The organism is Streptomyces exfoliatus (assembly GCF_000725545.1).
In the GTDB taxonomy this organism is placed as follows: domain Bacteria; phylum Actinomycetota; class Actinomycetes; order Streptomycetales; family Streptomycetaceae; genus Streptomyces; species Streptomyces exfoliatus.
Window position 1 is genome coordinate 166143 of sequence record NZ_JNZP01000010.1, and the last position, 57671, is coordinate 223813.

At 73.2% G+C, this 57671-nt stretch carries 45 protein-coding genes (1 of these 45 only partly in view); 13 read left to right on the forward strand and 32 right to left on the reverse strand.

What is annotated here, in order from left to right:
* Position 1 precedes the first annotated feature (1 nt).
* Positions 2–919: a TIGR03620 family F420-dependent LLM class oxidoreductase gene (locus tag IO20_RS0112905; protein ID WP_030549080.1), complete on the forward strand. Its 918-nt coding sequence runs from the start codon at positions 2–4 to the stop codon at positions 917–919.
* A gap of 28 nt (positions 920–947) precedes the next feature.
* Here IO20_RS0112905 and pdxR read toward each other — a convergent pair whose 3' ends face one another.
* On the reverse strand, positions 948–2450 hold the full coding sequence (pdxR, locus tag IO20_RS0112910) for a MocR-like pyridoxine biosynthesis transcription factor PdxR (protein WP_030549082.1): 1503 nt from the start codon (positions 2448–2450) through the stop codon (positions 948–950).
* Positions 2451–2497: 47 nt separating this feature from the next.
* On the opposite strand from pdxR, the gene IO20_RS0112915 reads away from it, so the two are divergent.
* Positions 2498–3013 carry a carboxymuconolactone decarboxylase family protein gene (locus tag IO20_RS0112915; RefSeq protein ID WP_030549084.1) on the forward strand — a complete coding sequence of 172 codons (516 nt, stop codon included), beginning with the start codon at positions 2498–2500 and terminating at the stop codon, positions 3011–3013.
* The gene (locus IO20_RS0112920) at positions 3010–3780 is read left to right on the forward strand and encodes an isocitrate lyase/PEP mutase family protein (protein WP_051874386.1); all 771 of its coding nucleotides are present in this window, start codon (positions 3010–3012) and stop codon (positions 3778–3780) included. The genes IO20_RS0112915 and IO20_RS0112920 overlap by 4 nt, the downstream gene beginning before the upstream one ends.
* A 21-nt stretch (positions 3781–3801) precedes the next feature.
* On the opposite strand, the gene IO20_RS0112925 is transcribed toward IO20_RS0112920, so the two are convergent.
* From IO20_RS0112925 to IO20_RS0112955, 7 genes are all read right to left on the reverse strand, one after another.
* On the reverse strand, positions 3802–4809 hold the full coding sequence (locus IO20_RS0112925; protein WP_051874387.1) for a hypothetical protein: 1008 nt from the start codon (positions 4807–4809) through the stop codon (positions 3802–3804).
* 1 nt (position 4810) lies between these two features.
* Positions 4811–5203: a hypothetical protein gene (locus IO20_RS0112930; protein WP_030549090.1), complete on the reverse strand. Its 393-nt coding sequence runs from the start codon at positions 5201–5203 to the stop codon at positions 4811–4813.
* Positions 5196–6941: a hypothetical protein gene (locus IO20_RS0112935; RefSeq protein WP_245684934.1), complete on the reverse strand. Its 1746-nt coding sequence runs from the start codon at positions 6939–6941 to the stop codon at positions 5196–5198. The genes IO20_RS0112930 and IO20_RS0112935 overlap by 8 nt, the downstream gene beginning before the upstream one ends.
* A 219-nt stretch (positions 6942–7160) precedes the next feature.
* Positions 7161–8150, reverse strand: coding sequence for a malate dehydrogenase (locus IO20_RS0112940; RefSeq protein WP_030549093.1), 990 nt, complete (start codon positions 8148–8150; stop codon positions 7161–7163).
* Between the two features lie 213 nt (positions 8151–8363).
* Positions 8364–9422 carry a helix-turn-helix domain-containing protein gene (locus tag IO20_RS0112945; protein WP_030549095.1) on the reverse strand — a complete coding sequence of 353 codons (1059 nt, stop codon included), beginning with the start codon at positions 9420–9422 and terminating at the stop codon, positions 8364–8366.
* Between the two features lie 233 nt (positions 9423–9655).
* On the reverse strand, positions 9656–10240 hold the full coding sequence (locus IO20_RS0112950; protein WP_030549096.1) for a DUF3017 domain-containing protein: 585 nt from the start codon (positions 10238–10240) through the stop codon (positions 9656–9658).
* Between the two features lies 1 nt (position 10241).
* Positions 10242–11102: a bifunctional methylenetetrahydrofolate dehydrogenase/methenyltetrahydrofolate cyclohydrolase gene (locus IO20_RS0112955; protein ID WP_030211332.1), complete on the reverse strand. Its 861-nt coding sequence runs from the start codon at positions 11100–11102 to the stop codon at positions 10242–10244.
* 248 nt (positions 11103–11350) lie between these two features.
* On the opposite strand from IO20_RS0112955, the gene IO20_RS0112960 reads away from it, so the two are divergent.
* Positions 11351–12079: an RDD family protein gene (locus tag IO20_RS0112960; RefSeq protein ID WP_030549097.1), complete on the forward strand. Its 729-nt coding sequence runs from the start codon at positions 11351–11353 to the stop codon at positions 12077–12079.
* Between the two features lie 90 nt (positions 12080–12169).
* Here the strand turns inward: IO20_RS0112960 and IO20_RS0112965 are convergent, their stop codons facing one another.
* From IO20_RS0112965 to purN, 3 genes are all read right to left on the reverse strand, one after another.
* Positions 12170–13624 carry a DUF2079 domain-containing protein gene (locus tag IO20_RS0112965; RefSeq protein ID WP_030549099.1) on the reverse strand — a complete coding sequence of 485 codons (1455 nt, stop codon included), beginning with the start codon at positions 13622–13624 and terminating at the stop codon, positions 12170–12172.
* A gap of 178 nt (positions 13625–13802) precedes the next feature.
* Positions 13803–15368: a bifunctional phosphoribosylaminoimidazolecarboxamide formyltransferase/IMP cyclohydrolase gene (gene purH, locus IO20_RS0112970; protein ID WP_030549102.1), complete on the reverse strand. Its 1566-nt coding sequence runs from the start codon at positions 15366–15368 to the stop codon at positions 13803–13805.
* Entirely contained in the window at positions 15343–15972 is a 630-nt protein-coding gene (gene purN, locus IO20_RS0112975) for a phosphoribosylglycinamide formyltransferase (RefSeq protein ID WP_030211340.1), read from the reverse strand. The genes purH and purN overlap by 26 nt, the downstream gene beginning before the upstream one ends.
* Positions 15973–16336: 364 nt before the next feature.
* Between purN and IO20_RS0112980 the strand changes: the two genes are divergently transcribed.
* Positions 16337–17089: a hypothetical protein gene (locus IO20_RS0112980; protein ID WP_030549105.1), complete on the forward strand. Its 753-nt coding sequence runs from the start codon at positions 16337–16339 to the stop codon at positions 17087–17089.
* 9 nt (positions 17090–17098) lie between these two features.
* On the opposite strand, the gene IO20_RS0112985 is transcribed toward IO20_RS0112980, so the two are convergent.
* The gene (locus IO20_RS0112985; RefSeq protein ID WP_078945939.1) at positions 17099–18640 is read right to left on the reverse strand and encodes a cell division protein PerM; all 1542 of its coding nucleotides are present in this window, start codon (positions 18638–18640) and stop codon (positions 17099–17101) included.
* A 119-nt stretch (positions 18641–18759) separates the two neighbouring features.
* Here IO20_RS0112985 and IO20_RS0112990 point away from each other — a divergent pair, with 119 nt between their 5' ends.
* Positions 18760–20166, forward strand: a complete 1407-nt coding sequence (locus IO20_RS0112990; RefSeq protein ID WP_030549109.1) for a helix-turn-helix domain-containing protein — start codon at positions 18760–18762, stop codon at positions 20164–20166.
* A 90-nt stretch (positions 20167–20256) separates the two neighbouring features.
* On the opposite strand, the gene sucD is transcribed toward IO20_RS0112990, so the two are convergent.
* The 6 genes from sucD to IO20_RS0113020 all read right to left on the reverse strand — a co-directional run bounded on the left by sucD (position 20257) and on the right by IO20_RS0113020 (position 28122).
* Positions 20257–21141, reverse strand: coding sequence for a succinate--CoA ligase subunit alpha (gene sucD / locus IO20_RS0112995; protein ID WP_030549112.1), 885 nt, complete (start codon positions 21139–21141; stop codon positions 20257–20259).
* Between the two features lie 21 nt (positions 21142–21162).
* Entirely contained in the window at positions 21163–22341 is a 1179-nt protein-coding gene (sucC, locus tag IO20_RS0113000) for an ADP-forming succinate--CoA ligase subunit beta (RefSeq protein WP_030211350.1), read from the reverse strand.
* 443 nt (positions 22342–22784) lie between these two features.
* Positions 22785–23978: a VWA domain-containing protein gene (locus tag IO20_RS0113005; protein WP_030549114.1), complete on the reverse strand. Its 1194-nt coding sequence runs from the start codon at positions 23976–23978 to the stop codon at positions 22785–22787.
* Entirely contained in the window at positions 23975–26350 is a 2376-nt protein-coding gene (locus IO20_RS0113010; protein WP_425423717.1) for a DUF5682 family protein, read from the reverse strand. The genes IO20_RS0113005 and IO20_RS0113010 overlap by 4 nt, the downstream gene beginning before the upstream one ends.
* Positions 26351–26372: 22 nt before the next feature.
* Positions 26373–27539 carry an ATP-binding protein gene (locus IO20_RS0113015; protein WP_030549117.1) on the reverse strand — a complete coding sequence of 389 codons (1167 nt, stop codon included), beginning with the start codon at positions 27537–27539 and terminating at the stop codon, positions 26373–26375.
* 160 nt (positions 27540–27699) lie between these two features.
* On the reverse strand, positions 27700–28122 hold the full coding sequence (locus IO20_RS0113020) for a hypothetical protein (RefSeq protein WP_030549119.1): 423 nt from the start codon (positions 28120–28122) through the stop codon (positions 27700–27702).
* A gap of 157 nt (positions 28123–28279) precedes the next feature.
* Between IO20_RS0113020 and IO20_RS0113025 the strand changes: the two genes are divergently transcribed.
* Positions 28280–29629 (forward strand): hypothetical protein, encoded by a 1350-nt coding sequence (locus IO20_RS0113025; protein WP_030549121.1) that lies wholly within the window; start codon positions 28280–28282, stop codon positions 29627–29629.
* 38 nt (positions 29630–29667) lie between these two features.
* Positions 29668–31425: a DUF5691 domain-containing protein gene (locus tag IO20_RS0113030; protein WP_030549123.1), complete on the forward strand. Its 1758-nt coding sequence runs from the start codon at positions 29668–29670 to the stop codon at positions 31423–31425.
* Between the two features lie 135 nt (positions 31426–31560).
* Here IO20_RS0113030 and icmB read toward each other — a convergent pair whose 3' ends face one another.
* Positions 31561–31968: a coenzyme B12-dependent isobutyryl CoA mutase small subunit gene (icmB, locus tag IO20_RS0113035; protein ID WP_030549125.1), complete on the reverse strand. Its 408-nt coding sequence runs from the start codon at positions 31966–31968 to the stop codon at positions 31561–31563.
* A 302-nt stretch (positions 31969–32270) separates the two neighbouring features.
* Between icmB and IO20_RS0113040 the strand changes: the two genes are divergently transcribed.
* A complete protein-coding gene (locus IO20_RS0113040) occupies positions 32271–33062 on the forward strand; it encodes an esterase/lipase family protein (RefSeq protein WP_030549127.1) in 792 nt (263 codons plus the stop codon).
* 222 nt (positions 33063–33284) lie between these two features.
* Complete coding sequence (locus IO20_RS0113045) at positions 33285–34889, forward strand: M23 family metallopeptidase (RefSeq protein ID WP_030549129.1); 1605 nt, start codon at positions 33285–33287, stop codon at positions 34887–34889.
* Positions 34890–34955: 66 nt separating this feature from the next.
* On the opposite strand, the gene pcrA is transcribed toward IO20_RS0113045, so the two are convergent.
* Together pcrA and IO20_RS0113055 are read right to left on the reverse strand one after the other, a co-directional pair.
* Positions 34956–37406 (reverse strand): DNA helicase PcrA, encoded by a 2451-nt coding sequence (gene pcrA / locus IO20_RS0113050; RefSeq protein ID WP_030549131.1) that lies wholly within the window; start codon positions 37404–37406, stop codon positions 34956–34958.
* Between the two features lie 68 nt (positions 37407–37474).
* Positions 37475–37828: a hypothetical protein gene (locus IO20_RS0113055; protein WP_030549133.1), complete on the reverse strand. Its 354-nt coding sequence runs from the start codon at positions 37826–37828 to the stop codon at positions 37475–37477.
* 344 nt (positions 37829–38172) lie between these two features.
* On the opposite strand from IO20_RS0113055, the gene IO20_RS0113060 reads away from it, so the two are divergent.
* A complete protein-coding gene (locus IO20_RS0113060; RefSeq protein ID WP_030549135.1) occupies positions 38173–39285 on the forward strand; it encodes a C40 family peptidase in 1113 nt (370 codons plus the stop codon).
* A 73-nt stretch (positions 39286–39358) separates the two neighbouring features.
* Here IO20_RS0113060 and IO20_RS0113065 read toward each other — a convergent pair whose 3' ends face one another.
* Both IO20_RS0113065 and IO20_RS0113070 read right to left on the reverse strand, forming a co-directional pair.
* Complete coding sequence (locus IO20_RS0113065) at positions 39359–40075, reverse strand: LuxR C-terminal-related transcriptional regulator (protein WP_030549137.1); 717 nt, start codon at positions 40073–40075, stop codon at positions 39359–39361.
* On the reverse strand, positions 40072–41334 hold the full coding sequence (locus IO20_RS0113070; protein WP_030549139.1) for an ATP-binding protein: 1263 nt from the start codon (positions 41332–41334) through the stop codon (positions 40072–40074). Before IO20_RS0113070 ends, IO20_RS0113065 begins: the two co-directional genes overlap by 4 nt.
* A gap of 156 nt (positions 41335–41490) precedes the next feature.
* Here IO20_RS0113070 and IO20_RS0113075 point away from each other — a divergent pair, with 156 nt between their 5' ends.
* Positions 41491–42837: a PspC domain-containing protein gene (locus IO20_RS0113075; RefSeq protein ID WP_078945940.1), complete on the forward strand. Its 1347-nt coding sequence runs from the start codon at positions 41491–41493 to the stop codon at positions 42835–42837.
* A gap of 156 nt (positions 42838–42993) precedes the next feature.
* Here IO20_RS0113075 and IO20_RS0113085 read toward each other — a convergent pair whose 3' ends face one another.
* The 4 genes from IO20_RS0113085 to guaA form a co-directional block, all read right to left on the reverse strand.
* Entirely contained in the window at positions 42994–43605 is a 612-nt protein-coding gene (locus tag IO20_RS0113085; RefSeq protein ID WP_078945942.1) for a DoxX family protein, read from the reverse strand.
* A gap of 90 nt (positions 43606–43695) precedes the next feature.
* Entirely contained in the window at positions 43696–44928 is a 1233-nt protein-coding gene (locus IO20_RS0113090; protein WP_030549146.1) for a hypothetical protein, read from the reverse strand.
* Positions 44929–45104: 176 nt separating this feature from the next.
* Positions 45105–45893 (reverse strand): class II aldolase/adducin family protein, encoded by a 789-nt coding sequence (locus tag IO20_RS0113095; protein ID WP_030549148.1) that lies wholly within the window; start codon positions 45891–45893, stop codon positions 45105–45107.
* Between the two features lie 105 nt (positions 45894–45998).
* Positions 45999–47600 carry a glutamine-hydrolyzing GMP synthase gene (gene guaA / locus IO20_RS0113100; protein WP_030549150.1) on the reverse strand — a complete coding sequence of 534 codons (1602 nt, stop codon included), beginning with the start codon at positions 47598–47600 and terminating at the stop codon, positions 45999–46001.
* A gap of 321 nt (positions 47601–47921) precedes the next feature.
* Here guaA and IO20_RS0113105 point away from each other — a divergent pair, with 321 nt between their 5' ends.
* Positions 47922–48212, forward strand: coding sequence for a chorismate mutase (locus IO20_RS0113105; RefSeq protein WP_030549151.1), 291 nt, complete (start codon positions 47922–47924; stop codon positions 48210–48212).
* Positions 48213–48901: 689 nt separating this feature from the next.
* Here IO20_RS0113105 and IO20_RS0113110 read toward each other — a convergent pair.
* The 5 genes from IO20_RS0113110 to IO20_RS36465 form a co-directional block, all read right to left on the reverse strand.
* The gene (locus IO20_RS0113110; protein WP_030549153.1) at positions 48902–50722 is read right to left on the reverse strand and encodes a GMC family oxidoreductase N-terminal domain-containing protein; all 1821 of its coding nucleotides are present in this window, start codon (positions 50720–50722) and stop codon (positions 48902–48904) included.
* Positions 50723–50761: 39 nt separating this feature from the next.
* The gene (locus IO20_RS0113115) at positions 50762–52426 is read right to left on the reverse strand and encodes a succinic semialdehyde dehydrogenase (protein ID WP_030549154.1); all 1665 of its coding nucleotides are present in this window, start codon (positions 52424–52426) and stop codon (positions 50762–50764) included.
* Between the two features lie 173 nt (positions 52427–52599).
* Positions 52600–54252 (reverse strand): serine/threonine-protein kinase, encoded by a 1653-nt coding sequence (locus tag IO20_RS0113120; RefSeq protein WP_030549156.1) that lies wholly within the window; start codon positions 54250–54252, stop codon positions 52600–52602.
* A gap of 212 nt (positions 54253–54464) precedes the next feature.
* Positions 54465–57392 carry a protein kinase gene (locus tag IO20_RS0113125; RefSeq protein WP_030549158.1) on the reverse strand — a complete coding sequence of 976 codons (2928 nt, stop codon included), beginning with the start codon at positions 57390–57392 and terminating at the stop codon, positions 54465–54467.
* A 158-nt stretch (positions 57393–57550) separates the two neighbouring features.
* Positions 57551–57671: the end of a serine/threonine-protein kinase gene (locus IO20_RS36465; protein ID WP_030549160.1), read on the reverse strand. Its footprint extends 2282 nt past the window's final position; the window shows 121 of its 2403 coding nt (coding positions 2283–2403); its start codon lies beyond the right edge, outside the window; it ends in the stop codon at positions 57551–57553.

Here is a 57671-nt window from a genome sequence, read left to right on the forward strand (position 1 = left end):
CATGACGGACGGCACCCGCACCGCACTCGGCCGGATCGGGATATGGACCTTCGCCTACGACGGCCAGCCCGCCGGACGCGTACGGGAATCCGCCGCGGAACTGGAGGAGTTGGGCTACGGGGCGATCTGGTACGGCGAGGCCTTCGGCCGCGACACCGTGGGCCAGGCCTGGTTACTGCTGTCGGCGACGCGCCGGATCACCGTCGCCTCCGGCATCGCCAACATCGCCTTCCGGGATCCGATCGCCACCGCCACCGCGACCCGCACGCTCGGCGAGGCGTTCCCCGGACGGTACGTGCTCGGCCTGGGCGGCCACCGGGTCGACGACACCGTTCACGAGGTGGACGGCTATCCCGTGCCGGCCCGCGGCAGGGCGCTGCACACCATGGGGGCCTATCTCGCGTCCATGGACGCCGCGCCCTCCCACGGGCCGACCCCGGACCCGGCTCCGCGCCGCGTACTCGCCGCCCTGGGCCCGAAGATGCTGCGCCTGGCCGCCGAACGCACCTGGGGCGCGCACCCCTACCTCGTCCCCGTCGAACACACCGCGCGGGCCCGCGAGATCATGGGCCCTGACGCCTTTCTCGGGGTCGAGCAGGCGGTCGTCCTCGACACCGACCTCTCCCGGGCCCGGCAGCTGGCCACGGCCCACGTGGCCGGATACGTCGCCATGGCACCGCACCAGCAGGCGAACGTACGGAGGCTCGGCTTCGGCGACGAGGACATCGTCGGCGGACCGAGTCGCCGCCTCGTGGACGCGATCGTGGCGTACGGAGACGCGGACGCGATCCGCCGCCGCGTCCGGCAGCACCTCGACGCGGGAGCCGACCACGTCTGCCTCCAGGTGCTGACAGCCGATCCGGCGGCGCTGCCGGCCCGCGAATGGCGCGAACTCGCCTCCGCGCTCCTGCCGACCTGAACCGATCGGCACCCCTGGGAGGGCGCCCTCAGGGCAGCACCTGGCAGAGGGCCCTGAGGGCGCCCTGCCAGGCGCTGTCCGGTGGTGTGGCGTAGCCGACGACGAGGCCGTCCAGGGTCGCGGGGACCGTGGGGCGGCGGAACTGGTTGACGCCCTGGACGGCGAGGCCGTGCCAGGCGGCGGACCGCAGCACGTCCTGCTCGGTACCGGGCGGCAGGGTCAGGACCGCGTGGAGGCCGGCCGCGATCCCGCTGACCCGGGTCCCGGGCGAGTGCGCGGCCACCGCCGCCACCAGCTGGTCGCGGCGGCGCCGGTAGCGCAGCCGCATCGCCCGTACGTGCCGGTCGTACGCCCCCGAGGCGAGGAACTCCGCGAACGCCAGCTGGTCCGGCGCGCTCGACGTCCAGTCCACCGCCCCCTTCACCGCCGCCACCTCGGCGGCGAGGCTCTCCGGCAGCACCATCCAGGCGAGCCGCAGCCCCGGGGCGAGGGACTTGCTCGCGGTGCCGAGGTAGACGACCCGCTCGGGATCGAGGCCCTGGAGCGCGCCCACCGGCTGCCGGTCGTAGCGGAACTCGCCGTCGTAGTCGTCCTCCAGGACGAAACCGCCGGAGGCCCGCGCCCAGTCGACGACCGCCGCCCGCCGGTCCGGCGGCAGGGCGCCGCCCAGCGGGAACTGGTGGGCGGCCGTCATGAGGACGGCCCCCGGGTGGACCCCCGCCAGGCCCGGACCCGCCAGTTCCTCGACGCGGGTGCCGCGTTCGTCGAAGGGCAGGACCGGGGTTCCGAGCCCCGCCCCGGTGAGGAGACCGGCGTGGAGGCCGAGCCCGTACGACTCGACCGCCACGTCGCGTACCCCTCGGTTCAGCAGCACCTGGCCGATCAGCATCAGCCCGTGCATGAAACCGGCGCAGACGACGATCCGCTCGGGCCGGACGTGCACGCCGCGCGCACGGGCGAGGTACTCGGCGAGGACGGTGCGCAGTTCGATCCGGCCGCGCGGGTCGCCGTAGCCGAAGGCCTCGTTCGGGGCGGCGGTGAGCGCCCGCCGGTACGCCTTGAGCCACTCGGCGCGCGGGAAGGACGCGAGGTCGGGGGTGCCGGGCTTCAGGTTGTGCGCGGGCGCGGCGGGCCGGGGCAGGGCGAGCGCGGGGGCGGGAACGGGGGCGGAGGTGCGCGACGGCCGCGCCCCCGCCGGACGCGGCTCGGCGCGGCGGGGCTCGGCACGGCTCGGCGCGGCACGGCGGGGCTCTGCGCGGCGGGGCTCGGCGCGGCGGGCGACGCGGGTGCCGGAGCCCTGCCGGGCCGTCAGCCAGCCCTCGGCGACGAGTTCGGCGTAGGCGTCGGCGACCGTGTTACGGGCCATGCCGAGGTCGGCGGCGAGCGCCCGGGAGGACGGCAGCCGGGTGCCCGCCTCCAGGCGCCCGCTGCGTACCGCCTCCCGCAGGGCGTCCATGAGGCCGGCCCGCAGGCGCGGACCACGGAGTTCCAGATGGAGGTCGCTGCCGAAAGTGGCCCACTCGTTCGCCATGGAAATGGACCATACTCCTGCGCCACCCGGCTCGTACGGTGAGAGGCATGACGACCGACACCGTGCAGCCCACGGCCCCCGCCCCGACCGAGTACGCCCACGAGCACGCCCCCCGACTCCCCCTGGCCGAGCGCGTCCCCGAGTTCTACCGGGCCATGCTCCAGCTGGAGCGGGCGGCGGCGAAGGACGTCGACCCGACCCTCTACCACCTGATCAAGATCCGGGCCTCGCAGGTCAACCACTGCGCGTTCTGCCTCGACATGCACACCAAGGACGCCCTCGCCGAGGGCGAGACCGTCGAACGGGTCGTGCAGCTCTCCGCCTGGCGGGAGTCCCGGCACTTCTACACCGAGCGGGAACTCGCGGCCCTCGCGCTGACCGAGTCCGTCACCCTCCTCACCGACGGCTTCGTCCCCGACGAGGTGTACGCCCAGGCCGCCGCCCACTTCGACGAGACCGAACTCGCCCGCGTCATCGGCGCGATCGTCGTCATCAACTCCTGGAACCGGATCGCCGTCAGCACCCGGATGACGCCCGGCCACTACACCCCCCGCTCCGCATGAGCCCGAACGCACGCGAGGGCGGCGGCTGGACCACGAGGGCCGTCGGCCTGCGCGCCCTGCACCGGGACCGGTCCGCCGGCGATCCGCTGGTCCTGCCCGGCCCGTGGGACGCGGTGAGCGCCCGCGCCTTCGAGGCGGCCGGCTTCCCCGCGCTCGCCACGCCGAGTGCCGGGGTGGCCGCCGCCCTCGGGTACGAGGACGGGGCGACGCCCGCCGCGGAGATGTTCGGCGCCGTGGCCCGGATCGTGCGCGCGGTCTCCGTGCCCGTCACGGCGGACCTGGAGGGCGGCTACGGCCTACCCGCCGCCGAACTGGTCGAACGCGTACGGGAGTCCGGCGCCGTCGGGGTCAACCTGGAGGACACCGGCGAGGACCGCGAGCTGAAGGACGCGCGGGCGCACGCCGAGTGGCTCGCGGAGGTCCGGGCCGCCGCCGGGCCCGAACTCTTCGTCAACGCGCGCGTGGACGTGTACATCCGCCGGGTGCCCGACCCGGTGGAGGCGGCGATCACCCGCTCCCGGCTCTACGCGGAGGCGGGCGCGGACTGCGTCTACCCGATCGCGGCCCCGCCCGCCGACCTCCCGGCCCTGCGGGCCGCCCTCGGCGACCTCCCCCTCAACGTCCTCGCCGGTCCTGGCGGCCCGCCCTTCGCGGAGCTCGGGCGGCTGGGCGCGACCCGGATCACCTTCGGCGAGGGACTGCTCCTGCGGGCGAGGGACGACCTGTCGGCGACGGCGACGAAGCTGCGGGAGGCGGGAGCGCTCTGAACACGGCGCGCCCGCCCCGCCTCAGTGCGCCCCCGGCCGGAAGAAGTCCAGGGCCACGCGGAGGACTTCGCGCTGCTTCGGCCAGGCGCTCTCCGGGCCCGCGGCCAGGATCGCGTAGTGGGTGCCGTCCGCGGCCGTGAAGGCCCGGTCGACGACCTTGCGGCGGCTGCCGTCGGCCCGGTCGTACGCGTAGACCAGTTCGGCGGAGTCGGCCGGGGCTCCGGCTTCGCCGGTGACCCGTTCGAGGCTGATCTCCTGGTATCCGGGCTTGTTGGCCCGGCCGTCCTCCGAGGCCCCGCGCAGGGCCTCGTACGGCGTCAGACCCGCCTCGGTGACCACGAAGACCTGGAGCAGGCTCCGGCCGTCCGGCGCGTTGTAGAAGACGCTCTGGCCGGACTCGGTGCGGTCCCAGCCCTCGGGGACGGCGACCGTGAAGCCCTTGAGGTCCTCGACGGCGCGGTAGCCGGGCGGCGGTACGTCGTCCGTGGGAGGGGTGGTCCCGTCGGACGGCGACGGCGACTCGGAGGTGGGATCGGACCCGGTGGGGTCACCGGATCCGGTCCCGGTGGGGTCGGTGCTCTCCGGCGGGGCCGGTACGGAGGCCGACGAGCCGCCGGCCGCCGGGGGCTTCTCGTCGCCCTCCCCGCGCCAGAGCAGCCAGCCGCCGGCGGAGCCCGCCACGAGGACGGCCGCGGCGACCCCTGCCGCGACGACGGTCCGCGACCGCGTCCGGGCCTCCGGAGCAGGCGCTCCGGGTACGGGAGTCCGCCGGCCACCCGCCTCGGGCACGTACACGGGGACGTGCGCGGGCGGGTGCAGGGGCGGGTGTGCGGGGGCGTCCGTGGAGACGTACTCCGGTATCGCCCGCCCCGGCGCCTCGTCCGGTGCGTACTCCGGCGGGGGCGGTGGCGGGGGTACGACGGGCCCGCCACCGGCTCCCCCCACGGGACCGGACACCGTGCCGCCGCTCTCCCAGCTCTGCGTCTCGTCGTTCCAGCGGGCCCCGCCGCCTCCCCCGTATCCGCTCATCTCACCCTCCGAGCAGGCTGCCGACGGCCTGCCCGACGGCCACCCCGGAGGCGAGGATCCCGGTCACCGCGCCCGCGTCGGTGAGGGCCCTGCGCAGCCGGGCCAGTCGCGTCCCGTCGGCCCGTCCCGTGCCCTCGATCTCGTCCTCGGCGTCGGAGAGTTCGGCGTCCAGGGCGGTCGTCTGCTCGGAGGGGACGACACCGCCGAGGTCGGCGCGGAGCCGGCGGATGGCCTGGAGCAGCTCCTCCTGGCGCGGGTCGCGGGCCGGCTGCGTGCCGTTCACCGTGTGGGTGACGGTGTTGTGGTCGCCGATGGTGACGCTGCCCCCGGTGTTGGTGACGTGGATGCCGCCAGGAGCGCGGTCGTCAGGGGTGCGGTTCCCGGTCTCAGCCACGGATTCCTCCGGTCGTGTCGGTGGTGAAGGTCTTGTTGGTGACGGTGTTGTGGTTGCCGATGGTCACGTTGCCCTTGGTGTTCTCGATGAACGTGGCGCCCTCGGCGACGTGCACGATCCTCTGCTCGAACTCGGCGGTCTCGTAACCGGCTTCGCGCAGCGCGACCGTCACGCCGTTGGCGACCCGGTCCTGCACGCTCTTGAGGTAGCGGCTGGCGTCCATCTCCTGGAAGAGCGAGGCCTCGTCGTCGGAGCCCAGCTCGCGGACGGAGACCGCGGGTCCCTCGGGCAGCGCGTTGGTGTGGCCCCCGGTGAGCAGCCGCCAGCCGTGGCCGATCGAGCGGCCGAGCGTGACCAGGGCCTGGCCCGCGGAGCGCGGGGTCTGGCCCAGCGCCCAGACGGCCTTGCCGAAGTGGTGGTTGTGCCGGTAGCGGTGGGCGTACCGGTCGGCGTACCGGTAGAGCGGCTTCACCGGCCGGAGCACGTGCGGTGCCACTTCCAGCATCAGCATCCCGCCCTGCGTGTGGACGCGGACGAAGACGGTGGTGACGACCTCCTCGCCCCAGCCGCCGACCCTGATGCGCAGGAAGTGCCTGCGGGTCTCGCCGCCCTCCTCGATGGAGCCGGAGCGGTGCGCCTCGAAGCCCTCGGGGCTGTACGGGGCGGCTTCGCGGGCCGGGAGTCCGTCGACCGGAAGGAAGACGACCTCGTCGATCTCCAGCTCGCGCAGCCGGTCCCGTACGGCGGCCCGGGCCTGCGGGGAGCCGTGCGGCGAGGGCACGCGCAGTGCCTCCACGAGCGGGACGACGTGCCGCATGATGGCGCTGTTGTCGAGCGGTTCGGGCGCCTTGCCGTCCAGGTTCTTGCGGGGCCGCAGTTCGACGGAGAGCGACCAGGGCTCGTAGGGCTCGCCGGCGCCGCGGAACGGGTCGTCGGCGCCGTACATGATGAGCCGGGCGTGCTGTTCGACCCGGATCCGGTCGCGCAGTCGCCGGGAGCGGACGCCCTGGGCCTGCTCGGCCGGGTCGGACTGCTGGTCGGGGAAGCGCTCCCGGGACAGCTCCTGCGTGAGCGCGCGGGCGAACTGGCCCTGCTGGGTGGCCACCGCCCAGGCCACGAGCAGCGGCACGGCGATGGTGATCCACACCTCCAGCGGCCCGATGCCCCACATCCCCTGGGAGGCGAGGCCGACCGCGAAGCCGAGGAACTCGCTCGCCTCGAAGAGGTCGCCGAGGAGCCCTCCGGCGGAGTCGTCGTCGCCGACGGCGAGGAAGAAGAGGAGCAGGACGGCCTGGAGGAGCATGATCCGGCCGTACCAGCGCAGGATGAAGGCGGGGACGCGGCGGTAGACGGGGGCGGCAGCGGACCGGCCGCGGACCCAGCGGGCCAGGGCAAGGACCAGGAACGGCGCGATCAGAAGGGCGATCATGCCCTTGGTGAGCGGGAGCGCGACGATCCAGAGGGCCAGGATCCCGAGGGCCCAGCCGAGTTCGACGCGGCGGGCGCGCAGCGCGTGGGCGAGGACGCGGCTCGCGTCGAAGCCGAGCGAGGGGGCGGCGAAACGCTCCTCGTGGACGTACAGCTGGTCGATGACGGCGTCACGGAATCCGTCGTCGAGGTACGTGCCGGCGCAGAGCAGCCGGGTCGCCTCGCTGGAGGCGGGTAACCGGCGCGGGTCGACGGCCGACGGCGCGTGGGGCGGCCGGCCGGGCTGTTGCGGTACGGACGACTGTGTCAAGGCTCCCCCGATGGTGAGTAACCGACCCGGTCCGGGGCTCAGTTGCCGCGAACCGGTGGGCCAGCATAGGGGAGGTCGGGGCCGGGGTGTTCGTTGTCGGCACGTGGAACGGCGCCCCCGGGACGTACGGTCGGTCGTACGTCCCGGGGGCGCCGAGAGTGTGGAGCCGGGCTCGCGTCAGCCTCTGCCGAGGAGACCCGGACTCGCGTCGGTCGTGGCTCAGATGAGGCCGAGCTCGCGGACCGCGTCGCGCTCCTCGGCCAGCTCGGCCACGGAGGCGTCGATGCGGCCGCGCGAGAAGTCGTTGATCTCCAGGCCCTGGACGATCTCGTACGTGCCGTCGGTGCAGGTGACGGGGAAGGAGGAGATGAGGCCCTCCGGGACGCCGTAGGAGCCGTCCGACGGGATGCCCATGGAGGTCCAGTCGCCCGCGGCGGTGCCGTTGACCCACGTGTGGACGTGGTCGATGGCGGCGTTGGCGGCCGAGGCGGCCGAGGACGCGCCACGCGCCTCGATGATCGCGGCGCCGCGCTTGGCGACGGTCGGGATGAAGGTGTCGGCCAGCCACTGCTCGTCGTTGACGACCTCGGCGGCGTTCTTGCCGGCGATCTCCGCGTGGAAGATGTCCGGGTACTGGGTCGCCGAGTGGTTGCCCCAGATGGTGAGGCGCTTGATGTCCTCGACGGACGCACCGGTCTTGGCCGCCAGCTGCGAGAGCGCGCGGTTGTGGTCCAGGCGGGTCATCGCGGTGAAGCGCTCGGCCGGCACGTCCGGGGCGGCGGCCTGGGCGATCAGGGCGTTGGTGTTGGCCGGGTTGCCGACGACGAGGACCTTGATGTCGTCCGCGGCGTGGTCGTTGATGGCCTTGCCCTGCGGCTTGAAGATGCCGCCGTTGGCGGCGAGCAGGTCACCGCGCTCCATGCCCTTGGTACGCGGGCGGGCGCCGACGAGCAGCGCGACGTTGGCGCCCTCGAAGCCCTGGTTCGGGTCGTCGAAGATGTCGATGCCCTTGAGCAGCGGGAACGCGCAGTCGTCGAGCTCCATGGCGGTGCCCTCGGCGGCCTTGACGCCCTGCGGGATCTCGAGGAGGCGCAGCTTGACCGGCACGTCCGCGCCGAGCAGGTGGCCGGAGGCGATGCGGAAGAGCAGCGCGTAGCCGATCTGGCCGGCCGCGCCGGTCACGGTGACATTCACGGGAGTGCGGGTCATGGCGATCTCCGTAAGACAGCTGGCGGTGGGGGTCCCTGCCCCGGGTTCCGGACGTCCCTTCGTGATCGACGATCGACGATCGATCGCTGTGATCGATCGGTGTCTCGACGTGAAGAGATATCCAGCGGTCAGGCTATCCGACCCGGGGCCTCCCGAACCCCCACCCGCTTGTGGTCCGGCTCACTGCCACCCGTCCGACCGGGTGGCGGCCCGTCAGTCGGTCGTACAGCCCTGGCTGCCGTCGGCGAGCGTCGCGCAGGCCCGCGCGTCGGCGCCGGAGCCGACGGCGACCATCGGCGTATACGCGTCGGTGTCCGGCTGGGCGCCGGTGCCGGGGGTGACGGCGGCGCGTCGCACGGCGCCCGCGGCCTCGACGGTCACGGCGTCGCCGGGGGCGGCCCCGGTGATCCGGGCCCAGGCCGCCGCGCAGGTGTCGCTGTAGCGGACCTCGATCTGCGCGGCGCCCACGCGGGTACGGGCGACGGTGGTGGCGAGGGGTCCGCCGCAGCCCATCTCCTCGGGGTCCCGGCCGGCGCAGTCGGATCCCGCGCACATCACCCCCGCGGGGAGGTCGGCGCGCGGCGTGGCGGGCGGGGCGCTCGTCGTGGGCGGCGCGGCCGCCCGGCCGTCACCGCCGTCGCCGCCTCCGCCGTCGGAGCCGCCCAGGTCGACGAGGAGCAGGGCGGCGGTGACGACGAGCAGGGCGCCGAGGACCCCGGCGACGGAGAGCAGGACGGACTGCCGCCGGGAGGCGGGGTCGGAGGCGGGGGCAGGGGTGGGAGCGGAGGCGTGCGCATCGGCGGTACGGGGTCGGGGCGCGGGCGCCGCCGCCGCGGAAGTCACCGCCGGTTCGGGCCGGTCGAGGCGCCGGATCCGCATGGTGCGATCACCCTCACCGGGCTCCGCGTCACGCGCCCCACCGGGCTCCGCGTCCCGCCCCCCACCGGGCTCCGCGTCACGCGCCCCGCTGCGGGCGACGTCGCGCGCCACGTCACCTGCCCGCCCCCGGCTCCAGGCGCGCTCCGCGAGCTCCCAGTCCGTCGCGAGGGCCGCCGGGTCGCTTCCGGCCACCTCGGCGAGTGCGACGACGGCGCTTCGGGGGGCGGGCAGACGGCCGTTCAGATACGCGTCCCAGGCCGACCGTTCGTGTCCGGTGCGTTCGGCGACGGCGGTGACGGCGAGACCGCTGCGGTCGATCAGCCGACGGAGCCGCTCGGTGAACGCGGCGACGTCCGGGTCGAGTTCGTCCGGCAGCGCCTTCCAGCCAGGCATGTGCGGTCCCCCTTGTCCCGTGGTCCCTCGACTCCCGAAGGATGGCAGGTCCTGGGGCGACGCGTCCCCCGGATGCGGAGCCGAGGTACCGGAATGGTCACTTCCGTGCCACAGCGCGCCGACGGGCCTTGAACCGGCTTGGCACGTACATGACCCTTGATCACAGCGGCGCCCGCCCTCCCACGGGGGAGAGGGCGGGCGCCGCGCCCGACGTTCCGCGGGGCGGAAAGACCTCAGGTCACCGTCAGGTGGAGGACGTCCTCCAGGAACGGGATCCGCAGCCAGGGCTTCGGCTGCACCATGAGCGCGAGCAGCACGATCAGGCCGCCCATCACCCCGTACGTGATCATGTCCGTGAAGCGGGACCGTACGGCCAGCATGCCCACGGAGGGCAGCACCCGGCGCATCGCGGCCCCCACCAGGAGCGCGGCCCCGACGAGGATCGCGCCGATCCGGAAGGCCTCGGGGAACGGGTCCGTGCCCACCACGAGCAGCCCGAGTCCGGCGAGACCGAGCACGGTGATCAGCGGCCACTGGCGCGCGGGCGCCGGGGCGTCGCCGGGGGCCGCCCGACCGCCGCCCTCGGGCCGTGCGGTGTCGGTCGTGACGGTGGGAGGCCGCCGCCGCGGCCCGCCGGGGGCGGCGGAGCCGGAAGCGCCGGTCGGGGTACCGGCCGAGGCCGCCGCCTCGATTGCGCCCTCGGCGTCACCCTCGACCTCGGCTCCGGCCGCGGCCCCCGTGGCGTCCGGCTTCCCAGAGGTCCCGGGGGCCCCAGGGGTCCGCGGAGTCCCCGGGGTGCCCGGGGTCCCGGAGGTCACCTCAGAGCGCCGCGGCCGCGCGCTCCGCGGCCTCGACGACGTTGACGAGGAGCTGGGCGCGGGTCATCGGGCCGACACCGCCGGGGTTCGGGGAGATCCAGCCGGCCACCTCGGCGACGTCCGGGTGGACGTCACCGAGGATCTTGCCCTCGGCGTTGCGCGAGACGCCGACGTCGAGGACGGCCGCGCCCGGCTTCACGTCCTCGGGCTTGATGAGGTGGGGCACACCGGCCGCCGCGACGATGATGTCGGCGTTGCGCAGGTGCGCGGAGAGGTCCCGGGTGCCGGTGTGGCACTGGGTCACGGTCGCGTTCTCGGAGCGGCGGGTGAGGATGAGCGGCATCGGGCGCCCGATGGTGACACCGCGTCCGACGACCACGACCTCGGCGCCGTTGATCTCCACGCCGTGCGCGCGGAGCAGCGTGATGACGCCGTTCGGCGTGCAGGGCAGCGGGGCGGGCTCGTTGAGGACGAGCCGGCCGAGGTTGGTCGGGTGGAGCCCGTCGGCGTCCTTGGCCGGGTCCATCAGCTCCAGGATGCGGTTCTCGTCGATGCCCTTGGGCAGCGGGAGCTGGACGATGTAGCCCGTGCAGGCCGGGTCCTCGTTGAGCTCGCGGACGACCGCCTCGATCTCCTCCTGGGTGGCGGTGGCGGGCAGCGTGCGCTGGATCGACGCGAGGCCGACCTGGGCGCAGTCACGGTGCTTTCCGGCCACGTACTTCTGGCTGGCCGGGTCGTCGCCGACCAGGACGGTGCCGAGTCCGGGTGTGACGCCCTTCTCCTTGAGGGCCGCCACACGGACGGTCAGATCGGACTTGATCGCGGCTGCGGTGGCCTTGCCATCGAGAATCTGGGCGCTCATGGAGACATCCTCCCGGATGACCCCCACCTTGTTCCAATTCGCTCGTTCCGAGGGCCGGCCGGACGTCACGGCAGGTTGCACTTGCACAACTCCCTGGCATACCGACTGGACAAGGGGTCGGCGGTGGGACGACGATGACCGGCGAAGTACCGCGGAAAGTGCCGGGGGGAAATCCGCTCCAATGCCGTGACAGTCCTCCGCGCGGGCCGCGTCGTCCCCGCACAGAACATTCACGGAGGAATCGCCCGATGAGCTTCGGCGACCCGAACAACCCCTACGGCCAGCCCCAGGACCCGAACCAGGGCCAGCAGCCTGGTTACGGCTACCCGCAGCAGGCCCCGCAGGGCGTCCCGCCGCAGCAGGGCTACGGCTACCCCCAGCAGCAGCCGGGCGCGTACCCGCAGGCGCCTGGCACGCTTCAGGCCAACAACGGCTACATCAGCGTGCACGGTCTCGGCACCGTCAAGGTCGCCTCGATGGGTCTCCGATTCGCCGCGCGTCTGATTGACGGCCTGGCGATCGGCGCCATCGTCGGGGTGCTCTTCGCCATCGGTGTCGCCGGGGCCCTGGGCATCGGCAGCGCGGCCACGGAGAGCTGCTCCGGCCTGGACCAGATGTCCCCCGCCTACGACACCTGCCTGAACGAGCAGCTCGAGGCCTCCAGCGGCATTTTCGCCGCCCTCCTGGGCATGGCTGCCCTGGTCGGCATCGCCACCATGCTGTACGAGTGGCTGATGATCTCCTTCGTCGGCGCCACGCTCGGCAAGATGGCACTGGGGCTCCGCGTCGTCAAGGAGGCCACGGGCGGCAAGCCGGGCCTCGGCGGCGGCTTCGTCCGCTGGATCATCCCGATCGTCGGCGCCTTCCTCTGCTACATCGGCGCGATCCTGGTCTACCTGTCTCCGTTCTTCGACAACTCCGGCAAGCTGCAGGGCTGGCACGACCGTGCCGCCGGCACGCTCGTCATCAAGAAGTAGCGTTTCCTGCGGGGTTCCCCGCCGCTCCGAGGGCCGTCCGGCACAACGCCGGGCGGCCCTCGGCCGTTTCCCGCGGAAGGCTCCGCGAGGTCACATCCGCTTGAGGACCGCGAAGCCCTCGGAGCGGTGGACGATCTCGTACCGCGCCTCCGGGTGCAGTTGCGTGGCCAGCTGCACCGGGTCCGAGACCTGCTGCGACCAGCCGCGCAGGTCGTAGGCGAGGTAGTCGGGGGTGGCGCCCTTCGACGTGCCCACCCAGTAGACCCGGTGGTCCGCCGTGAGGTGCGCGAGGAGCGAGACGTCCGCCTCCACGCTCACGCCCTCCGGCACCGCGTCCACCGCCGCCCGCGCCTGCTCGGTCCGGGTGTCCGTCCGGTACGTCTCCGGCTTGAGCAGCTCCCGCAGCGGCAGGTTCACGGCGAGGACCAGCGCGACGGCCGTCGCGACCGGGACGACGACCTTCCCGTACGAGGCGAGCCACGCGCGCGGTGAGGTCCGCACCGAGCGGACGCCGTCTACCAGGGCCAGGAAGACCACCGGCATCAGGATCGCGCTGTAGTGCCAGTGCATGCCCCAGTGGTTGGGGTCCTGGGAGAGGAAGCGCCAGCCGAGCGTGGGCAGGACGATCAGCGTCAGCGGGGAGCGCAGGGCGAGGAAGCCGGTGATCGCGAGCAGGAAGATCACCATCTCCCAGCGCTCACCGGAGGTGAGGGCGTCACCGATGACCTGCGAGAACGAGGTCTCGGTCCCCTCCCCCGTCTTCTCGATCTTGGACCAGTAGTCGTACTCGCCGACCCGGCTCGCCGCCGGGATCAGGACGAGGACGGTCAGCGCGAAGGCCGCCGCGCCGAAGCCGGCCAGGGCCGCGCCCAGCCGCTTCTGCCCCTTCAGGAAGAGGACCACGCCGACCATGGACACGGTGAGGCCCATGTCCTCCTTGACGAGGACGAGCGGCGCGGACCAGGCGACGGCCGCGGTCCACCGTCCGAGGAGCAGGGCCCGGCAGGTCAGGGCGAGCATCGGGACGGCGAAGGCGATCTCGTGGAAGTCGGACTTGACCGCTTCCTGGATCCCCCAGGAGAGCCCGTACGCGACGGCGAGACCGATGCCGGCGGCCCGGCTGCCGAGGATCTGCTGGGCGGTGCGGCCGACGATGACGGCGCCGGAGGCGAACAGCGCGGCCTGCCCGAACAGCAGCGCGACCGGCGAGGGCCAGATCCAGTAGAGCGGCGCGAGGAGCGCGGTGACCGGGCTGAAGTGGTCGCCGAGTATGTGGAAGCCGGGGCCCTTGATGTCGACGACGGGTGCGCGCAGCTCGGCGTACGCCCGGACGGACTGCCCGAAGATCCCGAGGTCCCACGACGGGGTGCGGAAGTGCGCGTACTGCACCCAGGAGTAGAGGAAGTACAGGCCGCAGAGGATGCCCGCGAGGATCAGGTACGGGCGGAGCGGGGCCGGTGCGAGGCCGGCCGGCTCCTCGGCGCGCGCGGCGCCGGGATTGCCGGTGGCGTCCTCCTCGGCGGACCTGTTCTGTACGTCCAACACCACGCCCCCACTACCAGTGGTCGACAAAAGAGCAACCCATTAGACCAGAGTCCACCCGATCGGCGGATCTGTCGCCGACGGGCTCTTCGCGGCCGATCGCTTCATGAGCGGCTGATCCCGACGAGGGAGGGCCCGCCGGTACGCGCGTGCGTACCGACGGGCCCCTCGTACTCGTGGATCAGTGGAAGAAGTGGCGCGTGCCCGTGAAGTACATCGTCACGCCGGCCTTCTTCGCGGCCTCGACGACCAGCTCGTCCCGCATCGAGCCGCCCGGCTGCACGACCGCCTTCACGCCGGCCGCGGTGAGGATCTCCAGGCCGTCGGGGAAGGGGAAGAAGGCGTCGGAGGCGGCGTAGGCACCGCGCGCCCGCTCCTCGCCCGCGCGCTCGACCGCGAGCTTCGCGGAGTCGACGCGGTTGACCTGGCCCATGCCGACGCCGACCGAGGCGCCGTCCTTGGAGAGCAGGATCGCGTTGGACTTGACCGCGCGGCAGGCCTTCCACGCGAAGGCGAGCTCGGCGAGCTCCTCCGCGGACAGGGCCTCGCCGGTCGCCAGGGTCCAGTTCGCCGGGTCGTCGCCCGCCGCCTGAAGGCGGTCGGTGACCTGGAGCAGCGCGCCGCCGTCGATCGGCTTGACCTCGACCGGGTTGGCCGGGGCGCCGTCGGCGCGGAGCACGCGGATGTTCTTCTTCTTGGCCAGGACCTCGACCGCGCCGTCCTCGTACGCCGGGGCGACGATGACCTCGGTGAAGATCTCGGCGACCTGCTCGGCCATGGCGACGGAGACCGGGCGGTTGACGGCGATGACGCCGCCGAAGGCGGACAGCGGGTCGCAGGCGTGCGCCTTGCGGTGGGCCTCCGCGACGTCGGCGCCGATCGCGATGCCGCACGGGTTGGCGTGCTTGATGATCGCGACGCAGGGCTCGGTGTGGTCGTACGCGGCCCGGCGCGCGGCGTCGGTGTCCGTGTAGTTGTTGTACGACATCTCCTTGCCGTGCAGCTGCTCGGCCTCGGCGAGGCCGCCCGTGCCGTCGACGTAGAGCGCGGCGCCCTGGTGCGGGTTCTCGCCGTAGCGCAGGACGTTGGAGCGCTCGTACGTGTGGCCGAGGAAGTCGGGGAAGCCCGAGTCGTCGGAGGCGGCGTAGTCGGCGGCGAACCAGGAGGCGACGGCCACGTCGTACGCGGCGGTGTGCTGGAAGGCCCTGGCGGCGAACAGCTTGCGCAGGCCCAGGTTGGTGCCGCCCTCCTTGACCGCCTGGATGACCGCGGCGTACGCGCCCGGGTCCGTGACGACCAGCACCGACGGGTGGTTCTTGGCGGCGGCGCGGACCATCGACGGGCCGCCGATGTCGATCTGCTCGACGCACTCGTCCGCGGTGGCGCCGGAGGCGACGGTCTCGCGGAACGGGTACAGGTTCACGACGACCAGGTCGAAGGGCTCCACGCCCAGCTCGGCGAGCTGGTTGCGGTGGTCCTCCAGGCGCAGGTCGGCGAGGATGCCGGCGTGCACGCGCGGGTGCAGCGTCTTGACGCGGCCGTCCAGGCACTCGGGGAAGCCGGTCAGCTCCTCGACCTTGGTGACCGGCACACCGGCGGCGGCGATCTTCCCGGCCGTGGAGCCGGTGGAGACGAGCTCGACACCGGCCTCGTGCAGACCGCGGGCCAGCTCTTCGAGCCCCGTCTTGTCGTAGACGCTGACCAGCGCGCGGCGGATGGGCTTAACGGTGTCCGTGTTCACCGACATGAACCTTTCGTCCCTCAATGCGATAGCCGTGCCGGGCGAGGCGCCCCACGACGTCGACGAGCAGCGAGCGCTCGACTTCCTTGATGCGCTCGTGCAGAGCGGCTTCATCGTCCTCGTCCCGCACCTCGACCACGCCCTGGGCGATGATCGGGCCGGTGTCGACACCGTCGTCGACGAAGTGGACGGTGCACCCGGTGACCTTCGCGCCGTAGGCGAGGGCGTCACGCACCCCGTGGGCACCGGGAAAACTGGGGAGAAGGGCCGGGTGGGTGTTGACGACCCGGCCGCCGAAGCGGGCGAGGAACTCCTTGCCGACGATCTTCATGAACCCGGCCGAGACGACGAGGTCCGGCTCGTGGGCGGCGGTCGCCTCGGTCAGCGCGCGGTCCCACTCGTCGCGGGTGGCGTGGTCCTTGACGCGGCAGACGTAGGTGGGCAGCCCGGCGCGTTCGGCGCGTTCCAGACCGACGATGCCGTCACGGTCCGCGCCGACGGCGACGACCTCGGCCCCGTACCCCTCGGGGTCCGCGGCGATGGCGTCGAGGAGGGCCTGCAGATTGGTACCGGAACCGGAGACCAGGACGACGAGGCGGGCGGCAGCCACTGGGTCACTCTTTCCGTGGTGTTTGTGCGGTCGTACGAACGAATCGTGCCGCTCGATACGGGGAACCCTACGAATGGCTCGACCGTCAGCAACGATACCGGCACACGGGACGGCCCCCACGGGACGGGGGCGGAGCAGGGCGGTAGCGTCAGGGTCCGACGCCCGACGCACACCTCCGGCCGGCACCGGTCGGACACCCGGACGGCGTATCGGACGAGCAGCACGCGGTACTGGCAGAGCGCCACACGCAGAGCACAGAAGTACGACGCAGAGCACAGACGCAGCACGCAGCACGTAGACGAGACAGCAGCGGAGACCACGGGTGCGGCCGTGGTCGTGACGACAGAGGGAAGACGTTCAGCAGATGCCGGAACGCCAGTCCACGGACGACAACAACCCGTTCGCGCCGCCGCCCGAGGGCCGGCCGGATCAGCCGTGGCAGCCACGGCGACCGGAGGGCTCGGACGACGAGTCGTCCGGGACGCCGGACTCGTCGGGGCCGTCGGACGGCCGCTGGAGCCCGCGCCAGCCGGGCCCCTCGAACGACGGCTTCGGCCGTGGGCCCGAGCGCCAGGGCGGGCCGGAGGGCGGACCCGATCAGGGCGGCCCTGGTCAGGGCGGTTCCGGTCAGGGCGGGCCCGGGCGCCAGGGGCTCCGCTGGGACCCGACGGACCCGGCGCAGCGCCGTGCGCGGTACGCGATCCTCGCCGGCATGTGGGCCTTCTTCTTCGCCCTCTTCGAGCTCCCGGAACTGGCGCTGCTCCTCGGCGCCCTGGGCCTCTACTGGGGGATCAGCTCGCTGCGCGCCAAGCCGAAGGCGGCGGCCGAGGTGTCGCCGACATCACAGCCGGCCGCAGCGTCACCGTCTCAGCCCTCGGGACGCCCGTCGGGCCAGGGCGCCACGGCCACCCCGCTCCGCTCGATGCGCACGGCCGCGATCAGCGGCATCGTCGCGGCGAGCGTCGCCCTGATGATCGTCGCGGTGGGCTTCACCATGCAGCTCGTCTACAGCGACTTCTACGAGTGCCGTGACGACGCCCTCACCCACGCGGGCCAGCTGGCCTGCAACGACCTGCTGCCGAAGCCGCTCCGCGCGGGCTTCGGGGTCCGGGAGTAGCAGCAGCTCCTAACCGGCGGCCGGGGGCGGCGGCGGGGAGGGTTCCCAGGCCGCCGGGAGAAAGTCGTACGGCTCGAAGGCGGAATCGCCGTACGGGTCGTCGTCGATGCCGAGGTCGGACGCCGACCGTGCCTCGCCGGACGCGAGCCCTTCGGGGGCGGACGGGGGTACGGAGCCGGGTGCGAGGCCGGAGGCGGAACCCGCCTCCGGGGTCGCGCCCGGGGCGGAGGCCGCTGCCCCCGGGGTCGCCGCGCCCGCTCCCTGGCCGGCCATGGACGGGGGCGCGGACGCGGACCCGGACGCCGCCACCGGTGCCGGAGCCGGCACCTGCGCAGGCCGAGCCACCCGCAAGGGCTTCGGGCGCAGGCCGCGGCGGCCCCAGGCCCGTACCCCCAGAGCCGTCGGGACACCCAGGCACACCCCCCACAGGACCGTCGCCGCGCCCGCCTGCCACCACACCGGGCCGAACGCGGACAGCCGGCCGGCGCCGAGCGGGCCGCCCGCGGCCCCCGCGAGGACGGCGGCGACCACTCCACAGCCCCAGGCCGTGCCCAGCGCCGTGAGCGCCGTGTCCCGGGCCGCCCAGGTCCGCGCCGAGCGGCCCACGCGCCACCCCTGGAGCACGGTGGCGGCCAGCGGGGCGGCCACGGCGGACCAGTGCAGCCAGCCGCCGGGCCCCTCGGCGGGCAGCGCGGCCAGGAGCGGGAAGGGCGGCACGGCCGGATCACCCGCGAGGCCCAGGGGCGTGGCGAGGGCGCCCGTACCGACGGCGAAGCCGGACCCGAGCCCGTACGCGGCCCCCCAGACGGCCATGTTCGGCAGCAGCGCCAGGACGAGCAGCAGGACCGCCACCCGCCCCGACCACTCCCCCGCGAGACCCGCGTACGCGGCCTGCGCGTCGCGCGCGTGCCAGGCCAGCGACACCGCCGCGGCGACCGCGCCGCCGCCGAGCAGCGTCACGAGCCCGAGGCCCGCCGCGCGCAGGGCGACGGCGGCCTCGCGCTGCCCCGGCAGCGGACGGCCGAGCGCCGTCCATGCCCCCGCGCACGCCGCGCCCCCGACGACGGCCGGCATCCACAGACCGGCGGTGGCCAGGTCGGCGGGGAGCGGACCGCTCGCGCTGTAGAGCACGACCGCGGCGGCCACCAGCAGATACCCCCCGGCCACGGCGGCGACGGCGCCGCTCGCGGAGGGGCAGGGCCGGTCGCCGTCGTCGCCCGCGTCGAGGGTGTCCCGGGCGGCCCGGTGGACGAGCCAGACGGGCAGGACGGCGAGGAGCAGCGGGACGACGCCGAGCGGCGCGGGCACGCCGGACAGGGTGTCCGTACGGACGAGGTCCACGCCGTGGGCGAGCAGCCAGAGCCCGGCGGCCAGGTGCAGGGCGCCGCCGGGGCCGCTGTCGGGGTACGGGGAGCTGATCCAGGCCGCGACCACCAGGACCGCGAGGCCGCCGAGACCGAGTCCGGCGGCGAGTCCGCCGCGGACACAGGCGGTGGCGAGCGCGGTGGAACGGCCGCCCTGGACCAGGGGGTGCTCGGTCACATGGGTCACGGGCTCATGCTCCCAACGACACGCGCTTTTGCCGCGTAACAGGCAAACCTCCGTTGTGTCGCTCAAGATACGTTTATGTACTTTTCCGCCCAGAGCAGCTCTGCGGGAGGTCGACACCGATGAGCCGGAGCACCGCGGATTCCGCCCCCTCCGCCACCCTGCCGACCCCGAAGGAGCGGCGCAGGTTGCGTGAGGCCCTCGCCCTGAGCGAGGAGCAGGTCGCCGAGGCCATGGGCGTCACGAAGGCCACGGTCAGGGCGTGGGAGACGGGGCGCTCGACGCCCCGGGGCCGCAAGCGCGAGGCGTACGCGAAACTGCTCGGCACGCACGAGCCGGCCGGCACCGCGCCCTCCCCCGAACGGCCGAACGGGTCCACCCCGCAGAAGCCACAGCCACAGCCGGAGCGGCAGCCACAGGCAGAGACTCAGGCACAGGCACAGGCACAGGCACAGGCACAGGGACAGGGACCGGGAGCAGGAGCGACACCGGGGCCGGGAGCGGCACAGTCCGGCTCCGGCAACGTCCGGCCCAAGGCCGCCGCCAAGCGGGCCGCCAAGCCTCCCCGGGCCCCTTCCCCCTCCCCGGCCATCGCTTCCGGCCCGGGGCGCAAGGGCCCCGCGAAACCGCAGGAGCGGCTGAAACCGGCGGCGAAGGCGACTCCGGAGACCCCCGAGGCCCCGGCAGCTCCGGCCACGGCGGTCCCGGCGGAGGTTCCCGCCGTACCGGGCCTCACCCCCGAGCAGGCCTTCGACGCGCTGTACGCGCACGCCGCGCCCGGTCTCGTCCACCAGACGTACCTGCTGACCGGCCGCCGGCGGCTCTCCCGCGAGTCCGTCGAGTACGCCTTCCACCACGCCTGGGAGCACTGGCCCGAGGTCGCCGTCGACCCTGACCCGGTGGGCTGGGTGCGGGCGACCGCGTACGAGTACGCCCTCTCCCCCTGGCACCGGCTGCGCCGCGCCCACAAGCACCCCGACGCCCCGCCGACCGAGGCGAACCGCAGGGCGCTGCTGGCCGCGCTCCTGGAACTACCGCCGCCGTACCGCCGTACGGTCCTGCTGTACGACGGGCTCGGCCTCGACCTGCCGGAGACGGCGGCCGAGACCGAGGCGAGCACTCCCGCCGCCGCCAACCGGCTGCTGCACGCCCGTACCGTCCTCGGGCAGCGGATCCCCGAGCTCGCCGAGCCCGAGGCCCTGCACCGGCGGCTCGGCGCGCTGGTCGCGGAGGCGCCGACGGCGACCCTCCCGGCGGCCCGCGCGGTCCGGACCGGCAGCGAGCGGCGGACCCGCACGTGGACCCGGGCGGTGCTCGGGGTGACGGCGGTCCTCATCGGGGTCACGGGCCTCACGGCGGTGACGGCGCCGACCCGGTACATCCCGGTGAACGCCCCCGGCGAGACCGTCAACGGCGTACCGGTGCGCGGCGGGCCGCAGAAGCTCCGCCCCGAGGACCTGGAGCTCCGCGACAAGCTGCGCTCCGAGCCGAACCCGGGTCCCGAGCGGCTGGTCCCGACGGCCGAGTAGGTGCCGCGGCACGTGAGAGGGCCCCGCCCCTCCCGGTCTCCCGGGAGGGGCGGGGCCCTCTCACGTACTGCCTGTCAGGCTGCTGTGCGTTCAGCCCGCCAGGATGGCGCGCGCCAGCTTGGCCGTCTCGGTCGGCGTCTTGCCGACCTTGACGCCCGCGGCCTCAAGGGCCTCCTTCTTCGCCTGGGCCGTGCCGGAGGAGCCGGAGACGATGGCGCCGGCGTGGCCCATGGTCTTGCCCTCGGGCGCGGTGAAGCCCGCGACGTAGCCGACGACCGGCTTGGTGACGTTGGCCTTGATGAAGTCGGCCGCACGCTCCTCGGCGTCGCCGCCGATCTCGCCGATCATGACGATCAGGTCGGTGTCGGGGTCCGCCTCGAACGCCGCGAGGGCGTCGATGTGCGTGGTGCCGATGACCGGGTCGCCACCGATGCCGACGGCGGACGAGAAGCCGAGGTCACGGAGCTCGTACATCATCTGGTACGTCAGCGTGCCGGACTTCGAGACCAGACCGATGCGGCCCGGCTTCGTGATGTCGCCCGGGATGATGCCGGCGTTGGACTGGCCCGGGGTGATGAGACCGGGGCAGTTCGGGCCGATGAGGCGGGTCTTGTTGCCCTTGTCCACGGCGTACGCGTAGAACGCGGCCGAGTCGTGGACGGCGATGCCCTCGGTGATGACGACGGCGAGGGGGATCTCGGCGTCGATCGCCTCGACGACGGCGGCCTTCGCGAAGGCCGGCGGCACGAAGAGGACCGAGACGTTGGCGCCGGTCTCCTTCATCGCCTCGGCGACGGTGCCGAAGACCGGGATCTCGGTGCCGTCGAAGTCGACGGTCGTGCCGGCCTTGCGGGGGTTCACGCCACCGACGATGTTGGTGCCGTCACCCAGCATGAGCTTGGTGTGCTTCATGCCCGTGGCACCGGTCATGCCCTGGACGATGACCTTGCTGTCCTTGTTGAGGAAGATAGCCATGGCTCTGGTGTCCCTCGTCCCTTACTTCGCAGCCGCGAGCTCGGCGGCCTTGTCGGCCGCTCCGTCCATGGTGTCCACGCGCTGCACCAGCGGGTGGTTGGCGTCCGACAGGATCTTGCGACCCAGCTCGGCGTTGTTGCCGTCGAGGCGCACGACCAGCGGCTTGGTGACCTCTTCGCCCTTCGACTTCAGGAGCTCCAGGGCCTGGACGATGCCGTTGGCGACCTCGTCACAGGCGGTGATGCCACCGAAGACGTTGACGAACACGGACTTGACGTCCGGGTCGCCGAGGATGATCTCCAGGCCGTTCGCCATGACCTCGGCCGAAGCGCCGCCGCCGATGTCGAGGAAGTTGGCCGGCTTCACGCCGCCGTGGTTCTCACCGGCGTACGCGACGACGTCCAGGGTCGACATGACCAGACCGGCACCGTTACCGATGATGCCGACCTCGCCCTCGAGCTTGACGTAGTTGAGGCCCTTGGCCTTGGCGGCAGCCTCGAGCGGGTTGGCTGCGGCCTTGTCCTCGAGCGCCTCGTGCCCGGGCTGACGGAAGTCGGCGTTCTCGTCGAGAGACACCTTGCCGTCCAGGGCCAGGATGTCGCCGGAGGCGACCTTGGCCAGCGGGTTCACCTCGACGAGGAGCGCGTCCTCGGCGACGAAGGTGTCCCACAGGGTCACGAGGACCTCGGCGACCTTCTCGGCCACCTCGGCCGGGAACTGCGCCAGGGCCACGATCTCGCGGGCCTTGACGATGTCGACGCCCTTGTTGGAGTCGACCGGCACCTTCGCCAGCTTCTCGGGGGTCGTCGCGGCGACCTCCTCGATGTCCATGCCACCGGCGACGGACGCCATGGCGAGGAAGGTGCGGTTGGTGCGGTCGAGGAGGTACGAGACGTAGTACTCCTCGAGGATTTCCGGAGCGGTCTCCGCGATCATCACCTTGTGGACCGTGTGGCCCTTGATGTCCATCCCGAGGATGTCCGTCGCGCGAGCGACGGCCTCGTCCGGGGTGGCGGCCAGCTTCACGCCGCCGGCCTTGCCGCGGCCACCGACCTTCACCTGCGCCTTGACGACCGACTTGCCGCCAAGACGCTCGGTGGCCTCGCGCGCCGCCTCAGGCGTGTCGATGACTTCACCGGCCAGCACCGGTACACCGTGCTTGGCGAAGAGGTCCCTCGCCTGGTACTCGAACAGGTCCACGCGCGTCCGTCCCTTTTCTGATGATCGCGGTTCGTTGTCTGCGTGGGCGTGCCGCGAAGGGCAACGTGACTGCTCTGTCACAAGGAGGGCGTACACGGTGACCGTGGACGCGGCATGTCCGTCTCGCAGGTTATCGCCGAGGGACGTGGGTCCCTAAATCGCAGATCACACCAGAGCGGTGATACGGGTCACAGACCGTAGGGATCGGAGGGCCGTCCGTAGGGGACGCGGGGTGGGGACGTGCGGCGTTCGCCGCAGGCGGCGCTTGGCCTCCCGGCCCCTCACGACGCGCCGGTGAAACGAGTGAGGGGCATTCCGGCGCCGATGTGATATGAGCCTCAGTCGGAATTCCGGACACCCGTGCGGGTGTCCTCGACGACGAATTCCGCACCACGGACGGTCACCTCGCGCTCGGGCCGCGCGGGTCGGCGGACCGCTGCCGGTCAGCCGGCGGGTATCGGCAGGGGGCGCTTCTCCAGGGCGGCCGCCATGATCTCGGGGAACAGGTCGGGGGTGCAGGCGAAGGCCGGGACCCCGAGCGCGGCGAGCGCCGCCGCGTGATCACGGTCGTAGGCCGGGGCGCCCTCGTCGGAGAGGGCGAGCAGCGCGACGAACTGGACCCCGGAGGCCTTCATCGCCGCGACCCTCTTCAGCATCTCGTCGCGGATGCCTCCCTCGTACAGGTCGCTGATGAGGACGACGACGGTGTCGGCCGGGCGGGTGATCTTCGTCTGGCAGTGGGCGAGGGCGCGGTTGATGTCGGTGCCGCCGCCGAGCTGGGTGCCGAACAGGACGTCGACGGGGTCGTCGAGCCGGTCGGTCAGGTCCACGACGGCCGTGTCGAAGACGACGAGCCGGGTGGCGATCGACCGCATGGAGGCGAGCACCGCTCCGAAGACGGAGGCGTGGACGACGGAGGCCGCCATGGAACCCGACTGGTCGACGCAGAGCACCACCTCCTTCTTCACCCCCTGGGAGGCCCGCCCGTGGCCGACGAACCGCTCGGGGACGACCGTGCGGTGCTCGGGCAGGTAGTTCTTGAGGTTGGCGCGGATCGTGCGGTCCCAGTCGATGTCCCGCTGACGGGGCCTGCTGATCCGGGCGGAACGGTCGAGGGCCCCGGTGAGCGTCGCCCTGGTGCGGGTGGCCAGGCGCTTCTCCAGGTCGTCGACGACCTTGCGCACGACGGCCCGCGCGGTCCGTCTGGTGGTCTCCGGCATGGCTTTGTGGAGGGAGAGCAGGGTGCCGACGAGGTGCACGTCCGCCTCGACGGCCTCCAGCATCTCCGGTTCCAGGAGGAGGGTGGCGAGGCCGAGGCGGTCGATCGCGTCGCGCTGCATGACCTGGACGACGGAGCTGGGGAAGTACGTGCGGATGTCGCCGAGCCAGCGGGCGACGGAGGGCGCCGAGGCGCCGAGCCCCGCCGAGCGGTCTCGTCCGGTGCGGTCCCCGCCCCGGTCCGCGCGCCCGTACAGGGCGGTGAGGGCTCCGTCCACGGCGGCGTCGGTGCCGGTGAGCGGGCGGCCGGTGCCGTCGGCCTCGCCGCCTCCCAGGACGAGCCGCCAGCGGCGCAGCCGCTCGTCGTCCGCCGTTCGCGTGCTCGTCCCTGCGCTGCTCGTTCCTGGGCTGCTGCTCATGCCGTGACCTCCGTACCGAGGACGAGGTGGAGGAGGGGCAGCACGGCGTCCGCCCGCTCCCGGTCGAGCGTGGCGGCGAAGCCGGGGACGCCCGGCGCGGAATGCCCGGGGCCGCCGGCTCCCGGACCGCGGGCCACCAGCTCGCCGAGCGTGCGGCGTACGCCCGGCTCGTACGTGGAGAACGTGCGGCGCAGCAGCGGCAGGACATCGGTGAACGCCCCGGCCGGAACGCCGGTGAGCCAGTCGTCGACCAGGCCGAGGAGCCGCTCGTCGTGGACGAGGAGCAGCCCGCCTCCGGAGGCCCCGCCGACGAAGCCGTCGATCCACGCGGCGGCGTCGGGCGGCGGGGTGCCGGGCGAGAGGGCCCGGCTCATCAGCAGGGCGGCCTCGCCGTCGGCGATCCGGCCCTCGTCCAGGAGGAGCCGGGCGGCCCGGCCCCTGAGGACGCCCGGGACCCGGTCGCGGTCGGCGAGCCGGCGCAGGACGCCCGCCCAGCGGTCGGCCGGCCCGGCAGCGTCCGGCAGCAGGCCGATGGCCTGGTGCACCTCGTCGATCCGCCCGCGCATGGCGGTGGCCGCGTCGGTGTCGAGCCCGGCGCAGGCGGGCGGCAGGCCGACGCAGATCCGCTCGGCGAGACCGGCCGCGACCTCGGCGAGGGCCCCCGTGTCGGTGCCGCGGACATCGCCGTAGCGCAGCGAGCGGGCCAGCGCCGGGAGGGCCTCGGCAAGGTGGGAGACGTCGGTGTCGAGGGCAGCCCGGTCGGCGAGCGACCGCATCACGACGGGCAGCGCGCCGCTCAGCCCGGCGAGGAGGCACTGCTCGGCGAGCGCGGTGATGTCGGCGAGCGCGGTCGCCGCCTCGGCCCGGGAGCGGGCCCTGGCGGTGGCGGCGGCCTCGACGGTGGTGCCCCAGACACCTGCCTCGGCGACCTGGACGTGCTGCTCGGGCTCCCAGCGCAGCCGCCAGGTCTCCCGGAAGGTCCCGGTGCCGGCCCGGCCTGAGGCCGGTTCGCCCCAGCCGACGCCGAGGAGCCGCAGCCGGTGGAGGAGCCGGCTGCGCTCGCCGTCCATGCCCTTGCGGAGGTCGAGTTCGAGCGTGCGCTCGGTGGCCTCGGGCTTGAGGCGCAGGCTCCGCCGGCGGCGGGCCAGGTCGCGCTGGAGGGGTACGGCGGGGGCGCCGGCCGGCACCTCGCCGAGGACGTCGCCGACGACCAGGCGGTCCCGGACGAGGTCGAGGGGCACGTCGGAGCCCTCGCACAGGACGGCGCGGACGGCGTCGGTCGTCTCGTCGAGGCCGGGGGCCGGCCGGCCGCGCAGGGCGGCCAGGTTCCGGGCGAGCCGGACGGCCTCGATGACATGGGCGGAGGAGACGGGGTGGTCCTCCGCCCTGAGGAGCCGGGCGACCTTGGTCATCCAGCGCTCGACGGGCCGGTCGGGTGCGGCGAAGAGGTGCTCGTACCAACCGGGCGCGTCGATTCCCGCGCCGTACCCCGAGCGGCGGGCGAGCCTGCGGTGGGTCCAGGGGACCCAGGTCAGCTCGGCCTTCACCTTGGGCAGGCCCTTGAGCAGGGCGCGATCGGCGGCGACGGTGGTCTTCCGGGTGAGGGCGGGGACGTGCCAGGCACCGCAGACGACGGCGACGGAGTCGCCGAACTCCTTGCGGGCGGCGCGGAGCTGGATCCGCATGTACGCCTCGCGGACGAGGTCGCGGGGGTGACCGCCGTGCCCGTGCGCCTCGCGGAGCGCGCCCATGGCCTCGGCGAGGGCCTCGAACGGTGCGGTGGGATCGGCGTCGTCGTCGGCGCCGCAAAGTTCGACGACGTCCTCCCACCAGCGCTCGGCGGCCCCCGTGGCCCCGGCCGCCCCGGCGAGTTCGGCGATCGGGTCGATCCGCGCGCCGCCCCCGGCGAAGCCCTCCTCGCCGTCGTCGCCGTCGCTCCAGGTGGGATCGGAGGCGGCGAGGGTGTGGGTGGCGGGCAGGTCGATGAACCGGACGGCGGCGCCCCGGTCGAGGGCCCACCGGATCGCGACCCACTCGGGCGAGAACGAGGCCATGGGCCAGAACGCGGCCCGCCCCGGGTCGTCCACGGCGTGGGCGAGCAGCGCGACCGGGGGCCGCATGTCGGGGTCCCCGGCGAGCGTGACGAGGGCGTCCGCCTCGGCCGGACCCTCGACGAGCACCGCGGCCGGCTTCTCCGCCTCCAGGGCGGCCCGCACAGCACGCGCCGATCCGGGCCCGTGGTGCCGCACCCCGAGCAGCAGCGGCCCGCCTCCGCCCCGGACCGCGGCGCCTGACGTCAGGCGCCCACCGGACGTCAGGCGCCCACCGGACCTCAGGCCCTCATCCGACGCCGTGCGGCCGGCCGACGCCATCCCCCCATCGGACGCCACGCGCTCACCTCGCGTCATGGCTCACCTCGCGGCAGGCGCGGTAGAAGTCCTTCCAGCCGTCTCTTTCTCTGACCACCGTCTCCAGGTACTCCTGCCAGACGAGCCGGTCGGCCGCCGGGTCGCGGACGACGGCGCCGAGGATCCCCGCGGCGACGTCCGCCGGCCGCAGGACGCCGTCGCCGAAGTGGGCGGCGAGGGCGAGGCCGCCGGTGACGACGGAGATCGCCTCGGCCGTGGAGAGCGTCCCCGAGGGGGACTTGACCTTCGTCCGCCCGTCGGTCGTGACCCCGTCGCGCAGTTCACGGAAGACGGTGACGACCCGGCGGATCTCGTCGACGCCTTCCGGCAGGGCCGGCAGTTCCAGGGAGCGCCCGAGCTGCTCGACGCGGCGGGCGACGATGTCGACCTCCGCCTCCGCTGTGGCGGGCAGCGGCAGGACCACCGTGTTGAAGCGGCGGCGCAGCGCGCTGGAGAGTTCGTTGACGCCCCGGTCACGGTCGTTGGCCGTGGCGATCAGGTTGAAACCGGGGACGGCCTGCACCTCCTGGCCCAGTTCGGGAACGGGGAGGGTCTTCTCGGACAGGATCGTGATGAGCGTGTCCTGCACGTCGGCGGGGATGCGGGTGAGCTCTTCCACCCGGGCCGTCATCCCCTGCGCCATCGCCCGCATCACGGGGCTCGGTACGAGGGCGTCCCGGCTGGGGCCTTCGGCGAGGAGCCGGGCGTAGTTCCAGCCGTACCGGACGGCCTCCTCCGGGGTGCCGGCGGTGCCCTGCACGAGGAGGGTGGAGTCGCCGCTGACGGCGGCGGCGAGGTGCTCGGAGACCCAGGTCTTGGCGGTGCCCGGCACGCCGAGCAGCAGCAGGGCGCGGTCGGTGGCGAGAGTGGTGACGGCGACTTCCACGATGCGGCGCGGTCCGACGTACTTCGGTGTGACGACCGTCCCGTCGGGGAGCGTGCCGCCGAGGAGATAGGTGGCTACGGCCCACGGCGAGAGCCGCCAGCGGGTGGGCCTGGGGCGGTCGTCGGCCGCGGCGAGGGCGGCGAGTTCGTCGGCGAAGGCGTGCTCCGCGTGCGGCCGCAGGACCTCGGTCACGGGCTGCGGCCGCCCCGGTCCGGTGTCCGTCTCGACACCGGAACCGGGCTGCGCGATGGTTTCGGGCACGGGCATGGATCCCCCTCCAGATCGTTCGACCTGCTGTGCCATCCAAGGTGCACCATGCCACTGACATTCGGATGTCGCCGCTGGTCAGAGGGAGTTCACCGAGTGAGGGAGGGTCAGCTCACGCGTGGCGTGAGGGAGGGTCCGCGCGCCCGGAGTCGACCGATGGTCAGCCCACGACCGGGGAGACGGCGACGCAGCCGCCCGCCATCGCCTGCTCGGCCTTGGCCTCCTTGATGACCTTGCCCTGGTAGATGACCTTGCAGGTGAGGTCGCGCGGGTCGAGCGCGACCGGCATGACGGCCGGCGGCATGATGCCCGTCAGCTTCACCGTCTTCTTCCACGGCGTGGCCGGCTTCTCCTCCGACTCCAGCTTCGGCTCCATCGCGGAACCCTGGCCGGCGTGGTAGTCGATGGACTCGACACCCTTGCCCGTGACCTCGTAGGTGACCTCGTAGGACTCGGTCACGCCCTTGTCGACCTGGTCGACGGCCTTCTCGGCGACCTCGGAGCAGGCGCCGAGGCCCAGGGCCAGGCCGGCGGCGGCGAGCACCGAGACGACGGTGCGGGTGGTGCGGGTGGTGCGCTTCATTACGGGGTCCCCTGGACGGTGGTGCGTGGTGGATCAGTCGGTCTCGCGCAGAGAATCGTAAAGGAAGAGTAAAGTCAAATCCCTTCACCGCCTCCTCGCACCCTTCGAACACGCAGGCCACAGCCGCTTGTCAGTGGTGGCCTCTACCGTCGGGGACATGAATGCCATGGGGGTGCGCATGACGGTGGACCAGGTCCTTGCCCTGGCTCCTGACGAGGCCTCACGCAGCGCGGGAAGCAAGCTCGGCACGGCCGGACCGTGGTCCGGTACGGGCTCCGGAGAGGGCGCGGTGTGGGGTCTGTGCCGGGGCAGCGGCAGCGCGCCGTACCGGACGGCCGTCGACACCACGGGGCCCGCGTACCTGTGCGACTGCCCCAGCCGCAGATCCCCTTGCAAACACGCGCTCGGGCTGCTGGTGCTCCAGGCCACGGACGGCACGGCCGTCGAGGACGCCACCGTGCCCGAGTGGGCCGCGCCCTGGCTCGCAGCGCGACGCGGGCGCGCGGAGAGCGCGCCCCTGGAGACCCGGGCGGGCGCCGCGCCCGAAGGCCCGGCTGATCCCGAGGCCGCGCGCCGCAGGGCCGAGCGTCGGGCCGCCCGGATCACCTCGGGCGCGCAGGAACTCGAGCAGCGGCTCGCCGACCTGCTGCGCGGCGGCCTGGCGACAGCCGAGCAGTCCGGGTACGGACTGTGGGAGGAGACGGCGGCCCGCATGGTCGACGCCCAGGCCCCGGGACTCGCGGGGCGCGTCCGGGAATTGGCCTCGATACCGGGCTCGGGTCCCGGCTGGCCCGTGCGGCTCCTGGAGGAGTGCGCGCTGACCCATCTGCTCGACCGCGCCTGGCTCGCCGCCGACCGGCTGCCCGCCCCGTTCGCGGCGACCGTACGGACCCGGGTCGGCCTCACCGCCCCGGCCGACGGCGCCCCGGTGCGGGACCACTGGCTCGTCCTCGCGCAGTACGACGCGGCCGACGCCCGGCTGACCACCCGGCGCATCTGGCTGCACGGGACGACGAGCGGGCGCACGGCGCTCCTCCTGTCCTTCGGCGCGGCGGGCCGGGCTCCCCGACTGGCCCTGCCCGTGGGCGCGGTGTTCGACGGTGAGGTCATGCCGTACGCCGGCTCGGGCCGGCTGCGCGCGGAGCCGGGCGAGCCGTTCGTCCCGGTCGCCGCCCCCGCGGCCGCGCCGCCGGGCGGCCCGGTGGGCGCGGCCCTGGACGCGTACGGGCGGGCGCTGGGCGAGGACCCGTGGCTGGACTCCTGGCCCGTGACGCTGAGCGAGGTCGTTCCCGCGCGCGCGGAGTACGGCTGGCAGCTCGCCGACGCGGACGGCCGCGAGGCCCTGCCGCTGACACCCACCGCCCAGTCGCGTCCCGGGCTCTGGCGCCTCGTCGCCCTGTCGGGCGGCGCGCCGCTCACGGTCTTCGGGGAGTGCGGGCACCGCGGGTTCACCCCCCTCGCCGCCTGGTCCCCGGAGGCCCCCGGAGAGACGGTCCCGCTGATATGACATCCGCCCGCCGCACCCGGCCCGCCCGGAGGACCCCGATGGAGAAGAGCACGACGCCGCCCACCACCGTGGTCCTCACGACAACCGCGCCCGGCAGCGCCGCTCCCACGGCCACCGTTTCCGCGGCCGCCGTTCCCACCGCCGACGGCGCGGACAAGGGCCTCTGGGAGGAGCTCGTCACCTCGGCGTTGCTCGGTACGGACCGGCGTCCGCCCGCCGGGCCGGCCGGGACGGCGGCCGGGGACCTGCCCGGCGCCCTCCTCGACGCCGCCGCGCTGCACACCGTGCGGCGGAGGGCCGGGCTGCGCCCCGGGCCCGCCGCGACACCTCCGGACCCCGCGCCCGAGGATCCGCGCAGACCGCTGCCCCCGGCGGCCCGGCGGCGGCTCGACCAGTTGCTCGCCGGCCGCGCCGCGCCCTCGCCCGCCGGGCGGCGCGGGGCGGCCCCCGATCTCGCCGAACTGCTCCCGCAGTGGCTGGCCCTCGCCAACGAGCGCGGATACAAGGCCCCGGCCGCCGGTCTGCCCGCACTCCTCGACGCGGCGCGGGCCCGTACCGATCTGCGGCCCCAGGCGCTCCGGCTCGCCGGACCGCGGGGCCTGTGGCTGGCCCGGCTCAACCCCGAGTGGAGGTTCGCCCTCCGCGGCGCGGGCGCGGGCGGCTCCCTCCCGGCTCCGGGCGACCGGGAGGCGGTGCGTGCCCTGTGGGACGAGGGCCTGTTCGCCGAGCGGGTGGCCCTGCTCGCCGCCGTACGGGCGGAGGACCCGGCGGCGGGTCTCGCCCTCCTCGCCTCCACCTGGTCCGCCGAGCGGGCCGAGGACCGGCTGATGTTCGTCGACTCCCTGCGGTCGGGGCTCTCGGCGGCGGACGAGGAGTTCCTCGAGGCGGCCCTCGGCGACCGCAGCCGTAATGTCCGCGCGACCGCCGCCGAACTGCTGTCCGCCCTGCCGGCCTCGGCGTTCGCGGGCCGGATGGCGGCCCGCGCGATCACCTGCGTCGGACTCGACCGGACGGCGGAGTCGCCGACGATCACCGTGGAGGCCCCGCACGAGTGCGACACGGCCATGCAGCGGGACGGCCTCGTGGCGTCGCCTCCGGCCGGGCGCGGCGAGCGGTCCTGGTGGCTGGGCCAGCTCGTCGAGGCCGCTCCGTTGTCGTGCTGGCCGCCCCGGTTCAGGGGGCGCGGCCCGGAGGAGATCGTGGCGCTTCCGGTCGCCGACGACTGGCGGGACGAACTGCACGCGGCCTGGTGCCGGGCGGCCGTACGGCAGCGGGACGCGGGCTGGTCGCGCGCGCTGCTCGGGTCCCCGGCGATCCCACCCGCGACGGGTCCCGGCACCGCGTCACTGGCCGAGCGGGCCCAGCTCCTGTCGACGCTCCCTCCGGGGGAACGGGCCGGCTGGGTCGCCTCGTTCATCGCGGCGCACGGCCTGTCGGAGGCGTTCCAGCTGCTCGGCGTCTGTGAGGTTCCCTGGGCGGAGCCGCTGGGCGGGGCGGTGATCGACGCCCTCGACATCGCGCGCGAGGCGGGCAGTTATCCCTGGAGCTTCAGTGGGGTGATGGGCCTCGCGGAGCGCTGCCTCGCCCCGGAGGCGGCGCGGCAGCTGGAGTCGCTGACGGCCAGACCGGACGAGGCGGAGGACACCTCCCCCGGTGCGGGCGGCTACTGGTCCGAGGCCTTTCAGCGCCTGGTCTCCACGCTCCGCCTGCGCGCGGCGATGAGGGCCGAACTCCTGGACGGGGAACCGCCACCGGACTCCGTCGGCGGGCACCTCTCCGCGCCGCCGGGCCCCTGACACGACGAAGGCCCTCCCGTGGATGCTCCGGGAGGGCCCTGAGGCCGTGAGGCGCGCGAGCGCCGGAAGGCATGACGGCGCGGCCGCCGGGACGCGGCCGAACCGGGACGGGTTACGCGGCCGAACCGGAACGGGTCACGCGGCCACGCGGACGTTCGCGTTCACCCAGTCCACGATGGACGTCGTCGTGGCGCCCGGCGTGAAGATCTCCGCCACGCCCTTCTCCTTCAGCGGCGCGATGTCCGCGTCCGGGATGATGCCGCCGCCGAAGACCTTGATGTCCTCCGCGTCGCGGTCCTTGAGGAGTTCCAGGACCTTCACGAACAGCGTGTTGTGCGCCCCGGAGAGGATCGAGAGGCCGATCGCGTCGGCGTCCTCCTGGATCGCGGTGTCGACGATCTGCTCGGGCGTCTGGTGGAGCCCGGTGTAGATGACCTCCATGCCGGCGTCGCGGAGTGCCCGCGCGATCACCTTGGCCCCGCGATCGTGGCCGTCGAGACCCGGCTTGGCGACGACCACGCGGATCGGACCGCTCACACCCATCACTGCCTCCACATGCGACCCCCGCGCCTGATTGCCGGGGAGGTGAACGAACGTTATCTCCAGCATCTCGCACCTGGCCGTTTCGCGGAGGCGAGCGAGGGGGAAATCACACGTGGGACATGTTCGCTCCGCGCCGTTCCCCGCTTACGGGCCCTCCTGGGCCCACCAGCCGCAGGCGGGGCCCGGTCGCGAAGGGAGCCGCGACGAGGTCCGCCGCGCCTCCGTGCCGCCGTCCGTGCGACGCGGAGGCGCGGCGCACCGGCGTGCCGTCCGGCCCCGCGTGCCGTTTCGGGAGGCCGGCCATGGAGCTCAGCAAGGTCACCGGTCTGATGAAGGCCACCGCGCTGGAGCTGGCGATCCTCACCGGACATCTCGTTCTGTACCCGTCCGGGATCGTCGCCGAGCGCCTCTCTCCCGCCGCTCCCGCGACCACGATCGCCCCCGGCCGGCGCCCGGTCATCCTCCTGCACGGCTTCGGGGACAACCGTTCGGTCTTCGTCCTGCTGCGCCGTTCCCTCGCCCGGCACGGCCGCGTCTGTGTCGAGTCGCTCAACTACTCGCCGCTCACCTGCGACCTGCGGACCGCCGCCGAGCTGCTCGGACGCCGCGTGGAGGAGATCCGTGCGCGGACGGGACACGCCGAGGTCGACATCGTCGGGCACAGCCTGGGCGGGCTCGTCGCCCGTTATTACGTACAGCGTCTCGGCGGTGACAGCCGGGTACGAACCCTGGTCACGCTCGGCACCCCGCACTCCGGCACCACCGTGGCGCCGCTCGCCGACGCGCATCCGCTGGTACGGCAGATGCGCCCCGGATCGGCGGTGCTGAAGGAGCTCGCCGAGCCCTCGCCGGGCTGCCGGACCCGGTTCGTGAGCTTCTGGAGCGATCTCGACCAGGTGATGGTGCCGGTGGAGACGGCCCGCCTCGACCACCCCGACCTGCTCGCGCGGAACGTACGGGTCAGCGGGATCGGCCATCTGGCGCTGCCCGTGCACCCCACGGTGGCCGCCAAGGTCCTGGAGGCCCTCGACGCGGGCGGATCGGAGGCCCCGGGTGCCCGGGAGGAGGAGCCCGGAGCCAGCTCCGTCGCCTGACACTCCGGGACTGTTCTTCGAACGTTTCTCGAACACAAGGCCAAAGCTCTTCCCGTGAGCTGGCGAAACACGGTCGATTGCCCTTTTCCTACGGCTCCCGATCCCGCCGAAGATTGTCCGCCGCGCATACCGCCGGGTACAGTCGCGCCACTGCTTACCCCCGGGACACCCCTCGTCGGGCCGCCCCGGACTGGTCCTGCTGCCGAGGCGAGAGAGACGTTGGTGAACGACCAGCACCCCCACGCCGGGTATGTCGGAGACGGCGCCCACCCCACCGGCAGCTTCGACACCGACCCCCTGTTCGGCGCCTACGCCGACGGCCGGTCCGACCAGAGCGGCCAGTGGGATCTCAGCGGCTACGACACCACCGGCGCGTACGGCACGACGGGGCAGTTCGACACCACGCAGTACGACACGACGGGGCAGTACGGCACCCCCGGTCAGTACGACACGACCGGCCAGTGGGACACCACCGGGCAGTGGAACACCACCGACGCCTACGCCGCCACGAGCGCGTACGGAACGGCGACCGGCCAGTACGACGCGGCCCCGCAGTACGACGCCACCACCACGTACGACGCCGCTCCCTCCTACGACGCCACCGGCTCGTACGACACCACCGGCCAGTGGGACGCCTCCGCCTGGACCGACACCCAGCACACCGGCCAGTACGAGACCGCCCACTCCGGCGCCTACGCCGCCCAGGGCACGTACGGCCACGAGGCCTACGACACCACCGGCCAGTGGGCCGCCCCCGCCTTCGCGACCGACACCGGCGCCTACGACGCCACCGCGTGGAACCACGCCACCCCGGAAGCCGAGCCGGTCGTCCCCCACCAGTACACCCCGCAGGCCGAGCACACCGCGGAGTTCGCGCAGTACGAGGACGCCCACGGCGCCGAGGACCTCGCGGAGGCGGAATGCGACGGCACCGAGGCCGCGTACGACCTCTCCGACGACGACCGGGACCACGCCGACGCCGATGACCGCGACGACGAGCCCGCCGTCGAACTCCGCACCGAGTCCCCCGTCGCAGGCCGTCCCGTGCGCCGCTCCTCCGGCGCCGGACGCGGTCGGCGCCGTACCCCCGCCAAGCGGTCCGCGCTGCTGACCGTCGCCGTCCCCTCCGCATGCGTCATGGGGGTCGCCGGCATCGCCGCCGCCTCCGTCGGCGGCCTCACCGGGACCGGCACCGACGGCGGACAGAAGAAGGACGACACGACCTCCCTCGCCGCCGCCGACCCGGGCCGCGTCCAGCAGATCGCCGCGAACAACGCGCTCGACACCCAGCTCGCCGCGCTCAGCGCCGACGCCCGCGACTTCGGCGACCGCGCCAGCCGCACCCAGGAACGCATCGACCTCAAGGTCCGCCAGGCCGCCGAGAAGAAGAAGCGCGAGGAGGAGGCCGCCCGCAAGGAGGCGATGCGGCCGAAGTTCCTGCTGCCGGTCAAGCTCCACCAGCTCAGCGCCCGCTACGGCCAGTCCGGCGTCAACTGGATGTCCGTGCACACCGGCATCGACTTCCCCGTGCAGTACGGCACGCCCGTGATGGCCGCCACCGACGGCACCGTCCGCACCCAGTGGAACAGCGCCTACGGCAACATGGCGATCGTGACCGCCCCCGACGGCACCGAGACCTGGTACTGCCATCTGAGCAGCACCAAGATCCGCTCGGGCTACGTCAAGGCCGGCGACGTCATCGCGTACTCCGGCAACTCCGGCAACTCCACCGGCCCCCACCTCCACTTCGAGGTCCGGCCCGGCGGCGGCTCCGCGATCGACCCGCTGGCCTGGCTCCGCAGCCACGGGCTCGACCCGACGAACTGACCCGCCCCCCGTACGCACGACAGAGGGCCCCGGCCGAAGCCGGGGCCCTCTGTCGTACCGCTGCGACTACAGCTTCTCGACCGGCGCGTACCGCAGCAGCAACCGCTTCGGCTTCTCGTCACCGAAGTCGATCGTCGCCTCGGCGTCGGCACCCATGCCCTTCATCGCCATGACCGTGCCGAGCCCGAACTGGTCGTGCGTGACCCGGTCGCCGACCTGGAGCGAGATCACCGGCTTCTCCCCGGCGCGCCGGGTGGCGAAGCCCGAGGGGCCGGAACGCGAACGGGACGAGGAGAGCGAGGACGTGATCCCCGAGGTCGGCCCGGCGGGCTTCGCCATCGGACCGGTCCGCTTCCACTCCAGGTACGTGGTCGGGATCTCCTCCAGGAAACGCGAGGCCGGGTTGTACGACGGCTGGCCCCAGGCGCTGCGCATCGACGACCGCGTGAGGTAGAGCCGCTCACGGGCGCGCGTGATGCCGACGTACGCGAGGCGCCGCTCCTCCTCCAGCTCCTTCGCCTGGCCGAGGGCGCGCATGTGCGGGAAGACGCCGTCCTCCATGCCGGTGAGGAACACCACCGGGAACTCGAGGCCTTTCGCGGTGTGCAGCGTCATCAGGGTGATGACGCCCCGGCCCTCCTCGTCCTCGTCCGGGATCTGGTCCGAGTCGGCGACGAGAGCGACCTTCTCCAGGAACTCGGCGAGGGTCGCGGGCTCCTCGCCGCGTTCCTGCTCGAACTCGAGCGCCACGGCCGCGAGTTCCTGCAGGTTCTCGATGCGGGTCTCGTCCTGCGGGTCGGTCGACGCCTGGAGCTCGGCCAGATAGCCCGTGCGCTCCAGGACGGCCTCCAGGACGACGGCGGGTCCCGCGCCGGACTCGACGACCGTGCGCAGCTCGTCCATGAGCACGTTGAAGCGCTTGACGGCGTTCGCCGAGCGGGCGGCCATGCCGTACGCCTCGTCGACCCGCTTCAGGGCCTGCGGGAAGGTGATCTTCTCGCGGAGCGAGAGGGCGTCGATCATCGCCTCCGCCCGCTCGCCGATGCCCCGCTTGGGGACGTTGAGGATGCGGCGGAGCGGGACGTTGTCCTCGGGGTTGGCGAGGACGCGCAGGTAGGCGAGGACGTCCCTGACCTCCTTGCGCTCGTAGAAGCGCACACCGCCGACGACCTTGTAGGGCAGTCCGACACGGATGAAGATCTCTTCGAACACACGGGACTGGGCGTTCGTCCGGTAGAAGACGGCGACGTCCCCGGCCTTGGCCTCGCCCGTGTCCGTGAGCCGGTCGATCTCGTCGGCGACGAACTGGGCCTCGTCGTGCTCGGTGTCGGCGACGTATCCGGTGATCTGCGCGCCCGCGCCCGCGTTCGTCCACAGGTTCTTGGGGCGGCGCGACTCGTTGCGCTCGATGACGGCGTTGGCCGCGGAGAGGATCGTCTGCGTGGAGCGGTAGTTCTGCTCCAGGAGGATCGTGGTGGCGTCCGGGTAGTCCTCCTCGAACTGGAGGATGTTGCGAATCGTCGCGCCGCGGAAGGCGTAGATCGACTGGTCGGCGTCACCGACGACGCACAGCTCCGCCGGGCCGAGGTCCTCGTATCCCGTGCCGACGAGCTCCCGCACCAGCGTGTACTGGGCGTGGTTGGTGTCCTGGTACTCGTCGACGAGGACGTGCCGGAACCGGCGGCGGTAGTGCTCGGCGACGTCGGGGAACGCCTGGAGCAGGTGCACCGTCGTCATGATGATGTCGTCGAAGTCCAGGGCGTTGGCCTCGCGCAGCCGCGCCTGGTACATCCGGTACGCCTCGGCGAGCGTCTTCTCGAAGCCGTCGACGGCCTGGTCGGCGAAGGTCTCCTCGTCGATCAGCTCGTTCTTGAGGTTCGAGATCTTGGCGCTGAACGACTTCGGCGGGAACTTCTTCGGGTCGAGGTCCAGGTCCCGGCAGACCAGGGACATCAGCCGCTTGGAGTCGGCGGCGTCGTAGATCGAGAAGGAGGAGGTGAAGCCCAGCTTCTTCGACTCACGGCGCAGGATGCGGACACAGGCACTGTGGAACGTCATGACCCACATGGCGTTGGCGCGCGGGCCGACGAGGTGCTCGACGCGCTCCTTCATCTCGCCCGCGGCCTTGTTGGTGAAGGTGATCGCCAGTATCTGGCCGGGGTGCACGTGTCGCGTGCCCAGGAGGTGGGCGATGCGGTGGGTGAGCACCCGGGTCTTGCCGGAGCCGGCACCGGCGACGATGAGCAGCGGGGTGCCGGTGTGGACGACGGCGGCGCGCTGCTGCTCGTTCAGCCCGTCCAGGAGCGCGGCGGGGTCCACGACGGGGCGGGGGGCGCCGTCCCGGTAGTGGGAGTCCCGGGCGGGCGGAGGCACGTCGAAGTGCTCCCCGAAGAGGTCGTGCGGGACCTCCTCCACGGCCGGGGAGCCGTGCTCGTGGTCCTCGGGGTGGGGCGGGGGCTCCTCCGAGGAGTGGTTCTGGAGGCCGGCCAGGAAGCTGTCGTCAAAGAGGCTGCTCATCGCCTCACGAGTCTAGGACGCCCCACCGACATCCGGGCCCGCCTTCGGGACGGTCTCTGTGGAAGCGCTCACACCCAGAGGGTCGCGATGAAGATGTTCGCCGTGGTCAGGCCGCCGACGGCGGCGAAAAGGCCCTTGTCGACCTTCTCCTCGTCGCGCTTCACGTAGACCAGGCCGAGGATCACGACGAGGACGGCCAGCTTGATGCCGATCTTGAGGTTGTTCACGGTCTGGTCGTCCGCCTGGTTCAGGCCGACGAGCGCGACGCCGGTGACCAGCATGGTCAGCGCGCCGTGCAGCATCGCGGGGCTGAAGCGGGCCGTACCGGCTCCCATCGCCTTCATCTGGGTGAGGAATCCGCCCAGCAGGGAGGCGATACCGATGATGTGCAGGGCGACGAAGACATTGATGAGTACGTCCATGGGCCGGAGCCTAACCGGGCCCCTAGCACCGCCCTCGGGCCGGGTCCACCCGCTCCGTCGCTTCGGTCGGCCGACGGCCGCAAGGTTCCCCGGTCCGGCGCCCCGGGCGAAAGAGAACGGTCCTCGACCGTCAACTGTCACCAATAGCGGTCAACTCACCGTGCGGCCGTGACCCCAGGTTTAGCGTCCTGCACCAGGTGGCCGGCTCCCCACCACCGCCGGCGATCCGGCGGTTGTCGGTCGCCCCCGCCGAGGAACCCGGCGGCGGTCCGTCTCCCCTGTGCGGCCCGCCGTCGGCCCCCGGCGGGCCCGTTCCCCTCAGGCAGAGGATGTGACCCGCCCTCGTGGCAGCACACCGAAAACCCAAGCAGTCGCCCCTCGGTGGACAGGCGGTCCGCACCGCCGCCACCCTCGCCCTCGCCTCCGCCGCGACCACGACCCTCTTCGAGGGGTCCGCGCAGGCCGAGCCCCGGCCGACCACCGCCCAGGTCAAGGCGAAGGTCGACCGGCTCTACGAAGAGGCCGAGGTCGCCACCGAGCGGTACAACGGGGCGAAGGAGAAGGCCGACGAGGCACGCGCCTCGTTCGACCGGCTGCGCGACGAGGCCGCCCGCAGAACCCAGCGGCTCAACACCGCCCGGGACAGGCTCGGGGCCATGGCCGCCGCCCAGTACCGGTCCGGCGGCCTCGACCCCGCCGTGCGGCTCGCCCTCACCTCCGACCCCGTCGAGTACCTGGAGCGGGCCGCCCTCGCCGAGAAGGCCGGGGACCGGCAGGCCGCCGCCGTCAGCGCCGTACGGCGGGAGCTGGGCGCGATCCGGCAGCTGCGCGCCGAGTCGGAGGGGCGCCTGACCTCGCTGCGCGAGCACGAGACGGAACTGCGGCGCCAGAAGGCGGCCGTCCTCGACAAGCTCCAGGCGGCACGGACCCTGCTCGCCCGGCTGACCGCGGAGGAACGGGCCCGGTACGAGGCGGCCACGGCGGGCCGGGACGGCGCCGCCACCGGCGGCTCGGCAGACCAGGACGGTACGACCGCCTCCGGCGCCTCCGCTCCGGTCCGCGCCGACCGCTCCTCGGGAGGCGAGCGCACATCGGTGACCGCCCCGAACGCACGGGCCGCCGAGGCCATCTCCTTCGCCCGCGCCCAGCTCGGCAAGCCGTACGTCTGGGGCGCGACGGGTCCCTCCGGGTACGACTGCTCGGGCCTCACCCAGGCCGCCTGGCGCGCCGCGGGCATTTCCCTGCCCCGGACCACGTACACCCAGATCAACGCCGGCCAACGCGTCTCCCGCGCCCAGCTCGCCCCCGGTGACCTGGTCTTCTTCTACTCCGGCATCAGCCATGTCGGGCTCTACATCGGCGGCGGCCAGATGATCCACGCTCCCCGGCCGGGCGCCCCGATCCGGGTCGCCCCGATCGACGAGATGCCCTTCGCCGGAGCGACCCGAGTGGGCTGACGAACGGACGGCCGACGCCGACCCGGACACCCGGCGCGGAGCGGGACGGCCGACTCGGCCTTCCGGCCGCGGCTCAGACCAGGCGGCGTGCGGTCGCCCAGCGGGTCAGCTCGTGGCGGTTGGAGAGCTGGAGCTTGCGGAGCACCGCCGAGACGTGGGACTCGACCGTCTTCACCGAGATGTAGAGCTGCTTCGCGATCTCCTTGTACGCGTACCCCCGGGCGATCAGCCGCAGCACCTCCCGCTCCCGCTGGGTCAGCCGGTCCAGGTCCTCGTCCACCGGCGGCGCGTCCGTCGACGCGAAGGCGTCCAGGACGAATCCGGCGAGCCGCGGGGAGAACACGGCATCGCCCTCCTGGACCCGGAAGATCGAGTCGACCAGGTCGGTGCCGGTGATCGTCTTGGTGACGTAGCCACGGGCACCACCCCGGATCACCCCGATCACGTCCTCGGCCGCGTCGGAGACCGACAGGGCCAGGAAGCGGACCGGGTCCTCCGACGCCCCCATCAGGTTCGCGCAGCGCCGCAGCACCTCCACCCCGCCGCCACCCGGAAGGTGCACGTCGAGGAGCACGACCTCGGGCCGGGTGGCCGTGATGACGGTGACGGCCTGGTCGACGTCAGCCGCCTCACCGACCACCTCGACACCGGTGACCTCGGTCCGGCCGATCTCGGCCTGCACCCCCGTGCGGAACATCCGGTGGTCGTCGACGAGCACCACCCGCACTCTGCGCCCCATGCCCGCCGCCCCCGCATCGGTCCCGGTCGCTGCCCCGGTCTCGTCGCTCATCCGTCCGCCCTCTCCATCTCAAGCTCCACTTCGGTGCCCCCGCCCTGCGCGGACCGCAGCCGGGCCGTACCGCCGTGGCGCTGCATCCGGCCGATGATCGATTCTCGTACGCCCATCCTGTCCTCGGGCACCGCGTCCAGGTCGAAGCCCGGCCCCCGGTCCCGCACCGAGACGAAGACCGTGCGGCCCTCCACCTCCGCGTACACCTGCACGGCCCCGCCCTCGCCACCGTACTTGGCGGCGTTGACCATCGCCTCGCGCGCGGCCTGAATCTGCGCGACCAGTCCGTCGTCGAGCGGACAGTCACCGACGACGACCACCTCGAGGGGGACGCCGTGCTTGTCCTCGACCTCCGCCGCGGCCTTCTTCACCGCCTCCGCGAGGGTGTCGGGCTCCTCGTCCCTGCCGGTGCCCTCGGGCTTGTAGAGCCAGTTCCGCAGCTCCCTCTCCTGGGCGCGGGCGAGGCGGCGCACCTCGCCCGCGTCGTCGGCGCTGCGCTGGATCAGGGTGAGGGTGTGCAGCACGGAGTCATGGACGTGGGCCGCCACCTCGGCGCGCTCCTGGGCGCGGATGCGCATGGTCCGCTCCTCCGTGAGGTCCTGCGACATCCGGACGAGCCAGGGTCCCGCGAGCAGCGCTATCCCGGTGAGGACCGCGACGGCGGCGGTGAGGGCCGTGCCGAGCTGGGCGACGGAGCCGCGGACCACGACGAAGACCGCGAGGCCCGTGCCCACCAGTGCGACGCCGACGAGACCGCGGGCGAGGTGGAAGGCGCGACGGCGACGCCCGACGTCGGTCCAGCTGGCCCGGCGGGCGTTGTCCGCCTGTCTCCAGACCAGGACGACGCCGACGCAGATCAGGATCGTGGGCCAGACGTACCGCCCGCTGTCGTTGTCGACGTTGATGTTCCCGACGAGGACCGCGCCGCCGATGGCCAGGGCTATCAGGGCGAAGATCTGTCCCCGGTCGGGCTTGCGCAGTCTGCGCCGCCCGTCCGGGGTGGTCTCGAACACGGGGCGCGGGGCGGTCCGGCCGCCGACGCCGAGCGGGACGACGATCCAGAACGCCGCGTAGATCAGAACCCCCAGGCCGTCCATGAAGGAGAGGACGATGAAGAGCACCCGCACCCAGACGACCGGCAAGCCGAGGTGGCCGGCGAGGCCGCGGGCGACACCGCCGAGCCACCGCCCGTCTGCGCTCCTGTAGAGCCTGCGCACGGGCGGTTCGTCGGTCTCGGTGACACGAGCGGCTGCGGACATGCATTGATCGTCACACGTGCGGCCCGCCCGGGACATCAGGGTCTGCCCTGAGATCGCCCCTGGTACCGCCTCGGGGAAGAGGGGGCGCCGAATATCAGGGTCGGGCCAGGGTCGGCCCCGGTGCCGCTCGGCGTCACGGGCCGTCACCATGGAGGCATGAAGAGTTCGATGCCTTCGCAGCACGAGGCCCCGCCGCCGGCGGAGGCCGTCTCCGCTCCGCCCCTGCGGCGCTCGCGCGGCAGCAAGGTCGTGGGCGGTGTCTGCGGCGGCCTCGGCCGGTATTTCGACCTGGACCCGGTGATCTTCCGCGTCGCGGTCGGCGTGCTGGCGCTGCCGGGCGGCCTCGGGCTGATCTTCTACGGCTTTGCCTGGCTGCTGCTCCCCCTCGCGGGCGAGGAGGAGAACGAGGGGCGGAGGCTGCTGACCGGCCGGGTCTCCGGCGCCTCGCTCGCCGCCCTGCTGATGGCCCTGGTGGGCTGCGGGATCTTCCTGTCGATGCTGCACAGCGGGTCGATGGTGGGCTCCGCCCTCCTCGTGGCGTTCGCGGTGTGCGCGGCGGCGGTCTGGTCGCGGCGCCGGCAGGCGGGCGCGGTGGAGCCGGAGGGCCGGGTGGAATCCGCCGCCGCCGCTCTCGCGGTCTCGGAGGCGCCGCCGGAGACGAAGGCTCCGCCGCTGGTCGAGTTCCCCTCCTGGTGGAAGGACCCGATAGTCAAGGACGGCTCGACGGGCAAGGTGGCCGTCGGCTACCTGTGGGGACCGCACGGCGTCCTGGACGAGGACGGCAGGGTGAACGGCGAGGTGCCGAAGCCCGGCAGCCAGTGGGGGCCCGATCCGGCGACGCCGGGACGTCCCCAGCCCTCGATCCGGCGTAGCCCGGTCTCCATCGGTGGCCTCGTCCAGCTGCTCGCCGTGGTCGCGGCCCTGCTCGGCACCGCGCTGACCTGGGAGACCGAGCCGCTCGGGACGAGCCTGCAGACCGGTCTGGTCGCCGCCCTCGCGGTGTTCGGTCTCGGCCTGGTCGTCAGCAGCTTCCTCGGCAGGACCGGGTTCGGCACGATCTTCCAGACCGTGGTCACGGCGGCCCTGCTGGCGCTGGCCACGGCGCTCCCCGACCGGATCACCACGGAGTGGATCCGGGAGACCTGGGCACCGACGTCCGTCACGGCCGTGCAGACCCACTACGAGGTGGGCACCGGAGTCGGCACCCTCGATCTGTCAGGGCTACCCGTCCCGGCCGGCACCACCGTGTCGACGGCCGCGGGGGTGGGCGCCGGGAAGCTCAAGGTGATCGTCCCGAAGAGCGCGGTGGTGAAGCTGCGTGCCGAGGTGGCCCTCGGCGACGTGCAGCTGCCCGGCCGGCCTGCCAACGACATCGACATCGCGCCGGACCGCGACGAGACCCACACGCTCGCCCCGCCGGCCGGGACCACCCCGGCGGGCACCCTGGACCTCTCGCTCGAGGTAGGCATCGGACAGGTGGAGGTCATCCGTGCTGCTTCATGAGTTCCGCCCCGGCCGGCTGCTCGTCGGCCTCACCGCCCTGACCCTGGCCGCCGTCTACGCCGGCGATGCCACCGGCTCGTGGACGACCCCGTGGTACGCGGTGATCCCGGTGCTCTGCGCCGGTCTCGGCACGGCCGGGATCGCGACCTGGGTCACCTATCGAATACGGCGCCGCTCGGCGAGGAGCCGGTCCAGCGACACCACGGACGCCCCGGCCAGCAGCAGCGGGAGCCAGGCCATCAGATAAGCGAGGTCGTTGCCGAGGTAGTACGGGGTCACCTGCCAACTCACGGTCAGCCAGAGGCTCAGCGAGATCAGCGCGCCCCCGAGCGCCGCCAGGCGTCCGAAGAGCCCGAGGAGGGTTCCGATCCCGACGGCGAGCTCCCCGAAGGCGATGGCGTAGCCGAAGCCGGCGGGGTTCTTCAGGGCGAGGTCGACCAGGGCGGGAATGGCCGAGGAGTCCCGGACGCCTCGCATGGTCTCGCCGATGGAGCCGCTGCCGGTGTCCGCGAGGAAGGCGGAGTCGGTGAGCTTGTCGAGCCCGGCGTAGACGAAGGTGACGCCGAGGAAGAGCCGCAACGGAAGGAGCGCGTAGCGGGAGGCGGCGACCTTCCACCGGTCGACAGAGCCCTTCCACCCGGCACGGCGTCCGGGGCCACCGTCACCGGCCGTGCCGTTGGCAGCGATGCCGTGGCCGGCCCTGCCGTCGCCGGTGGTGCCGTTCCCGCCGTCGCCCGTGTCGTCCGCCCGATCCGCCTGTCCCGTCATCGCCGGTCACCTCTCCACGCCCCGCACGAGTGTTCGCGGAACGATTCTCCCCGCATCCCCGCTCCGGGGACACGCGAAGGGGCCGGACGCTCAGTCGACGACGTCGATCGTGACCCGGTTGGTCTCGACGCCGGCCGCCGTCACGACCGAGACCTCCACGAGGCCCGGCTCCACGTCCGCCGGGAGCGGGACGGTCAGGGCCGCGTCGGTGGGGTTGGCGAACCCGCCCGGGACCGGGACCAGCGGCACGTGGGCGTGGACGGGGCCGATGCGGACGACCAGCCGGGTCAGCGGGTCGGGGGCGCCGGCGCCTGGCGGGACGAAGCCGCAGCCTCGGATCTCGATGTCGTCGCCCGTCCGGATCGGGGCGTCGAGGTCACCCGCCTCACGGGACCGGACCACGGAGTGGATCGTGGGGCGGACGCCCTCGGTGGACTTCGAGGCCAGGTGCCAGGCGGCGGAGACGCCGAGGAGGAGTACCAGGGACCAGGGCACCTGGGGGAGCCCGTCGGGGTGGCGGGCGAGCCCGACGGCGGTCAGGACCAGGACGGAGCCGGAGACGAGGAGGTACTGGACGTCGGCGAGGCAGGCACGACCGCTGTCGTCGCAAAGCAGATCGGCGGCGCGCGGACGGTCGGCGCGCACCTTCTGGAGGCGGCGGGACGCGATCCCCGCCGTGACGACGAGACGGGCGGTCACGGAGACGGCCGACACCAGGGCGAGGACGGTCAGCAGACCGGCACCGCGTGCCAGACCGAAGGCGCTCGCGCCAGGCGCGAGGAAGGCCAGGAAGAGGAGGGTGTATCCGAGGATCAGGAGCCAGGCGGCGGCGACGGCGCGGGTGGTGGAGAGCCGGTTGTCCTCGCCGATCAGGGGGGCGAGGAGACCGCCGCGGGAGCGGTGGGCGTGGGCGGCGACGCTGAGGAGGGCGGCGAGGACCAGGGCGGTGCAGAGTCCGGCCGTGCGGGCGCCGGTCCAGCCGCTCGCGACGGCGGTGAGGGCCTGGCCGAGGAGGAGGGCGAGGACGGCGCCCCAGACGGCGCCGAGGCTGCCGCGCCGCACCCGGTCGAGCCAGGCCACCCCGGCCTCCCGGCCGTGGGCGGAGACCGCGCGGGCGGACTGGGCGAGCTCGTCGGAGACCCATTGGCGGGCGGCGACCGGCGAGTGGGCGACGGCCGCGGGGACGCCGTGGCCCGCGGCGAGTTCGTCGCGCCGGGCGAGGAAGGCGGCGACGGCGCGACGGTGGCCTGCCTGTCCGCAGTGGGCGCAGCCCGCGCAGGCCGTCGCGTGCTCGCCGTACTGTCTCGCCTCTTGAACCGCCACGGTGCTCACTTCCCGAGCTCACTTCACGACACGTACCGGTGCGGCCCTGGGGTCAACCGGCCGATGATTCCACGGAATTGTGTCGTACTGGCGGCTCCCGCGCGTGCCGCGTGCGCCCCGCCGGGGAGTGATTGCCGCGCCATCTCATTGACGTACAGAAGGGTGAAGCGATGGTGTTACGACAGGAGTTCGGGCTCCGCTCGGCTGATCCTGCGCCAGAGGGGCTGGTAGTTGATCCAGGCGACGAGGTCGCTGCCGAGCTGTTCGCGGGTGGCGACGGCCTCGCGGTGGTCGATCAGGACCGGTTTGCCGGCCGCCCGCGCGGTCAGCTGTACCTGGGCGCAGCGTTCCAGGGCGATGAACCACCAGGCCGCCGCGTCGACGGAGGAGCCGACGGTGAGGAGTCCGTGGTTGCGGAGCACGATCGCCTTGAACGCGCCCAGGGCGACGGCGATCCGGCGGGCCTCCTCGGTGTCGACGGTGACTCCGGTGTAGGCGTCGTAGAGGGCGTGGTCCTGGTAGAAGGCGCAGGCCTCCTGGGTGATCGGGTCGAGGAGTTCGCCGAGTGCGGCCAGGGCACGTCCGTGGAGGGAGTGGGTGTGGGCGACGGCGACGGCGTCGGGCCGGGCCCGGTGGACCGCGGCGTGCACGGTGAACGCGGCCTGGTTGACGTGCCGGCCGCCCCGGAGGACCTGTCCTTCGCCGTTGACCAGGATGAGGTCGCCCGCGGCCACCTCCTCGAACGGGGCGCCGAAGGGGTTCACCCAGAAACAGTCGGGGTACTCGGGGTCGCGGGCGGTGATGTGGCCCGAGACGCCCTCCTCGTAGCCGAACCGTCCGAAGAGCCTGAGCGCGCCCGCGAGCCGCTGTTTGCGGTGGACGCGTTCCTCCTCCGCCGTCGCGTGGACGGGCGGCATGGCGAAGTGGAGCCGGTCGAGGGGGACGGGGTCGGGTATCACGCTCATGCGCCGGAAGGTAACGCCCGGCCGGGCAAGTCACCAGAGCCCGGACACGACGAAGCCGCCGCCCCGGTTGCCCGGGACGGCGGCCTCACACACGTGCGGGAGCGACTACTCCCACTCGATGGTGCCCGGCGGCTTGCTGGTGACGTCGAGGACGACGCGGTTGACGTCGGCGACCTCGTTGGTGATGCGGGTGGAGATCTTGGCCAGCACGTCGTACGGCAGACGCGACCAGTCGGCCGTCATGGCGTCCTCGGAGGAGACGGGACGCAGCACGATCGGGTGGCCGTAGGTGCGGCCGTCGCCCTGGACGCCCACGGAGCGGACGTCGGCGAGCAGGACGACCGGGCACTGCCAGATCTCGCGGTCGAGGCCGGCCGCGGTGAGCTCCTCGCGGGCGATGGCGTCGGCCTCGCGCAGCAGGTCCAGGCGCTCCTTGGTGACCTCGCCGACGATGCGGATGCCGAGGCCGGGGCCGGGGAACGGCTGGCGCTGGACGATCTCCTCGGGCAGGCCGAGCTCCTGGCCGACCATGCGGACCTCGTCCTTGAAGAGCTGGCGCAGCGGCTCGACGAGCTCGAACTCCAGGTCCTCGGGGAGGCCGCCCACGTTGTGGTGGGACTTGATGTTGGCGGTGCCGGTGCCGCCGCCGGACTCGACGATGTCCGGGTAGAGCGTGCCCTGGACGAGGAAGGCGACGTCCTCGCCGGTGCCCGCCGACTCGGCGACGATCTCGGCCTGCGCCTGCTCGAAGACGCGGATGAACTCGCGGCCGATGATCTTCCGCTTGGTCTCCGGGTCGGAGACGCCGGCGAGGGCGTCGAGGAAACGCTCCTGCGCGTCGACGACCTTCAGCTGGACGCCGGTGGCGGCCACGAAGTCCTTCTCGACCTGCTCGGTCTCGTTCTTGCGCATGAGGCCGTGGTCGACGTACACGCAGGTGAGCTGCGAGCCGATGGCCTTCTGCACGAGCGCGGCGGCCACGGCGGAGTCGACGCCACCGGAGAGACCGCAGATGGCGCGCTTGTCGCCGACCTGGGCGCGGATGGCCGCGACCTGCTCCTCGATCACGTTGCCCGTGGTCCAGCTCGGCTCGATGCCGGCGCCGCGGTACAGGAAGTGCTCCAGGATCTGCTGGCCGTGCGTGGAGTGCAGCACCTCGGGGTGGTACTGGACGCCGTACAGCTTCTTCTCGTCGTTCTCGAAGGCGGCGACCGGCACGACGTCCGTGGACGCGGTGACGGAGAAGCCCTCGGGAGCGGCGGAGCAGGCGTCGCCGTGCGACATCCACACGGACTGCTCGACGGGGGTGCCCTCGAAGAGGGTGGAACCGGCCTTGGAGACGTGCAGCGGGGTCCGGCCGTACTCGCGGGCGCCGGTGTTGTCGACGGTGCCACCGAGGGTCGTCGCCATCAGCTGGAAGCCGTAGCACATGCCGAAGACGGGGATGCCCGCCTCGAAGAGGGCGCGGTCGAGACGAGGGGCGTTCTCCGCGTACACGGAGGACGGGCCGCCGGAGAGGATGATCGCCTTCGGGTTCTTGGCCAGCATCTCGGCCACCGGCATGGTGGACGGGACGATCTCGCTGTAGACCCGGGCCTCACGGACGCGGCGGGCGATGAGCTGGGCGTACTGGGCGCCGAAGTCGACAACGAGGACTACGTCCGGGTTGGAGACGTCGGGCGCGGCAGCGGGAGTCGCTGATGACACTACGGCGGCCTTCCGGCGGTAGGGAGCGTCCCCCGAGAGGGGGGTTATTTGTCGATTCTACCGGCGCGCCGCCGTCGCTTTTCGTCTCACCATCCGAACCCGGTTTGCCCCGCGCTCGTCGGCGGGGTCCATACTGTCGGCATGCGTGAGTTCACGACCTTCGTCTTTACCTATGGCAACCGGCCCACCGGCTGCCATGGTCGTGCTGCTTGAGCAACTGACAAGCGACTTCCCAGGCGCCCCGGGCCGACAGGCCCGGGGCGTTCTGCGTTTTCCGGGCCGGGTCGCTCCGGGGCATCCGACACCACGAGGAGCCCAGCCATGACCGCCCTGACCCAGACCGAGAAGACCGGCGCCCGCACCGACGAGGCGGCGACGCTGATCGGTGACGCCCGGGAGCGCATCGACGCGCTCGACGACCGGATCATCGGTCTCATCCAGGAACGGATGGCCGTCTCGGCCGTCATTCAGGAGGCCCGGATCTCCTCCGGCGGCCGCCGGGTGAACCTGGCGCGCGAGATGGAGGTCCTCGGCCACTTCCGGGACGCGCTGGGCAAGCCGGGCACGGCGCTGGCCATGACGATGCTGGAGCTGTGCCGCGGGCGCATCTGAGTGCCCCCCGGGCTCCCGCGCGAGCGCTCCCCGCGTCCTGCCGGGCGCCCCGCGTGTGAGTGGGCGACCGCATCTGAGTTCGGGCCCGCTCTCACCCGTACGGCGCGTGACCGGCTCCGGCCCGGCTTCGTTGGTCCGGGTGTCCGTGCCAGCCAGGGGCGGGCCCGTAAGAAACCACGCGTGGCTTCGCTGGGGCGTGTGGCGTACCTCAGGTACGTCGTGGGACCTCGCACCAGCGCTTTGTGACCGGACAGCAGGGGACAGCAGTCCGGTCACGCAGAAAGGGCGGTCGGTCCCGGGGACGCCCGGGGCCGGCCGCAACCGGCCGATCTCCCGATCCCTCCCGCTTCCCCTGCCGTCCCCCGTTCCCTTCCTCCCCCACGCGGCGCGACCCCCCGGCGCCGCCCCGCTCGGCACCGCCGCTGCCCTGACACCGGTGCCGACCCCCGAGGGCCCCGTGCGGCCGCGACCGGAATCGCGGGCACGGGGCCCTTGCCCGTACCCACCCGCCTCCGACGTGACGCGCGTCACACAAAGATCCCGTGCAACCGCTACAACCATCCCGGCCGGTCGTGGGTCATCTATGCAGCATCACCAAAGCTGGTGAGGGCGCTGCACTCGGAGGGGGGTGCAGCGCCCTTTCCGTTTCCGGGGCCTTCCCACCGTCTTCCGCTGCCGGTCCGCCCGCGTCAGACCTTCTTCGGCGGGACCGTCGGCATCCCCAGGAACGGCAGCCGCAGGGCGCCGAAGGCCTCGGCCGGGACCGCGGGCGACTTGGGTTCGACCGCGGCGATCCGTACGTACGCCTCGCCCTGTCTCGGTCGCGTGTCCTCCTCGCCCTTGTTCGGCCAGAAGGACATGGCCCGCTCGGCCTGGGCGGTGATCGTCAGGGACGGGTTGACGCCGAGGTTGGCGGAGACGGCCGCCCCGTCGACGACGGAGATCCCGGGGTGACCGTAGAGCCGGTGGTACGGGTCGATGACGCCGGACTCGGCGTCGGCGCCGATCGGGCAGCCACCCAGGAAGTGGGCGGTGAGCGGGGTGCCCATCAGTTCGCCGATGTTGGAGCCGGCGAAACCGTTGATCTCCTCGGCGAGGAGGGTGGCGGCCCGGGTGGCCTCGGGGATCTGGACCGGGTTCGGCGCCCCGTGTCCCTGGCGGGCCGTGAGCAGGCCCTTTCCGAGGCCGCCGGGCTTGCGGTAGGTCGTGAGGGAGTTGTCGAGGGACTGCATGACCAGACCGATGATGGTCCGCTCCGACCAGTGCCAGTTGGAGAGCGAGCGCGCGGCCTGCGTGGGGTGCTTGAGCAGGTTGAGGAGCCAGTTGCGCACCCGGTGGGCCCCGTAGGGGACCTGGAGGACGGTCAGGCTGCCCATGGAGTTCGAGCCCCTGCCGTACCGCACCGGCTCGATGTGGGTGTGGGCGTCGGGGTGGACGGAGGAGGTGATGGCGACGCCCTTGGTGAAGTCGGCCTTCTCCCTGCCGTGCTTCTTGCGGTAGCGACGGTCGGTCGTCTGCGCGCCGACGAGACCCTCGGAGTTGGTGCGCGTGAGTTCGCCGAGCCGGCGCGAGATCCGGGGCAGCAGTCCGCTGTCCTTCATCCGGTGCAGCAGGGTCTGGGTGCCGTACGTGCCGGCCGCGATCACCACGCGGCGGGCGGTGAACGTCCTTCCCTTCCCCTTCCTCCGCCGGTCGGTGGGCAGGGTCTTCACCGCGAAGCCGCCCCGCGAGTCCTCGGTGACGGTGACGACCGTGGTCATGGGGTGGACGGTCGCGCCCGCCTTCTCGGCGAGGTGGAGGTAGTTCTCGTTGAGGGTGTTCTTGGCGCCGTGACGGCAGCCGGTCATGCACTCGCCGCACTCGGTGCAGGCGCGCCGGGCCGGGCCGGCGCCGCCGAAGTAGGGGTCGGCGACCTCGGCGCCGGGCTTGGCCTTCGCCGTACCGACACCATCCTCGCCGACGGCGTCGCGGCCGTCACCGAAGAAGACGCCGACCGGCGCCATGTGGAAGGTGTCGCCGATGCCCATCGCCTGGGCGGCCGCCTTGAGGTGCACGTCGGAGGGGGTCGTCGTCGGGTTGAGCCGGACGCCGAGCATCCGCTGGGCCTGGTCGTAGTACGGCCGCAACTCGTCCTGCCAGTCCGTGATGTCCTTCCACTGCGGGTCGTCGAAGAACGGCTTGGGCGGTACGTAGAGGGTGTTGGCGTAGTTGAGGGAGCCGCCGCCGACGCCGGCGCCCGCGAGCACCATGACGTTGCCGAGCAGGTGGATGCGCTGGATGCCGTAGAGGCCGAGCGCCGGGGCCCAGAGGAAGTTCTTCACGTCCCAGGAGTTCTTCGGCAGGCTCGCGCGGGTGAAGCGGCGCCCGGCCTCCAGGACGCCGACCCGGTAGCCCTTCTCGGTGAGGCGGAGGGCGGTGACCGAACCGCCGAAGCCGGAGCCGACGACGAGGACGTCGTAGTCGTACGCGCTGTCCTCGTCCTGATTCTGGGCAGGGGGTACCACGGTCATGGCTCTCCTCGTACGAAAAGGGGTGAAAAGGAAAGGGCGTCAGCGCAGGCGGAGGGCCTTCATCGCCTTCAGGGACACGCTCATGAACGCGGCGTACTTCTCGTCGTCCATCCCGAAGGAGGGGGCGAGGGGCATCAGCCGCTGCTGGGCGACGGTCTGGGCCTCGGTGTACTTGAGGATGCCCTCCGAGCCGTGGCGGCGGCCGAGCCCGGAGTCCTTCATGCCGCCCATCGGGGACTGCACGCTGCCGTAGGCGGGGGCGTACCCCTCGTTGATGTTGACGGTGCCGGTGCGCAGGCGGGCGGCGACGGCGTGGCCGCGGCGCGAGTCCTTCGTCCAGACGGACGAGTTCAGTCCGTACGGGGTCGCGTTGGCCTGGGCGACGACCTCGTCCTCGTCGGTGAAGCGGTAGATCGAGACGACCGGGCCGAAGGTCTCCTCCGAGCAGACCGCCATCGGGGCCTCGACGCCGTCGAGGATGGTCGGCTCGTAGAAGAGGGGGCCTATGTCGGGGCGCGCGACGCCGCCCGCGACGAGCGTGGCGCCCTTGGCGACGGCCTCCTCGACGTGCTTCGTGACGGTCTCCAGCTGCCGCTCGCCGACGAGGGAGCCCATGTCGGCGCCGTAGGCGAGGGAGCTGCCGAGCCGCATCGCCTTCGTGCGGGCGGCGAAACGGGCGACGAAGTCGTCGGCGACCGACTCGTGCACGTACAGGCGCTCGATGGAGATGCAGAGCTGTCCGGCGGAGGAGAAGCAGGCGCGGACGGCTCCGGCGGCGGCCTTCTCGATGTCGGCGTCCTTGAGGACGAGCATCGCGTTCTTGCCGCCGAGTTCGAGGGAGACGCCGACGAGCCGGGCGGCGGCGCCCTGGGCGACCTCGCGGCCGGTACGGGTGGAGCCGGTGAAGGAGACGTAGTCGGCGTGCTTGACGACCTCGGGGCCGACGACCGGGCCCTCGCCGAGGACGACCTGGAAGACCTCGGCGGGAAGACCGGCCTCGATGAGCAGGTCACGGGCCCACAGCGCGGTGAGCGCGGTCTCGGTGTCCGGCTTCATGACGACGGCGTTGCCCGAGACGAAGGCGGGGAGCGCGTCGCCGACGGAGAGTTCGAGCGGGTAGTTCCAGGGCGCGATCTGGCCGACGACCCCGCGCGGCTGGCGCAGCTCGGTGACCTTGGTGAGGGTGGGCACGACGCCGGTGTGGCGGCGGGGGCGCAGGTAGGAGCCGGCCTTGCGGCCGTAGTGGCGGGAGGCGACGGCCACCGCCTGCACCTCCTCGTGGGCGTGCAGGCGCGCCTTGCCGGTCTCCAGCTGGATGAGGTCGAGGACCTCGGCCTGGCGCTGGAGGACCAGGTCGTGGAAGCGGAGGAGGACGGCGGCGCGGGTCTTGACCGGGGTGGCGGCCCAGACGGCCTGGGCGGCTCGCGCGCGCGTGAAGGCCTCGGCGACGTCCTCGGGCGTGGACTCGGGCAGGTCCGCCAGCTTGTCCCCGGTGAAGGGGGTGTGGTTGGCGGTCCGGCCGGAGCCGACGACGCCCCTGGTGAGCCTGGCGACCACCTCGGGCGTCACCACGTCGGCGGCGGTGCGCACGCCGGCGGGTACGGGCGCGACCGGGTTCGTGGCCGCGGCGGGGGCGGCGGCTCCGGCCTTCGCGGCGGGGGCGTCGGGAACCGAGGGGGCGGCGGGGGCCTGCGAGTCCGTCATGAGGGCGAGCGTAGGCGGCGTTCCGCCCTTTGGGTACCCGTCGGTAACGCGTTTTCACCGGGCGCGCGCATCGCGCCAGCGATCACTGGCACATAAGGCCTGATCAGGGGCTTACGGCTGGCGGGAGTCCCTGGTCGGAGATTCTCGCGGGTTCTCGATCGCCCTCGCGGGTTTCAGTCGCCCGGCGCCCGCCAGTGCCGGAGCACCACGTCGAACTGCTCGCGGGTGGTCGACCAGCTCGACTCGGGCGCGGACATGTAGATGGCGTACTCGGTGCCGTCGTCCTCGTAGTACATGAGGTCGATCGCGTGCCGGGGGCCGGGGAAGTCCTTCTTCTCGGTCCAGGTGAACTCCCACTGGCAGGAGCGGACCTGGTCGCGGTAGGTGACCTGGCCGAGCTTGACCCGGACGTAGTCCATCCGCTTCGCGAGCGTGCGCTCCAGGTCGAGGGCGTGCGCGTACGGGTTCTCGAAGTCGGGGCTGTCGTCGATGCTGATCCGGATGCGGTGGCGGCCGTTGTCCGGGGTGTAGTCGATCTGGTCCCCCTCCGTCTGCCGCTTCCAGCCGTCCGGCACGACGAGGCTGAAGCCCGCCGGGTCCTCGACGCGGTGCCAACCGGCGGGCACGTCGTTCGCGATGGCCTTGTTCGAAGGAACGGGACTGGTGGCGGTGGTCGGTCCGCCCCCGCCCTTCCGGTCACCGCCCGCGTAGTGCATGGCGGTGAAGACGGCGCCGCCCGCGACGAGTCCGGCCAGCAGGGCCGCGAGGACGACCGTACGCCAACGGCCCCGGCCGGGCGCCGGGGAGGACGGCACCAGGGTCGGCGGAGAGGGGACGGGAGCGACGGGCGGCTGCGGGCGGGTGGAACCGGCCTCGGAGCCCGGATCGACCGGGGCGGGGCCGAAGGGGGAGACCGGCCCGCCCCCCGCCGGGTCCAGTTCCTCCCTGACCACCCGCTGAGTCGGCACGTACGCCTGCGCCGCCTCCGGCGTACGTCCCTCCATCGCGTCGAGCAGCATCCGCTCGGCCTCCTCGGCGCGCGGACGGTGCTCCGGGTCCTTGCGCAGCAGGGCCACGATGACGGGGGCCAGCGCCCCCGCCTTCCGCGGGTGCGGCGGCTCCTCCGTCACCACGGCCTGCATGGTGCTGATCGGGGAGGTGCGGCGGAACGGCGAGGTGCCCTCCACCGCCGTGTACAGGGTGGCGCCGAGGGACCAGAGGTCGGAGGCGGGACCCGGGTCGCCGCCCTGTACCCTCTCGGGCGCCAGATAGTCGATGGAGCCGACGAGTTCACCGGTCCGGGTGATCGTCGAGTCCCCCTCGATCGCCGCGATCCCGAAGTCGGTGATGAGGACGCGCCCGTCGCGCGCGAGGAGGACGTTGCCCGGCTTGACGTCCCGGTGCAGCACTCCGGCCGCGTGCGCTGCGCGCAGCGCGCCGAGGACGTGCAGCCCGATCCTGGCGGCCTCGCGGGGCTCGATCGTGCCCGCCTCCTTGGCGGCGTCGGCGAGCGAGGGCCCGTCGACGTACTGCATCACGATCCACGGCCGGTCGTCGTGCTCGAGGACGTCGTGGACCGTCACGACGCCCGGGTGGGTGATCCGGGCGGCGGCCCGCGCCTCCTTCTGCGTCCGGGCGTGCAGCACCAGCCGGTCGGCCTCGGCCACGAACCGGCCGGCCGTCAACTCCTTGACCGCCACCACGCGGTGCAACACCTCGTCGTGCGCGCGCCAGACCTTGCCCATGCCGCCGCGTCCGATGGACTCGCCCAGCCGGTATCGACCGGCGAGCAACAGCCCCGCCCCTGTGCCCTGAGAATGTTCCACGTGCCCCCGCCTGTTCCTTCGGATGCCAGATTACGGAGGGGTGCGGGGGTGGCGGAACCTCGGGTCGGTCATAGGAACAGCACTGTGACCGGGGGCCGGTGGCGTTTCCCGCGCTCCGCCGCGGCCCGGCCCTCGTTCCGTCGCGGCCCAGCTCCGGTTCCTTTGCTGCACGGCCCTCGTTCCGTCGCGGCCCGGCCCTCGTTCCGCCGTGATCAGCGCCCCGGGCGGAACCCCTTCGTCGCCTCGTCGAAGATCTCCCGGATCTTGTCCCGCTGCCCGTTCGGGCCGATGACCTGGACGACGTGGTAGCGCCCGCCGTCGATCAGGGCGAGATTGCGGACGAACACCTGGCGCCCCGTGCTGTCCAGCCACCAGTAACTACCCGTGGCCGTCGCCGTCCTGCCGATGTCGACCCGGCGCACCTCGTCCACGTCCGCCCAGCTCGACGACCGCCAGGGCTCCAGCTCGCGCTCCTTGGCGTTCTGGTACTCCAGCGGGTCGGAGCCGTGGTCTCGGACGCTGTCACGACCAGGGACGACGATCATCGTGAAGTCTCCGCTCGTGTAGCGCACTTGCCCGGCGTCGTTGATGGGGCTGCGCCGCCAGCCGTCCGGCACCCCGATCCGGAACCCTTCCGGGTCCTGCCGCAGCGCGTACCCGGTGGCGAGCGCGGGCGCCGAAGGATCCGCGGCGGGCGGGGTGGTGCGGGGGGCGGTGGGCGGCGCCGTGGTCGCGGACGGACGGCTCGTGGGCCCGGACGGGGGTGCGGTGGTACGCGGAGCCTGACCGGCGGTGGGGGTGCCGGTGCGCGAGGGGGACGCGTCCGGCGTCTCCTCCCCGCCGGGCATGAAGAGGACGGCGTACGCGACGGCCCCGCCGAGCAGGAGGAAGACGAGGACCAGGAGCGTACGGCCGAGGGCGCGCGGGGACCCCGGAGCCCGGGAGGAGGAGGGACGCGGGGCGCGGGGGGCTCTGCTCGCGCGCTGCGGGATCTCCTCGTGGAAGTCCTCGTGGAAGTCCTCGAACTCGTGCCGCGCATCCGCCTGTACGGGGTCGGGCGCCCGCTCGCCCGGATGCGCGTCCTGGCGGCGGGCCGGGGGGCGCGGGTCCTTGCCGCGCTTGTGGCGCCCGGCGCCCGCTCCGCCGCGCCTGCGGCGGCGTACCAGCTCGCCCCTTCGGCGCACGATCGGCAGCCGCGTCTCGTCGAACGACGGAAGCGGTACGGCCCCGGCACCGGCCTCCGGCTCCGGAGCCGAGCGCACGAGGGAACGCAGCCAGCCGCGCAGCTCCTCGAAGTCCGGTCGCTCGGTCGGGTCCTGACGCAGCAGGGACTCCACGACGGGACGGAGGGGCCCGCACTCCTCGGCGAAGGCGGGCGGCTCGGCGCACACCAGCTGGACCAGCTCGGCGGCGCTGTCCTCCGGGTAGGGGGCGTGCCCCTGAACGGCCCGGTAGAGGAGCGCGCCGAGCGCCCACAGGTCGGTGGCGGGGCCGATGGGCGGGGCCAGGCGCCAGTTCTCGTGGACGGGTCCTGCCTGTTCGGGTGCCCAGCGCTCGGTGACGGCGCCGACGACCGCGATCCGGGTCTGTCGGGCCCGCTCGGCTGCGAGCCGTGTGGTCGGGCCCCGGTCCGCCTGGGCGGGGATGCCGACCCGTCCCTCCTCCCCGGCACCGGCCGGGGCCGGGAGGCGCGCGGGGGGCGGGGTCGCCGCCGTGTACCCGGCGGGCAGGGCCGGACGGCCCGAACCGGGCAGCACGGGACCCGAACCGCCACCGGCCGGGATCGGGCCGGAAGCGTCCCGCGAGGCGTGCGGGCCGTCGCTCCAGCTGCCGGCCAGCATCACGCGCGGCGGCGGGCCGCCCTGCGGTCCTTCACCGTACGGCTCGTCGCCGTCGTCCTCGTCGTCCTCTTCGTCGTCCGCCACCCGCGCCCACCACTGCGGCTCGGGTGCGCCGGCCGCCTGCCCGGTCGGCACCGGGGGCGGCTCGGGCGGGTCCACCGGCGCGGGGCGCTGGACGGGGAGCGCCCCCGTCTCGCCGAGCCGGGCGGCGGCGCGCGCACCGGCCCGGTAGGCGGCGATGGCCCCGGCCCGCGCGGCCCGGACATCGGCGGCGGGCGGCACGGCGGGGTGCGGCGTCCCGGCGGCGGGCGGGGCCGACGTACGGCCGTAGGGGTCGGCACCGTACGGACCGGACGAGGTCCCGTAGGGGGAGTGCGTGTCGTCCTGGTCGGAGCCGTCGGAGTCGTCGGAGTCGTCGGAGTCAGGCTCGTACGAGTCGAAGCTTTCCGGGGCGGAGTCGTCCGGGACGGAGCCGTACGCGTCGGCGTCGTACTCGTCGGAGGCGTAGGACTCGGCGTACTGGCCGTGATCCGTCTCCTCGGCGTCCTCGTCCGCCTCCTCGTAGACCTCCGCCTCGTACAGATCGGAGCCGTACTCCTCGGAGCCGTACTCCTCGCCACCGTACTCCTCGGAGCCGTACCCCTCCGGCGTGGGCCACGCGGCCGCGGGCTCGGGCCCGTCCTCCTCCGTCTCCGGTACCGGTGCGTACCCGCAGAGGGCCTCCTCCGCGGCGCCCACCGCGAGGCCCGAGAGGACCACCCGGCCGTCGTCGCAGACGAGCACGGTCCTGGAGGTGATGTTCCGGTGCACCCACCCGTGGGCGTGGAGCGCGCGCAGGGCGGTGAGGACGTCGGCGCCGATCTCGGCCGCCCGGTACGGGTTGAGCGGGCGCTCGGCGAGGAACGCGGCCAGCGGCCTGGCCGCCACGCGTTCGCTCACTATCCAGAGCGAACCGGCCTCGGCGAAGACGTCGAAGACCTGGTCGAGGAGGGGATGGTCGGGGATCTGCGCGGCGGCCTGGGCCGCCTCGATCGCCCGGCGGACGACGGGCTCGGCCGGCCGGCGGGTGGCCCGCCCCGCGCCTCCGTAGGGGCCGGTCCCGCCGCCTTCGTCGTCGAGCACCTCGGCGTCGACGAACTCCGGCAGCGGCACCTGGCGGACCAGGACCTCCTGACCGCTGTACGTGTCGAAGGCGCGCGTCCCGGCCGGGTCGTGCGGGTCTCCGTGCACGTCCGCGTCAGCCGGCGGCAGCGGCAGGCGGTAGCGGTCCGCGAGCACCCTTCCCGCGTAGTCGTCCACGACGCCTCCCCACGCGCGCACGCTGTCCCCGTGGACCCGCGGATCCCCTGGAATGGGGCGGGATCACGCGAGTCCGTCAATTCCGGTCAGGCACCGTGCAGTCAACGGCTCTGTTCGGCTTCGTACGGTCCTCGAACTCTCACGATACGTGCCACGGGTCAGTCCTTGGGGCTGAACGTGGCGAACGCCGTCTCCCGCAGCGTCCGGCACTCCGCGCCGTTCCATTCCTCCGCCTTGCAGCTGATCATGATGGAGTAGCCGTGCCTGGCGTCCACCTTG

Bases quoted from the DNA above. Each gene is read 5' to 3' on its own strand.
- IO20_RS0112905 (WP_030549080.1), top strand. From the start codon at position 2: ATGACGGACGGCACCCGCACCGCACTCGGCCGGATCGGGATATGGACC.
- pdxR (WP_030549082.1), bottom strand. From the start codon at position 2,450: ATGGCGAACGAGTGGGCCACTTTCGGCAGCGACCTCCATCTGGAACTC.
- IO20_RS0112915 (WP_030549084.1), top strand. From the start codon at position 2,498: ATGACGACCGACACCGTGCAGCCCACGGCCCCCGCCCCGACCGAGTAC.
- IO20_RS0112920 (WP_051874386.1), top strand. From the start codon at position 3,010: ATGAGCCCGAACGCACGCGAGGGCGGCGGCTGGACCACGAGGGCCGTC.
- IO20_RS0112925 (WP_051874387.1), bottom strand. From the start codon at position 4,809: ATGAGCGGATACGGGGGAGGCGGCGGGGCCCGCTGGAACGACGAGACG.
- IO20_RS0112940 (WP_030549093.1), bottom strand. From the start codon at position 8,150: ATGACCCGCACTCCCGTGAATGTCACCGTGACCGGCGCGGCCGGCCAG.
- IO20_RS0112945 (WP_030549095.1), bottom strand. From the start codon at position 9,422: ATGCCTGGCTGGAAGGCGCTGCCGGACGAACTCGACCCGGACGTCGCC.
- IO20_RS0112955 (WP_030211332.1), bottom strand. From the start codon at position 11,102: ATGAGCGCCCAGATTCTCGATGGCAAGGCCACCGCAGCCGCGATCAAG.
- IO20_RS0112960 (WP_030549097.1), top strand. From the start codon at position 11,351: ATGAGCTTCGGCGACCCGAACAACCCCTACGGCCAGCCCCAGGACCCG.
- purH (WP_030549102.1), bottom strand. From the start codon at position 15,368: ATGTCGGTGAACACGGACACCGTTAAGCCCATCCGCCGCGCGCTGGTC.
- IO20_RS0112980 (WP_030549105.1), top strand. From the start codon at position 16,337: ATGCCGGAACGCCAGTCCACGGACGACAACAACCCGTTCGCGCCGCCG.
- IO20_RS0112990 (WP_030549109.1), top strand. From the start codon at position 18,760: ATGAGCCGGAGCACCGCGGATTCCGCCCCCTCCGCCACCCTGCCGACC.
- sucD (WP_030549112.1), bottom strand. From the start codon at position 21,141: ATGGCTATCTTCCTCAACAAGGACAGCAAGGTCATCGTCCAGGGCATG.
- IO20_RS0113005 (WP_030549114.1), bottom strand. From the start codon at position 23,978: ATGAGCAGCAGCCCAGGAACGAGCAGCGCAGGGACGAGCACGCGAACG.
- IO20_RS0113010 (WP_425423717.1), bottom strand. From the start codon at position 26,350: ATGGCGTCGGCCGGCCGCACGGCGTCGGATGAGGGCCTGAGGTCCGGT.
- IO20_RS0113015 (WP_030549117.1), bottom strand. From the start codon at position 27,539: ATGCCCGTGCCCGAAACCATCGCGCAGCCCGGTTCCGGTGTCGAGACG.
- IO20_RS0113020 (WP_030549119.1), bottom strand. From the start codon at position 28,122: ATGAAGCGCACCACCCGCACCACCCGCACCGTCGTCTCGGTGCTCGCC.
- IO20_RS0113025 (WP_030549121.1), top strand. From the start codon at position 28,280: ATGAATGCCATGGGGGTGCGCATGACGGTGGACCAGGTCCTTGCCCTG.
- IO20_RS0113030 (WP_030549123.1), top strand. From the start codon at position 29,668: ATGGAGAAGAGCACGACGCCGCCCACCACCGTGGTCCTCACGACAACC.
- icmB (WP_030549125.1), bottom strand. From the start codon at position 31,968: ATGGGTGTGAGCGGTCCGATCCGCGTGGTCGTCGCCAAGCCGGGTCTC.
- IO20_RS0113040 (WP_030549127.1), top strand. From the start codon at position 32,271: ATGGAGCTCAGCAAGGTCACCGGTCTGATGAAGGCCACCGCGCTGGAG.
- pcrA (WP_030549131.1), bottom strand. From the start codon at position 37,406: ATGAGCAGCCTCTTTGACGACAGCTTCCTGGCCGGCCTCCAGAACCAC.
- IO20_RS0113055 (WP_030549133.1), bottom strand. From the start codon at position 37,828: ATGGACGTACTCATCAATGTCTTCGTCGCCCTGCACATCATCGGTATC.
- IO20_RS0113065 (WP_030549137.1), bottom strand. From the start codon at position 40,075: ATGAGCGACGAGACCGGGGCAGCGACCGGGACCGATGCGGGGGCGGCG.
- IO20_RS0113070 (WP_030549139.1), bottom strand. From the start codon at position 41,334: ATGTCCGCAGCCGCTCGTGTCACCGAGACCGACGAACCGCCCGTGCGC.
- IO20_RS0113075 (WP_078945940.1), top strand. From the start codon at position 41,491: ATGAAGAGTTCGATGCCTTCGCAGCACGAGGCCCCGCCGCCGGCGGAG.
- IO20_RS0113085 (WP_078945942.1), bottom strand. From the start codon at position 43,605: ATGACGGGACAGGCGGATCGGGCGGACGACACGGGCGACGGCGGGAAC.
- IO20_RS0113095 (WP_030549148.1), bottom strand. From the start codon at position 45,893: ATGAGCGTGATACCCGACCCCGTCCCCCTCGACCGGCTCCACTTCGCC.
- IO20_RS0113105 (WP_030549151.1), top strand. From the start codon at position 47,922: ATGACCGCCCTGACCCAGACCGAGAAGACCGGCGCCCGCACCGACGAG.
- IO20_RS0113110 (WP_030549153.1), bottom strand. From the start codon at position 50,722: ATGACCGTGGTACCCCCTGCCCAGAATCAGGACGAGGACAGCGCGTAC.
- IO20_RS0113115 (WP_030549154.1), bottom strand. From the start codon at position 52,426: ATGACGGACTCGCAGGCCCCCGCCGCCCCCTCGGTTCCCGACGCCCCC.